We start from the raw sequence: 56405 nt of genomic DNA, 5'->3' as shown, positions 1-56405 counted from the left end.
ACGGGCGGGCCGGGGGTCATGCCTCGCGGGTGCGTCCCAGGCGGAGTGCGGAGACGAGGAAGAAGACGCCTCCGAGGAAGGCGTAGCCGACCAGGTTGCTCAGGGAGGCGCCACCCTGGCCCGCCTGGGCGAAGAACGAGACACCGGCGAGGTCGGAGATGGCGCCGCTGGCGATCATGGCCCACTGGCCGCCGAGTTGGCGCCGGGATGCGCCGACGACGAGCTGGACGATGCCCGCCGTGACGGCCCAGGCGCCCCAGATCCGCAGTACGGCCGGGATGCCGGAGGTGGGCCGCGACGGCGAGGCCGGCGGCGGTGAGGGCGCTGAGCGCGACGTTCACGTAGAGGCCGCGCGCCGGCCGGCCGTTCCTGTGGGCGGACCTGATGTCCACCACCGCGCAGGCCACGTCGAACAGCGGGTAGATCACCAGCAGCGTGCCGGTGAGCGCGCCCAGCGACCCGGCGGTCGCGAACAGGAGGGCCGCCCATACGGCGGCGAACGCGAAACGCAGGTCACGACCACGCCTCGCGGGACGCCCTTCCACGGCTGCGCTTCCGGTGGCGTTCACCGGCGTACATCGTTCACCGGCGTACGGCCATCGCGTCCAGGAGGGCCGGCGAACCTCATGGGCCTCCGCGTTCCATCGGGGCCCCGCCCCGGTTTCGAGTCGTCCGGGCCAGGACGATGACACGCCGAAGGCGCCCACCGCGTGCGGTGGGCGCCTTCGGCATCGGCGGCTCGGTCGCCCGTGGCCGGGGAGCAAACGCGTGGCCCGGCAGCTGGTTCAGGCAGCGAGAGTGACCTGCGTGCCCGGCTCGGCGCCCGGGTAGGCGTCGACGACCAGGTTGAGCTGGCGCTGCATGTACCAGACGTTCAGGCCGAAGACGAACATCAGCCACATGCTCGCGGCGGGGCTGCACGTCACCGGCAGGCCGGCCGCGCGCTGGGCGTTCGCTATCGCCTTGCCGGTGTTCTTGAAGGAAATCAGCGGAGCGATCACGGTCCAGCCCAGGAAGAGCAGGACCAGCACGCTGCCGCCGGGGCTCAGGGGCCGGCGACGGTCGAACTCCTGGAGCTCGTTGTGGATCTTGAAGTACCAGACCAGCTGGTAGATCCCGAGCGTGATGATCGTCAGGCCGAGCCACACGGCGACGGGACCGCGGCGCTTCATGGCCGCCCCTGACAACTGGACGGCGCCGGCGTCGCCGGTCGCGACGACACCTCCGGCCGAGGCGGAAGTCCCCTCGCCGGACGCGGTGTTGGGCTGAGTTTCGGCCATGTGACGTGCTCCATCTGCTGGTTCTGGTTTCAGCCGGAGCAGCATGACATCAAGTGAAGGTTCTGTGTGCTTAGTTGAGCCTTACAAGGGATAACGTCATCTGGTTGTGATCAAACCGTCGCTCGCCGCCTCAAAGCGATCGGCGGCTTCAGCGTCCGTACGCCGCCGTGCCCCGGCCGGTCCCGTCTTCGGCGGCAACGCCCGGTGCCGACAGACGGTGCTGACGCACCCTCACCCAGGCGATTTTCCCTGCCCTTTACAACCATCGGCACGGCCCGCAGGTCTGGTCCCCTGGCCGGAGCGGGCGTGCGCCCGTGCCGGATCCCCGACACGTCCTCCCGACCGCGAAGGAACGCTCACCGATGCTCGTACGGCACCTCCTGCGCACCACGGCCGTCCCATTGGCTCTGGCATCAACCCTGCTCACCGCCGGAGGAGCCGGTGCGGCCGAAGCCTCCGGCTGGGAGGTCGCCCTCTCAGGCGACAGTCCTGCCGGGTCCCTGATGTCCGTCTCCTCCGTCGGCGAGGACCTCGCGTGGGCGGTCGGCCGCAAGGGCGGCGGGGGCGTCATCATGCGCTGGGACGGGGTGAGCTGGAGCGAGGACACCGCTCCGGGGCTTCCCGCCGTCTGGCAGTGGTCGGCGGTCAGTGCCGTGGCCGCGGACGATGTCTGGGCCTACGGGACCGTCGGCAGGGACCAGGCACTCGTGCACTTCGACGGCACGCGGTGGAACACCGTCCAGGCGGCCGGCGCGGCCGACCAGGACTGGCCCGAGGTGCCGATCGACGCCGAGCCCGGGCGGCTCTTCAAGGGCGGCAACGCCCTCTACACCTACGCCGACGGCGCGTGGACGACCTTCGGGCTGCCCGCCGGTGTCGACATCCGGGACATCGACGCGCTCTCGGCGGACGACGCCTACGCCACCGGGATGCGATACCCGGTGAAGGGCGGTCACCCGGTGACGTACCACTGGGACGGCACCACCTGGACGCTGATGGGCGCGCCTCCCCTGCGTACCGGTACGGACACCGCCGAGACAGCCGCCGGGTCCCCGGACAGCGTCTACGTCGCCGGGTGGGCCGAGGACCCCGACGCCACCGCGCCCGTCCCCGGGGTCGCGCGCTGGGACGGTGCCGTCTGGGAGGACATCACCGGGGCACTCGCCACCTTCTACGTCCACGCCATCGCGCCGGACGGCCACGGCGGCCTGTGGGTCACGGGCAACGACCAGGCCGAACCCGCTTACGCGGACCCGGTGTTCTGGCACTTCGACGGCACCACCTGGACCAAGGAGGCGGGGGCGACGGCACCCGACGGCGACACCCGGTGGCCGTCGTACTCCTTCTACGATCTGGCCCCGGCCGGGGACTCCGGAGCGTTCTGGGCGGTCGGCGACTACTCCACGCCCATGGACGCGCACGGCGACCAGACGGTCAACGGCCTGATCGAGCGGTCCACCCCGGCCTCCGGGACCGGGACCGCGACCGGGACCGGGACCGGGACCGGGACCGGGACCGGGACCGACGGCAGCTGAGGTCAGCCGTCGGCAGCCCCTCCCGCCCGCCGCGACACGGCGGGCGGGCGCGGGCCGCTCAGCTCACTTCCTGGATGCGGATCAGGTTGCCCGCGGGGTCGCGGAACGCGCAGTCGCGGATGCCGTAGGGCTGTTCGGTGGGCTCCTGGACGACCTCGGCGTCGCCCGCCTGCACCTTCTCGAAGGTGGCGTCGAGGTCCTTGGTGGCCAGGAGGATCCAGCCGTACGTCCCCTTGGCCATCATCTCGGTGACCGTGCGGCGCTCGGCCTCGGTGACACCGGGGTCGACGGCCGGCGGGGCCAGCAGGATGGATGTGTCGGGCTGTCCGGCCGGGCCGACCGTGATCCACCGCATCGCGCCGTTCCCGACGTCCTTGCGGACCTCGAAACCGAGGGTGTCGCGGTAGAAGGCCAGGGCGGCGTCCGGGTCGTCGTGCGGGAGGACGCTGGTGTGAATGGTGATGTCCATGGCATTCACGCTAGCGGCGGCTCGGGGGTGCGGGCTTCTCGATTCCTGACCGGTCTGGTGACCTGTTTCGCCACGCACGCCGGCACCCCCGCCGCCCCGCTCTCCGCTTGGCGGCGGTAGGTGCTGGGCGGCATTCCGACGAGTTCCGTGAAGCGCGTGCTGAAGGTGCCGAGCGAGGAGCAGCCGACCTCGAAGCAGACGTCGGTGACGCTGAGGTCCCCGCGGCGCAGCAGCGCCATCGCCCGTTCGATCCGCCGCGTCATCAGATAGCTGTACGGCGATTCGCCGTACGCGAGCCGGAACTGGCGGCTCAGGTGGCCCGCCGACATGTTCACGCCGCGGGCGAGCGCCTCGACGTCCAGCGGCTGGGCGTACTCCCGGTCGATCCTGTCGCGCACACGGCGCAGCCGGGCCAGGTCGCGCAGCTGCTGGGTCTCGGCGGGTCTGCTCGTCACCCGCGCGATCGTGCCATGCCCCGGCGGGCCCGCGCAGCAGGATTCACCGCTCGTCCGCCTCCCAGGCGAAGCCGTCCGGGTCGGTGAAGGGCCCGCTGCCGCCCGCGATCACTAGCCGGTGCGATCCAGTGCCCTCGGGGTCCACGCCGGCGTCCTTGGCGAGGGCGGGACGGCCGTAGAGGCCCAGCTTGACGGGGCTCGACTCCGTGTCGAAGTCGACGTACTTGCGGCCGAAGCTCTTGCCCACGGTGAGGCCGTGCTCGACGTAGAACTTCTTGCTCGCGAGTACGTCGTCGACTCCCAGCAGCAGCACGAACTGGTCGATCTCACGGGTGGCCGGGCTCTTGTCCCGCTTGGCCGAGGTGGCGATCTTCCAGAGGGCGCCGTCCGGGGCGCGTACGACGCCGCCGTAGCCCCAGAACGACTTCGTGGCGGGCTTCACCGGTGTGGCACCGGCGTCGAGGGCGGAGGCGATGAAGCCGTCGACGGTGGCGGGGCCGGACACCGTGAGCGACAGGGTGAAGCCGCGGAAGCCGGTCGTCGGCGCCTCCGAGGCGCGTACGCGCAGCTCGGGGCCCAGCCCGAAGGCGGCGGTGTAGAAGTGCTCGGCGGCGGTGGGGTCGGCCACCTCGAGGGTGACGGATGCGATGGAAGCCATACGACGAAGCTATGCGCGGCCGCCCGGACACGCTTCTCGATTCCTGACCGGTCCGGGCCCGCCCCGCCCACGCTCAGCACGCAGGGCCCAGCAGCGGGCCCGCCCCGTCCGCGCTCAGCGCGGAGGGCCCGGCACCGGTGCGGTGTCGGGCCCTCCGGCGTGAGGCGGGGCCTCACACGTCACGCATGCCTCAGGCGTGGGTACCGGCCTTGCGGCGGCGCACGACGAAGACCGCGCCCGCGCCGATCGCCAGGGCCGCGCCGCTCGCGAGGGCGAGCTGCGACGTCGCGGAGGACGAGCCCGTCGAGGCGAGGGTGCCGTTCACCGGGTCGGCCGACGTGCCGGTCTGCGTCTTGAGGTCCGTGTTCGGCTCGGTCGTGCCGGGCTTCGCGTCGTCGACGTCGCCCGGGTCGGTGCCCGCGGCGGCGATCATGAACTCGTAGCCCTCGAGGTCGGGGCTTCCGCCGCAGCTGCCGTCCTCGTTCCAGTAGTCACCCGCGACGAAGGTGACACCGTTGCCCGCGGGGGCCTTGGCGTCGATCGTGAGGCGCATCTTGATGTCGGCGTGGGCGCCGGCCTTCAGCGGGCTGATGGCGTCCATGTAGTGCTCGTTGTCGACGTTCTGCCACCCCGAGTTGGAGGCGGAGGACCACTGGAGGTGCACCAGGTCGTCGATGTCCTTGAGGCCGCTCGTGTCGGTCGCGTGGACGTAGGCGAACGGGAAGACCTCGTCCATCTTCTTGTCGGTGCCGTTGGTCACCCGCAGCTTGAAGTTGACCTTCGTGCCGGCGACGACGGTGGACGGAAGGCCCGTCACGACGGTGGTGAGCTTGCTCTCGGGGACGCAGTCCTCGCCCTCCTCGCCGCCCTCCTCGGCCTCTTCCTCCTTGGCCTGGGCCAGCGCCTCGTCGGCGGCCTTCTTGTCGGCGAGCGCGGCCGCGGTGGCCTTCTTCGCCTGTTCGTACGTCCGGGCCGCCGCGACCCGCTCGTCGTCGCGCGCGTCCTGGGCCTCGACGTCCTTGGCGTCGGCGTCGGTCTTGGCCTCGGCCGCGGCGGTGGCCGCGGCCTGCGCGTCGGTGAGGGCCGTCTCCGCGGCGGTCCTCTCCTCGTCGGTCGCCGTGTCGGTGAGGGCGTCGAGCGCCGCCTGGGCGTCGACGACCGCCTGGTCGGCGGCGGTCTTGGCGGCGGCGGCGTCCACCGCGACGGCGTGGGCCGCAGCGGCGGCCAGGGCCAGCGGAGTGGTGTCGGACAGTGTCGTCTCCAGGGCCGCGTAGGCGGCGCTCTCGGCCGCCACGGCGTCGTCGTACGCCGTCTGGGCCGCGGCTGCGGCCAGCTCCAGCTCGGCGACGGACGGCTTGTCCTGCGACTGCGCGGCCGGCTTGGTCTCGGCGACGGCGGGGGTGACCGAGAGCAGGAGAACGGGCGTGGTCACCGCGGCGGCGACAGCTGTGGCGAGAATCCGGCGAATCTTCACAAGAGCCCTTCGGGGTACGAAAAAGAGAAGAAGGGGTCGCAGCGGAATGGGACACGCAGATGCGACTCGAGGTGATCGTATGGCCGGGGCACCTATCTAGGGACACGAATTCTTCACCTGTGCCGGCCGGTGCCGGACCGCCCGTGGAGACAGAAATGACGAAAGGGTGCAGTTGCTTTCGGCACCGATGGCTTTGCTGTGACGAATGCCACACCGGCCGGTATGCGGAGGCTTCGGGTCCGCGGCCGTCGGCGCGTGAGCGACGGAACCCGCGGTCCCGTCAGCGCGTGAGCGACAGGGCTCGCGGCCGTCATCGCGCGTGAGCGAGAGGGCTCTCGGTCGTCAGCGCGTGAGCGACAGGGCCCGGGACACCCGGCCCGCCGAGGAGAGCAGCATGTCCAGGACCTGGGAGGTCCGGTACATCCTGTCGGCCCGGAAGGAGATGCCGAGCGAGCCGAGCGTGTCCCCGCTGTACACGGGCACCGCGATGCAGACCGTGCCGAGGGCGTACTCCTCGCGGTCCATCACGGACGGCGTCGGCAGCGTGTCCAGCTGCCGGACCAGCTCCTCGCGGTGGGTGATCGTGCGGGGGGTGAGGTCGACGAGGAAGTGCCGGGAGAGGTACTCGCCGCGCGCCTCCTCGTCCAGCTCGCGCAGCACGCACTTCCCGAGGGCGGTGGCATGGCCGGCGTCCTCGAAACCCACCCAGAGGTCGACCCGGGGCGTCTGCGGACCGTCGACGATCTCGGCGACACGGATCTCGCCGTCCTCGTAGAAGGTGAGATACGCGGCGGCCGACACCTCGTCCCGCAGCTGGGCCAGGGCGGGCCGGACCCCGGCGAGCCGCCCCTCCCCGGGGTTCCCCTTCCGCAGCTGGCCCAGCAGGTCACCGACGACATACCCGCCGTCGTCCAGCTTCCTCAGGTATCCGTCCCGGGCCAGCGTGCGCAGGACGTGGTGCGCGGTGTCCGGTTCCAGGCCCGCCTCGCGCGCCAGCTGGCCCGCCGGGGCTCCGTTCGTGTGGGCCTCAGCGGCCTCCATCAGGCGAAACGCCCGCTGCACGGACGCGAGGAGCTCGGGGCTCGGCTGATCACCCATTCCCCCAGACTGGACCTGGGACGGGAAGGCAGCAACGCAGAGCCCCTCAGTCCTCGCCCTCGAGGTCGCCCTCGGTCTCCAGGAAGACCTTGCGCAGCGCGTCGAGCACCGCCGGGTCGGGCTCGGCCCACATGCCCCTGGACTCGGCTTCCAGGAGGCGTTCCGCGATGCCGTGGAGGGCCCAGGGATTGGCCTGCTGGAGGAATTCGCGGTTCGTCGGGTCCAGGACGTACGTCTCGGTCAGCTTGTCGTACATCCAGTCCGCGACCACACCCGTCGTCGCGTCGTAACCGAACAGGTAATCGACCGTTGCGGCGAGCTCGAAGGCGCCCTTGTACCCGTGGCGGCGCATCGCCTCGATCCACTTCGGGTTGACCACCCGGGCACGGAAGACCCGCGAGGTCTCCTCGACCAGCGTGCGCGTACGGACGGTCTCCGGCCGGGTCGAGTCGCCGATGTACGCCTCGGGGGCGGTGCCCTTCAGCGCGCGTACGGTCGCGACCATGCCCCCGTGGTACTGGAAGTAGTCGTCCGAGTCCGCGATGTCGTGCTCGCGGGTGTCGGTGTTCTTCGCCGCCACCGCGATCCGCTTGTACGCGGTCTCCATCTCGTCCCTGGCCGGGCGCCCGTCCAGCTCGCGGCCGTAGGCGTAACCGCCCCACACCGTGTACACCTCGGCGAGGTCGGCGTCCGTACGCCAGTCGCGGGAGTCGATGAGCTGGAGCAGCCCGGCGCCGTACGTACCGGGCCTGGAGCCGAAGATACGGGTCGTGGCGCGCCGCTCGTCGCCGTGTTCGGCCAGGTCGGCCTGGGTGTGGGCGCGTACGAAGTTCCGCTCGGCGGGCTCGTCGAGGGAGGCGGCGAGGCGTACGGCGTCGTCGAGCAGGCCGATGGTGTGCGGGAACGCGTCGCGGAAGAAGCCGGAGATGCGCAGCGTGACGTCGATACGGGGGCGGCCCAGCTCCTCGTACGGGATCGCTTCCAGGCCTGTGACCCGGCGCGAGGCGTCGTCCCAGACGGGGCGCACACCGAGCAGGGCGAACGCCTCGGCGATGTCGTCGCCCGCGGTGCGCATGGCGCTGGTGCCCCACAGGGAGAGGCCGACCGAGGTGGGCCACTCGCCGTTGTCCGCGCGGTAGCGCTCCAGGAGCGAGTCGGCGAGGGCCTGACCGGTCTCCCAGGCCAGACGGGACGGCACGGCCTTCGGGTCGACGGAGTAGAAGTTGCGGCCGGTCGGCAGGACGTTGACCAGGCCGCGCAGCGGGGAACCGGAGGGGCCCGCCGGGACGAAGCCGCCGTTCAGCGCGTGGACGGTGTGGGCGAGCTCGTCGGTCGTCGCGGCGAGGCGGGGCACGACCTCGGTGGCGGCGAAGGCGAGGATGTCGGCGACGGCCCGCGGGTGTCCCTCGGCGACAGCGGCGACGGCCGCCGGATCCCAGTCCGCGTCCTCCATCGCCTGGACCAGGGCCCGGGCCTTCTCCTCGGTCTCGTCGGCCGCGGTGCGGGTGGCCGCCGACTCGTCCAGGCCGAGCGCCTCGCGCAGGCCCGGCAGCGAGGAGGTGCCGCCCCAGATCTGGCGGGCGCGCAGGACGGCGAGGACCAGGTTGACGCGGTCCTTCCCGGCCGGGGCGCCGCCCAGGACGTGCAGGCCGTCGCGGATCTGGACGTCCTTGATCTCACAGAGCCAGCCGTCGAGATGCATGATGAACTCGTCGAAGCCCTCGTCCTCCGGCCGGTCCTCCAGGCCCAGGTCGTGGTCCAGCTTCGCGGCCTGGATCAGGGTCCAGATCTGGGCGCGGACGGCAGGGAGCTTGGCCGGATCCATCGCGGCGATCTGGGCGTGCTCGTCCAGGAGCTGTTCGAGGCGGGCGATGTCGCCGTAGCTGTCGGCCCGCGCCATCGGCGGCACGAGGTGGTCGACGAGCGTGGCGTGCACCCGGCGCTTGGCCTGGGTGCCCTCACCCGGGTCGTTGACGAGGAACGGGTAGACCAGCGGCAGATCGCCCAGCGCGGCGTCGGGGCCGCAGGCGGCGGAGAGACCGGCGTTCTTGCCCGGCAGCCACTCCAGGTTGCCGTGCTTGCCGAGGTGGATCATCGCGTCCGCGCCGAAGCCGTTGTCGTCGGCGGAGGCGGCGATCCAGCGGTAGGCGGCCAGGTAGTGGTGCGAGGGCGGCAGATCGGGGTCGTGGTAGATCGCGATCGGGTTCTCGCCGAAGCCGCGCGGCGGCTGGATGAGGATCAGCAGATTGCCGCGCCGCAGGGCGGCGAGCACGATGTCGCCCTCCGGGTTGCGGGACCGGTCGACGAACATCTCGCCGGGCGCCGGGCCCCAGTGCTCCTCGACGGACGCCCGGAGTTCGGCGGGCAGGGTGGCGAACCAGCGGCGGTAGTCGGCGGCGGGGATGCGGACCGGGTTGCGGGCCAGCTGCTCCTCGGTCAGCCACTCCTGGTCGTGGCCGCCCGCCTCGATGAGCGCGTAGATCAGCTCGTCGCCGTCGCCGGACACCAGGCCCGGGATCTCCTCCTCCGGGCCGAAGTCGTAGCCCTCCGCACGCAGCCTGCGCAGCAGGGCGACGGCGCTCGCGGGGGTGTCGAGGCCGACCGCGTTGCCGATGCGGGAGTGCTTGGTCGGGTACGCCGACAGGACGAGCGCGATCCGCTTCTCGGCGGCCGGGATGTGGCGGAGCCGGGCGTGCCGTACGGCGATCCCGGCGACCCGGGCGGCGCGCTCGGGGTCGGCGACGTAGGCGGGGAGGCCGTCCTCGTCGATCTCCTTGAAGGAGAACGGCACGGTGATCAGCCGGCCGTCGAACTCGGGCACGGCGATCTGCGTGGCCGCGTCCAGCGGGGAGACGCCCTCGTCGTTCTCCTCCCAGGCGGCGCGCGGGCTGGTGAGGCAGAGCGCCTGGAGGACGGGCACGTCCAGGCCGGTGAGGGCGCCCGCGTCCCAGGACTCGTCGTCGCCGCCGGCCGAGGCGGTGGCGGGCTTGGTGCCGCCCGCCGCGAGAACGGTGGTCACGATGGCGTCGGCGGCGCGGAGTTCGTCGATGAGCTCGGGTTCGGGCGTGCGGAGCGAGGCGACGTACAGCGGGAGGGGGCGGGCGCCCGCGTCCTCCACGGCGGTGCAGAGCGCCTCGACGAACGCGGTGTTCCCGCTCATGTGGTGGGCGCGGTAGTAGAGCACGGCCACGGTCGGGCCCGTGACGTCCCGGGCGGTCCGCTCCAGCGGGCCCCACGCGGGGGCCGGGGCGGGCGGTTCGAAGCCGTGGCCGGTGAGGAGCACGGTGTCGGAGAGGAAGCGGGCGAGCTGCTCCAGGTTGGCCGGACCGCCGTGCGCGAGGTAGGCGTGCGCCTCGGCTGCGATGCCGATGGGCACGGTGGAGGCGGCCATCAGCTGGGCGTCGGGGGCCTGTTCACCGGTGAGCACGACGACGGGGCGGCCGGTTGCCAGCACCTGGTCGAGCCCGTCCTGCCAGGCGCGGACGCCACCGAGGAGGCGTACGACGACGAGGTCCGTGCCGTCCAGCAGCTGCGGGAGGTCGTCGAGCGGCAGCCGGGAGGGGTTGGCGTAGCGGTAGCTGACCGGACCCTGGGAGGCGCGGGCGCTGAGCAGGTCGGTGTCGGACGTCGACAGGAGCAGGATCATGCGGCGTCAGGCCTTCCTCGGGGTGTCCACGCCCCGGGCGGTGTCGGACGGCAGGAGTTCCTGACTCACCCGGCCGGGGCCGGGCTCACAGTGGCGGGACCGCGCCGGAATCTCACCGGGCTTCCTCCCATGTCGCCGTCTGGCGATGGCGGGCCGAACGGACCGCCGCTAGGCATAGTAGGCCGGGGGTGGGGGGTCCTGACCAGACGGCCCCCGGCCCGGCAGGAGGCGGGCCGGGTGTCCCGTAGGTCACAGTGACCGTAGGGGCCTGCCACGGTCACGGTGGGTATGCTCGCCGCCATGTCCGCCTCCCCCCTTCCGTCCCGGTCTCCGGGCGGTGCGTGCGCCCGGAGCAGCGGTGACGCCTGCCCCGGCGCACTGCGGCTGCACCGGGCGGACGACGGTGCGCTGGCGCGGATACGCATACCCGGCGGGGTTCTGACGCCCCGTCAGGCGATGGTTCTCGGGCAGGCCGCCGAGCGTTTCGGTGACGGTGAGTTGCATCTCACCTCCCGTGGGAACGTGCAGCTGCGGGGGCTCGCCCCGGACTGCGGCGCGGAGCTGGCCGGGGCCCTGGAAGAGGCCGGACTGCTGCCCTCCGCACGCCATGAACGGGTGCGCAACGTGGTCGCGTCCCCGCTCTCCGGGCTCGACGGCCTCGGGGCCACCGATGTCAGACCCTGGCTGACCGGACTCGACCGCCTGCTGTGCGCGAGCGAGGGCGCGACAGCGCTCTCCGGACGCTTTCTGTTCGCCCTCGACGACGGCCGCGGCGACGTGGACGCCCTCGGGGCCGACCTCACACTTCTGGGCCTCCCCGACGGCGGCGGCCTGCTGCGCGTCGGGCACGGTGACGCCGTGCTCCGTGTCCCCGCCACCGACGGCCCCCGCGCGGCGCTCCTCGCCGCGGAAGCCTTCCTGGACACCGCGCGCGAGACCGGCGCCTGGCGGGTGAAGGACCTGCCGGACGACGCCGGGGCGGCGCTGCCCGACGAGGTCGTACGCCGGCTGACGCGGGCCGGGATCACCTGCGTACCGGAGGTCCGTCCGCGCCCCCTCGAAGCCCTGCCCCCGGCTCACGGCCGTATCCGGGACGGCGGCGGCGAGGCCGCGCTGTCGGTCGGTGTGCCGCTGGGGCGGCCGGCCCCGGAGCAGTGGCGGCTGCTGTCCGGCGCCGGGGAGCTGCGGCTCACCCCCTGGCGCGGAGCGGTCGTCACCGGCATCGCGCCCCACCGCGCGGACGGGCTGCTGCGGGAACTGTCCGAAGCCGGCCTGATCACCGGCCCCGGCTCCCCGTGGTCCGGTGTCGGGGCCTGCGTCGGACAGCCCGGCTGCGCGAAGTCGTTGTCCGACGTGCGGGCCGACGCGGGGGCCGCCGTCGGCCCCGTCGGACTGCTCCCTGTGTACTGGTCCGGGTGCGAACGCCGGTGCGGCCATCCGCACGGGGAGTGGATCGACGTGGTCGCCACTCCCGGCGGGCACCGGATCTCCCATGTACGGGGAGATCGGAGCACCGGGGCGACGACGGTCCTGGACGACCCGGCCGCGCTCGCCGCGACGGTGGCCGCCGCCCGGGGCACGCGCACCTGACCACCCGTATCGACCCCCTGTTCAGTTTTTTCGATCCGTTCCATGTCCGACATTCGATGAAGAAGGCGACAGCACTGTGCACCAGTACGAGAAGGACGGACCGGCGATCTACCGCCAGTCCTTCGCCACCATCCGTGCGGAGGCGGATCTGGCAGGGCTGCCCGCCGACGTGAGCCAGGTCGCGGTCCGCATGATCCACGCCTGCGGCATGGTCGACCTCGTACGCGATCTCGCCTTCTCGCCGAACGCCGTGGCCGACGCCCGCGCGGCCCTGCGGTCCGGTGCGCCCATCCTGTGCGACGTGGCCATGGTCGCCAGCGGGGTCACCCGCAAGCGCCTGCCCGCGAACAACGACGTGGTCTGCACCCTGTCCGACCCCGGCGTGCCCGAACTGGCGGCGAAGCTCGGCACCACCCGCAGCGCCGCTGCCCTGGAGCTGTGGCGGGACCGGATGGAGGGTGCGGTCGTCGCCGTCGGCAACGCGCCCACCGCGCTCTTCCGGCTGTTGGAGATGATCGAGGAGGGTGCCCCGCGCCCCGCCGCCGTCATCGGTGTGCCCGTCGGATTCATCGGCGCCGCCGAGTCCAAGGAGGCGCTGGCCGCGCATCCGTCGGGGCTGGAGCACCTGGTGGTGCGGGGCCGGCGCGGTGGCAGCGCCATCGCGGCCGCGGCCCTCAACGCGATCGCCAGCGAGGAGGAGTGAGCGTGCCCGAGCAGCAGCACACCGGGAACCCCGGGCCGGCCGCGAACGCGGGGCGGCTGTACGGGGTCGGGCTCGGCCCGGGCGACCCGGCCCTGATGACCGTGCGCGCGGTGCAGATCATCGGCGAGGCCGATGTCGTCGCCTACCATTCCGCCCGGCACGGCCGCTCCATCGCCCGCTCGATCGCCGCGCAGTACCTCCGCGCCGACCACATCGAGGAGGCGCTGGTCTACCCGGTCACCACGGAGACCACGGACCACCCCGGCGGCTACCGGGGCGCGTTGGACGACTTCTACACCGAGGCCGCCGCCCGTCTCGCGGCCCACCTCGACGCCGGGCGCACCGTCGCCGTGCTCGCCGAGGGCGACCCGCTCTTCTACGGCTCGTACCAGCACATGCACAAGCGCCTCGCGGACCGTTACGTCACCGAGGTCATCCCCGGTGTCACCTCCGTCAGCGCCGCCGCCGCCCGGCTCGGCACCCCGCTCGTCGAGGCCGAGGAGGTGCTGACGATCCTCCCCGGCACCCTGCCGGAGGAGGAGCTGACGGCACGTCTCGCCGCCACGGACTCCGCTGTGGTGATGAAGCTGGGCCGCACCTTCCCCGCTGTGCGCCGCGCGTTCGAGGCGTCCGGGCGGCTGTCCGAGGCGCGGTACGTCGAGCGCGCGACCATGGCCGGGGAGCGGACCGGGGATCTCGCGGACACCGACGCGGACTCCGTGCCGTACTTCGCGGTGGCCGTCCTGCCCAGCAGGATCGACGCGCCCCGCCCCGCGCCCGGCCAGGAGACCGGTGAGGTCGTCGTGGTCGGCACCGGGCCGGCCGGGCCGCTCTGGCTGACGCCCGAGACCCGGGGGGCGCTGGCCGCCGCCGACGATCTGGTCGGCTACACGACGTATCTGGACCGGGTGCCGGTCCGGCCGGGCCAGCAGCGCCACGGCTCCGACAACAAGGTCGAGTCGGAACGCGCCGAATTCGCGCTGGACCTGGCCCGCCGCGGTCACCGCGTGGCCGTGGTGTCCGGTGGCGACCCCGGGGTCTTCGCCATGGCGACGGCCGTCCTCGAAGTGGCCTCGCAGGAGCCGTACACGGACATCCCTGTCCGGGTGCTGCCCGGGGTGACCGCGGCCAACGCCGCAGCGGCCCGGGCGGGTGCGCCGCTGGGCCATGACTACGCCACCATCTCGCTGTCCGACCGGCTCAAGCCGTGGGAGGTCATCGCCGAGCGGCTGCGCGCGGCGGCCACGGCCGACCTGGTGATGGCGCTGTACAACCCCGGCTCCCGCAGCCGGACCTGGCAGGTCGGCAAGGCCCGCGACCTGCTGCTGGAGCACCGCTCGCCGGACACGCCCGTCGTGCTCGGCCGTGATGTCGGAGGGCCGTCGGAGAGCGTACGGACGGTGCGGCTCGCCGATCTGGACCCGATGGAGGTGGACATGCGGACGATCCTCATCGTGGGCTCCTCGCAGACCCGTTGGGTGGACAGGGGTGACGGCCGGCAGATCGTCTGGACGCCGCGCCGCTACCCGGAGGCATGAGTGACACCGGACGGGGCGGTCGCGGCGAGCGGGCTGTGACCGGGCGGAAGGCGTGACCGGTCCGGGTCGTGACGGGTGGGGGCGTGACCGGTTCGGGACGATGACCGGCCGGGACGGTCACCGGCCGGGACGGTCACCGGCCGGGACGGTCACCGGCCGGGACGGTCACCGGCCGGGACGGTCACCGGCCGGGACGGTCACCGGCCGGCGGCCTGGCGGCCCGACCTGCCGACCTGCCGACCTGCCGACCTGCCGACCTGCCGACCTGCCGACAGCGTGACGGCCAGGTCAGCGGTCCCGGACCCAGGTGGCCATCTTGTCCATCGACCGCGCGGCCTCGGCCAGGCTGCGGGCCGCTTGGTCGAGCTCGGCCGCGAGCCGGGCCGCCTGTCCGGCCTCGGTCGCGAGTCCGGTCTCGGCCCCGGTCCCCTGATCAGCCCCGAGACCGCTCCCGCGATCGGCCTCGTCGACGCCCCCTGCCGCCGGGGCCGGTATGCGCGGCGCGTTCAGCGCCGTTCCCCGGTAGCCGATGGGGCCCTCGTTGTACCGCTGGTAGTAGCCGCTGAAGTCCGCGGGCGCGATACCGGCGAACCGCACTCCGGAGAGCTGTATCTCGTCCGCGCCCCCGTTGCCCATGATGTCCAGGCGGTAGCGGGTGAAGGGAGCAGCGTCGCCGGTGACCCGGAACGTCCTGGCCTGGAAGCGCCGCGCGAAGTCCTCCCCCGTCCGGGCGTCGAGCTGGGTCCAGCTGTCGCCGTCCGAGGAGCCGTAGAGGAACCAGTCCTCGGGGTCGCGGTCCGGGAAGTCGTTGGCCGAGGCCAGGGTGTACGAGGTGAGGACGACGGGGGCGTCGAAGCCGAACTCCACCCAGGCCTGGCGGACGCCCGCGAGCCACTTCGACCCCGAGGCATAGAGCAGGTTGTCCGCGATCTCCCCCGCGGCCTTGAACTCGTCGCTCACATCGAGCACGCTCGCGGCCCCGGTGACGTCCGGCGCGGCCTCCGCGTCACCAGGGGCGATACGCAGCCCGGCCACACCGGAATTACCCCGCTGGTCTCGCCAGGTCACCCGCTCCACGGGGCCCGAGCCGTCGTCCACCAGGAGCCGCAGCTCGCCGGAGCCGTGCCATCCGCCGCCCCAGCCCTCCTCCGTGCGGAACCTGTACACCTGCGCCTCCTCGATCCCCTCGGGGAAGGCCCAGCGGCCGGTGATCCTGCCGCGGAACTCTGCGAGTGAGCCGTCGGCGGCACGGTGGTGCCCGTGGAAGTCGGACATGTTCGACTGGAAGCTGATCGCCGACTCCGCGCCGTCCGCACCACGCCACCCCAGCTGTGCCGGCAGCGACTCCTCGCCCCGGTCGACGTGGAACAGCAGCCGCGGGCCCGGCTCCCACGACGACGTGAAGGGCGCGCGGCGCTCGGTGGCGTAGGCGAAGACCGTGTCTCGGGCCGCAAGGGCAGCCAGCGCCCGCTCCGAACGGCCGCGCTCGTAGACGGAGTCGAGCGTGACGCGGTAGAGCCAGAGATTACTGCGCGCGTCGCCCGCCATCCGTATCTCCAGGGTGTTGGTGCCCGGCAGCAGGAACCCGCCCGGCACGGCGAACACGTTGTCCTGGGGAAGATCTCCACCGCCCGGCACGGTGAGGCCGCTCACCAGCACCTTGCCGTTGACCACCAGATCGACCGGCGCGTGGCCGGGGGAGCGGCCCAGCTTGGACGCCAGCGCGGTCACATTGAGCGTGGCCTCGACGATCGTCTCCGCGCCGTCCACCTCGAAGTCCAGGGCCACCCACGCGCCCGCGCCCATCACCAGATGCGAGGAGGCGGCACGGCACTGCTCGTACCTCGTCGCGCAGTTGGAGACATGGGCCGGTACGGCGGAGAAATCCGCGAAGGTGGCAAGCATGAACGGCTCCTGACCTGGTATCACGCTCCATGCGCGACGCCGGTGGGTGGGTAGGTGATCCACGTTAATCACGACCACTGACAACCGGTCAGGAACGGCCCCGGAAAAGCCTGAGCTCGGCGACGGGCCGGGCCCGAGGGCCTCGGCACCACGTCACAGGAGGAGGCACCACGTCACGGGAGGAGGGCGCCCAGCAGGGTGATCGCCTCCTCCGGCGTCCCCGCCACCCGCACACCCGGCGGGACGGGTGGGCGCCGGACCACGACCACCGGAATGCCCGCCTCGCGGGCCGCGGTGAGCTTGGGAGCCGTCGCGTCACCACCGCTGTCCTTCGTGACGAGGACATCGACGCGATGCCGCCGTATCAGCTCGCGCTCGCCCTCCAGGGAGAACGGCCCCCGGTCGAGCAGGACCTCCATCCGCGCCGGACACGGGGCCTCGGGGGCGTCCACCGAGCGCATCAGGAACCAGAGCGAGTCCAGCGGGGCGAACGCCGCCAGCCCCATCCGGCCGGTGGTGAGGAAGACGCGTCGGCCCAGCTCCGGCAGCAGTTCCGCCGCCCCCGCGAGAGACTCGGCGACATGCCACCGGTCACCCTCGACGGGCACCCAGCCGGGCCGCCGCAGAGCCAGCAGGGGAACATGGACAGCGGCGGCAGCCGAGGCCGCGTTGAAACTGATCGTTCCGGCGAAGGGATGGGTGGCGTCGATGACCGCATCCACATGGTGTGCGCGGAGCCACTCGGCCATGCCTTCGGCACCGCCGAAGCCGCCGACACGTACCTCGCCCGGCGGGAGCTTCGGCTGGGCGACACGGCCCGCGAGTGAGCTGGTGACCTTGATCCCGTCCATGGCCACCAGGGACTCGGCGAGCCGACGGGCCTCCGTCGTGCCGCCGAGGACGAGTATGTGCAAGGGCATCGATCGGTCCATCCATGAGCAGTGAGGCGCAGGGCGGGCGCACCGCCCAACTCAAGCACACCGGTCTGCGTCCGGGATGGACGACCGGTGCCTGTGCGACGGCGGCGACCACGGCCGCGTACACGGCCCTGCTGACCGGCGAGTTTCCCGATCCGGTGACCATCACCCTGCCCCGGGGCCAGACCCCCGCCTTCGCTCTCGCGGTGGAGGAGCTCGCCGACGGGCAGGCCACGGCGGGGGTGGTCAAGGACGCGGGAGACGACCCCGATGTCACGCACGGCGCACTGGTGCGGTCCACCGTACGGCTGCTGCCCGCCGGGTCCGGGGTGGTGTTCCGGGCCGGTCCGGGAGTGGGGACGGTGACCCTGCCCGGTCTGCCGCTGGAGGTCGGGGAGCCCGCGATCAACCCCGTCCCCCGCCAGATGATGCGTGAACATGTCGCCCGGGTGGCGGAGGAGCACGGCGGCACGGGCGACGTCGAGATCACGGTCTCGGTGGACGACGGCGAGGAGATCGCACGTTTCACGTGGAACATTCGCCTGGGCATCCTCGGCGGGATCTCGATCCTGGGTACGACGGGCATCGTGGTGCCGTACTCCTGCTCGGCCTGGATCGACTCGATCCGCCGGGGCGTGGACGTGGCCCGGGCCGCCGGTCACCGGCATGTCGCGGGGTGCACGGGATCGACCTCGGAGAAGACGGTGGTGGCCGAGTACGGTCTGCCGGAGATCGCACTGCTCGACATGGGCGACTTCGCGGGCGCGGTGCTGAAGTACGTACGCCGGCATCCGGTGGAGCGGCTGACCATCTGCGGCGGTTTCGCCAAGCTGTCCAAGCTCGCCGCCGGGCATCTGGACCTGCACTCGGGCCGCTCCCAGGTCGACAAGCCGTTCCTGGCGAAGCTGGCGCTCCAGGGCGGCGCGAGTGAGGCACTGGCCGCGGAGATCGAGGCCGCAAACACCGGTCTGGCGGCACTGCAGTTGTGCAGGGCGGCCGGTGTGCCGCTGGGCGACCTGGTGGCCGTTGCTGCACGGGACCAGGCGCTGTCGGTGCTGCGGGGCTCACCGGTGGCGGTGGACGTGATCTGCATCGACCGGGCGGGGACGGTCGTGGGGCGCAGCGAGGTGCGCTGACCCGCTGAGGCCCTGGGCACCGAGGCACCGAGGCAGACTCAGGCCGCCCGCCCCGTCAGCAGCTGTGGCGGTCCCGGGCCGGGGAGTACAGGTGGCTGTCGCGGAACTGCTCCGCGCCCAGCGTCCGGCCGACCATGATCACCGCTGTCCGGATCACCCCTGCCGACTTCACCTGCTCCGCGATGTCGTCCAGGGTTCCGCGCAGGACGATCTCGTCGGGGCGCGAGGCCATCGCCACCACGGCAGCGGGGCAGTCCGCGCCGTAGTGCGGCAGCAGCTCCTCGACCACCCGGTCCACGTACCGCGCCGCGAGGTGCAGCACGATCAGCGCGCCGCTGCGGCCGAGCGTGGCCAGGTCCTCGCCCTCGGGCATCGCCGTGGCCCGCTGGGCGATGCGGGTGAGGATCACGGTCTGGCCGACCGTGGGCACGGTCAGCTCCCGCTTGAGCGCCGCCGCTGCGGCGGCGAACGCGGGTACGCCGGGCACCACTTCGTACGGCACGCCCGCCTCGTCGAGCCGCCGCATCTGCTCGTTCACCGCGCTGAAGACCGACGGGTCGCCGGAGTGCAGCCGGGCGACGTCATGTCCCTCCTCGTGGGCGCGCACCAGCTCGGCGGTGATCTGGTCGATGTCGAGCTGGGCCGTGTCCACCAGCCGGGCCTCCGGCGGGCATTCGGCGAGCAGTTCGCGCGGCACCAGGCTGCCCGCGTACAGGCAGACCGGGCTGGCGGCGAGGACGCGGGCACCGCGCACCGTGATCAGGTCGGCGGCACCGGGGCCCGCGCCGATGAAGTACACGGTCATCTGTCGTCTCCTGGAGCGTGCGAGGGTTCGGAAGCCGATGAGGCGTCGGGCGGTACGGAAGCCTGCGGGACCGGCGGCACGGAAACCTGCGAGGCGTCGGGCGGCACGGAAGCGGGCGCGGCAGCCGGCGGCTCCGGGGCGGGTTTCCGTACGGACCACTGCGTGACGGGCATCGCCTGGCGCCAGCCCGTGAATCCCCCGACCGGCACCGCGTGGGCGACCGCGAGTCGGACCAGGTCGCCGCCGAGCCGCCGGTACCACTCGGCGAGCAGCGCCTCCGACTCCAGCGTGACCGTGTTGGCGACCAGCCTGCCGCCTGCCGGAAGCGCGTCCCAGCAGGCTTCGAGCAGACCGGGCGCCGTGAGCCCGCCGCCGATGAACACGGCGTCGGGCACGGGCAGTCCGGACAGCGCGTCCGGCGCCCGGCCGGTGACCACACGCAGTCCGGGGACGCCGAGCCGGTCGGCGTTGCGGGTGATGCGCAGCGCCCGCACCGGGTCGCGCTCCACGGTGACCGCACGGCAGGACGGATGGGTCCGCATCCACTCCGCCGCGATCGATCCGGAACCCCCGCCGATGTCCCACAGCAACTCACCCGGAGCGGGCGCGAGAACGCCGAGCGTCGCCGCCCGTACATGGCGCTTGGTGAGCTGCCCGTCGTGCTCGTACGCCTCGTCGGGCAGCCCGGGCACGGCTCCCAGGCGCAGGGCCTCCGGGGTGCTCCGGCAGTCGACCGCGATGACGTTGAGGGGGTCGCCCGGCGGATGCTCCCAGGTGTCCGCCGTGCCCTCCGAGCAGTCCTCGGCGGTGCCGCCGAGCTGTTCGAGCACCCGCATCCGGCTGGGTCCGAAGCCGTGTTCCCGCAGCAGGGCGGCCACGGCGGCGGGCGTGAACGCGTCCGCGGAAAGGACCAGCAGCCGGCGCCCTTCGTGCAGCGCGGCGGCCAGCCGGGCCGCCGGCCGGCCGACGAGCGTGACCGTCTCCGTGTCCTCCACCGGCCAGCCGAGCCGGGCGCAGGCGTACGACACCGAGGACGGGTGCGGCAGGATGCGGAGCATCCCCGCGCCCAGCTCCTCGGTGAGCGCCCGTCCGATGCCGTAGAACATGGGGTCTCCGCTGGCCAGCACGGCGGTCCTGCGCCCCCCGTGCTCGGCGAGGAGACCGCGCACGGCCGGCCGCAGGGGTGACGGCCAGGACACGCGCCGGCCGGCGCACTCCGGCGGGAGCAGCCCGAGCTGGCGCTCACCGCCGATCAGCACCTCGGCGTCCAGGAGCACCGCGCGCGCCGCCCCGGAAAGCCCGGTCCAGCCGTCGGCACCGATCCCCACGACGCTCACTGCGGACGGGGTCGCCGGGACGGCGGACTGGGGTGCTGCGGGGGACACGGACGGTACCTCGGGGTTGGTGGGACGACGCAGCCGAACTCTACGGGGGGCGTGCTTCCGCCTGCGCGGCGGAGTGATTCCGAGAAATTTCCCGCGTGGTGTCGAGAACGGGCCGCCGGCCCCGACGTCCCCTGTGAAAGCCGCCCGCACGGGGCGGCGGCAGGAGACGGAGGAGCGACACCATGAAGTACCTGGTCATGATTCAGGGCTCTCAGGCCGACTACGAAGCCATGGCGGGCAAGCCGTCGGCGGAGAGCCCGGCGTGGAGCGAGAAGGACATGAAGGCGATGTTCGCCTTCATGGAAGAGGTCAACAACGATCTGGCGGAGTCCGGCGAGATCGTGGAAGGCAACGGACTGGCCGAGCCCGCAAGGACCCGCTCTGTGCTGCCCGGCGACGACGGCCGCCCGGTGGTCACGGACGGACCGTACGGCGAGACGAAGGAGCAACTCGCCGGGTACTGGGTGCTCGACTGCGAGAGTCTGGAGAGGGTCACCGAGATCGCCGCACGCATCGCGCTGTGTCCGCAGCCCGAGGGTGCGCCCGTCTACCCGGTGGTGATCCGGCCGATCATGGACGGCGCCGGCTGCTGACCCGCGGACCCCGCCGCCTGAGGGAGCCGGACGAGAGGCGACAGGTGAACCGTGGTGAGACCCGAATCGAGGACCTGCCGCGCCACCTCGCCCTGTACGACCTCCTCGTGCACCGCGCCCCCGCGCCGATGGCGGAGCTGAGCAGAGCCGTGGCCCTCGCCATGGTGCGGGGCCCCGGGCCGGTCTGGCGGCCGTGGAGGCCCTGGAGGACCGGCTCGCGGGCCACCACAGGCCGGGCGCCGTGCGGGCCCATCTGCTGGAGAGGGCCGACGAGCACGAGGCGGCCCGCGGGCCGCGCTCAGCCCGCCCGAGGCGCACCACCTGCGGATGCGTGCGGCCAGGCTGCTGCCGGCGCCCGACGACGGCGGGGCCTGACACCCGGACGCCGGACTCCCGGTTCTCGTTCCGGTGGGAGGAGTCGCGGACCCGGGGTCCCCGGAACCGGTGGGACGGGCCGCCGCCCCCGGGCTCCGGTCCCTGTGGGTCGTCCCGGTCACCCGGGGAACACGAGTCGCCGATCCCCATGACTCTCGCGATCATCGAAGACATGACCAAGAGCGACGACGGCAAGGCCCGCACCGTGAGGATCGCCCAGCAGCCCGAGGCGGACGAACTGCTCGGCCGCAGTCCGCTGGCCGCCCTCGTCGGCATGCTGCTGGACCAGCAGGTGCCGATGGAGTGGGCGTTCACCGGCCCGCTCACGCTGGCGCAGCGCATGGGGTCGGACGACCTGGACGCCCACAGGATCGCCGAGTACGACCCGGAGGCGTTCACCGAACTGTTCACCGGGAAACCCGCCCTGCACCGCTATCCGGGCTCCATGGCCAAGCGGGTCCAGCAGCTGTGCCAGTACCTGGTGGCCGAGTACGACGGGCGGGCCGAAGCGGTCTGGGCGGACGCCGCCACCGGCGCCGAGCTGCTGAAACGGCTCAACGCTCTGCCCGGGTTCGGCACGCAGAAGGCGCAGATCTTCCTGGCCCTGCTGGGCAAGCAGTTCGACGTACGGCCGACGGGCTGGCGGGAGGCCGCCGGGGCGTACGGGGAGGAGGGCTCGCACCGGTCGGTGGCCGACATCACCGGACCGGAGTCACTCTCCGAGGTACGGGCGTACAAGCAGCAGGCGAAGGCCGCCGCCAGGGCGGCAGCCAGATCCACATGACCGGGTGGCCGCTCCGGAACCCGAAGGGCGGCAGCCGGGCACCCGAGCGGCGGACAGCAGGCATCTGATCGGGAACGGGCCAGGAACCTGATCGGGAAACGCCTCGCACTGTTCACAGACGGCAGCCGGATCGCTAGCTTTCCCCCACATCCGTTCACACCGGAAGGACTCCTGTGCACGCAACTCGTCGCAGAGCCATGGCTGTTGTGGCCGCCACCGCCCTGGCCGCACCGCTCCTCCTCGGCGCGTCCCCCCACCAGGGGCACGCGTCGCACGACCCGGCCAAGGACGCCGCCAAGCTCTCGCGGAAGCTGGTCGAACGCTCCTCCGCGAAGGACGCCTACCGCCACCTGGAGCGGTTCCAGGCGATAGCCGACTCGGCGGAGGGCCACCGCGCGGCCGGCTCACTCGGGCACGACGCCTCCGCCGCCTATGTCCACCAGCTGCTGAAGAAGGCCGGCTACCGCGTCGCCTACCAGTCGTTCGCATTCGTCTACACCGAGACGCTCGCCGAGAAGCTCGCCGTGGTCTCCCCCACGCCGCGCGACGTCGACATCAGGGCGATGACGTACACCCCGTCCACCCCGGAGGGCGGCATCACGGCGGCCCTCACCGCCGTCCCCACGGACGACACCACCGGCTGCGAGGCGGCGGACTACGCGGCCGCCGACTTCACCGGCAGGATCGCCCTGATCAAGCGGGGCGGCTGCTCGTTCGCCGAGAAGCAGGCGGCGGCGGGGGCGGCGGGAGCCGTGGGCGCGGTGATCTACAACAACACCGAAGGAGTCCTCTCCGGGACGCTGGGCGGCGCGGACGCCGGGAAGATCCCCACCGGCGGTCTCACCCAGGACGAGGGGAAGAAGCTCGTCGCGGACCTGGCCGGGGGCGAGGTGAAGGTCTCCTTCGAGATCCGCGAGCTCCAGGAGGAGCGCACCACCCGCAACGTCGTCGCCGAGACCCGCGGCGGGAACGCGTCGAAGACGGTCATGCTCGGCGCGCACCTCGACTCGGTCACCGACGGCCCCGGCATCAACGACAACGCGTCCGGCTCGGCCGGGCTCCTCGAAGTCGCCCTGGAACTGGCCAAGTCCCACCGCACCCCCGCCAACAAGGTCCGCTTCGCCTGGTGGTCGGCGGAGGAGAACGGGCTGCTGGGCTCGGAGGCGTACGTCACGAAGCTCTCCGAGGCGCAGCGCGAGAACATCGCGCTCTACCTCAACTTCGACATGATCGCCTCCCCGAACGGGGTGCAGTTCGTCTTCGACGGCGACAACTCCGACGGTGTCGGCGAGGGACCGGGCCCCGAGGGCTCCGCGCAGCTGGAGAACGACATCAACGCGTTCCTGGACAGCAGGTCCCAGCCGCACTCCGGCGCCGACTTCACCGGGCGCTCCGACTACGGGCCGTTCATCGAGGTCGGCATCCCGTCGGGCGGTACGGACACGGGCGCCGAGGGCATCAAGACGGCCGCCGAGGCGAAGACGTACGGCGGCACGGCGGGTGTCGCCTACGACCCCTGCTACCACGCGGCCTGCGACGACCTGGACAACGTGGACATGGCGCACTTCGACACCAACATCGATGTGATCGCCAACGCCGTGGGCACCTACGCCTACGACCTGAGCTCCCTGACCCGCCCGGCCCCGGCCGCCGCGTCCGACGAGCCCCGCACCGAGGGCACCCTGCGCGAGGGCCACGCGCACGGCCTGACGAGCTAGGGCGAGTCCGCCCCGCCCCAGGGTCCGGCACGACTCCGGGCTCTCTCGTTCGGATGATGCCGCGCTCCGCGGGCCGTGGGCCACGCCCACCGCCCGCGGAGCGACCCACCGGGCGCCCCGGGACGACGGCCGACGCCGCCGGAACCGCCCGCCGGAGCCGTCGGAAAGGTGACGGAGGCACGCGATGTTTTCATGCGTTTGCTCCAGCTTTGCCCGGCATTACGGTCCGGTTCCCTGGCTGCGCCCGGGGGCCCTTGCCCGGTAGGCTTTCCGTGTGATCTTCAAGCGCATCGGAAATGGGCGGCCATATCCCGACCACGGCCGGGAAAGCACCCGACAGTGGGCGGATGTCGCGCCGCGTCCGGTCCGCCTCGACCAGCTGGTGACCACCAAGGGCCAGCTGGACCTCGAGACCCTCCTCGCCGAGGACTCGACGTTCTACGGCGACCTGTTCGCCCACGTCGTGAAGTGGCAGGGCGATCTGTACCTCGAGGACGGACTGCACCGCGCCGTGCGCGCCGCCCTGCAGCAGCGTCAGGTGCTGCACGCGCGCGTGCTGGAGCTGGGCTGAACCCGCCACTCCCACCCGTGGAGCATTTCGGGCCTTTCGAGTGCTTTTATGCTCGGATGGGTGCCATAGGTTGATCGTTTAGTAGGCATCGCCACCAGGTCGCACTACGCTGCGCCCATGAGCATGCTGACTCCTCCCGGCATGGGCGGAAAGTACCGCATCACGGGCAACACCTACCCGCGCATGCGCCGCCCCCGGAATCGCCGCAAGCTGGTCCTCTCGGCGGGCGCCGCCGTGGTGGCCCTGGGACTGGCCGGTTGGGGCACGCTCCAGCTCATCGACGTGTTCACCGGCGGGGACGGGACGGCCAACGCGGCGGCCCGCCCGAAGACCTGCCCCTCGCCGACCGCCTCGACGCCCGTGAAGGCGCTCCCGAAGCCCGCGGCGATCAAGGTCAACATCTACAACGCGACGCCCCGCAGCGGGCTGGCCAAGGCCGCCGCGGACGAGCTGAAGAAGCGCGGCTTCGCCATCGGCAAGGTGGACAACGCCCCCGCCGCGTACGACAAGAAGGTCCCCGGCACCGGCATACTGCTCGGCGGCCCGACGGCCATGAACGGCTCGTTCCCGGTGCTCGGCACCCAGCTGCCCGGCGCCGCGACGAAGACCGACACCCGCAGCACGGCGGACGTCGATCTGATCATCGGTACGAAGTTCAAGGCGTTCAGCACTCCCGCCGCCGCGGCGACGGCGCTCACCGCCCTGACGAAGCCGTCCCCGGCGCCGTCGACCTGCTGACGCTCCGGGACACCGGAACTCCGGCCGCCGCGGCACCGGGCGGGACGGTCCGGGTCAGTCGACGGTGCCGTACATCCGGTCGCCCGCGTCACCGAGCCCCGGCACGATGTAGCCGTTCTCGTTGAGCCGCTCGTCGACCGAGGCGGTGACGACCGTCACAGGCGTGCCGGCGAGCTCGCGCTCCATCACCTCGACGCCCTCGGGCGCCGCGAGCAGCACGACCGCGGTGACGTCGTCCGCGCCGCGCTTGATCAGCTCCCGGATGGCCGCGACGAGTGTGCCTCCGGTGGCCAGCATCGGGTCCAGGACGTAGACCTGACGACCGGAGAGGTCCTCGGGCATCCGCGTCGCGTACGTCTCCGCCTGGAGCGTCTCCTCGTTGCGGATCATGCCCAGGAAGCCGACCTCGGCGGTCGGGAGCAGCCGCACCATGCCGTCCAGCATGCCGAGACCCGCACGCAGGATCGGCACGACCAGGGGACGCGGGTGGGACAGCTTCACACCGGTCGTGGGCGTCACCGGGGTCTCGATGTCGACCTGCTCGGTCCGCACATCCCTGGTGGCCTCGTAGGCGAGAAGGGTGACCAGTTCGTCGGCGAGCCGCCGGAAGGTCGGGGAGTCGGTGCGCTTGTCGCGCAGCGTGGTGAGTTTGTGCGCCACCAGCGGGTGGTCGACGACGTGGATCCGCATGCCTTCCACAGTAGCCGGGCCACGGAGCGGCCTCTCGCAGGTCCGCACTGGCATCAAGCACCTGTTCGGGGGGAAGGTGGGGGCATACGGACCCAGGTTTGGGGTGGTGTGTCGATTGCCCGACGGGGAGCAGCGAAGAGAGCGGCAGGCCGGACGCGACGCGCGCGACCTGCCCGACGCGCAGGAGAACGTGACGGACGCGCAGGAGAGTGACGCGGCCCGCCGGAGACGACGCGCCCAGTTCCTCCGCGAGCTCCACGAGGCGAAGCAGCTCCGCGACCGGGTTCAGCCGCGCCGCGCCCGCGCGGCCCGTATGCGCCAACAGATGCGGATGCGTACGTTCCGCTGGTGACGGGCGTCCGAGGACGCGCGGGAACCCCTCCCGAGGACGCCGGCGGATACCTTCCACCGGCGGACGCTCCAGGAACTGATGGCCGACGCAACGGTCGAAGAGGTCTCGCATCGCGCTCGTTTCTGCCACGATGCCGATTGGGCGGGGCCCAGAGCAGCCGGATGACCGTCTGCCCTCCCGTCGGACCGATTCACCTATGACCAGTGGGAGAGTCACGGTGTACTTCGCCGCACTGCTCGCGCGCACCGAAGACGGGTGGGAAGCGAGCGATACAGAGCTCGACGATGTGGAAACCCTGTCCGACCTGACGGATCTGGCCCGTGAGGCCTCGGTGGACGAGGACACGGTCCTCGTCTACATCGAGCAGGAGGACGCCTGGTTCGGCGTCGTCCGGGTGGACGGAGAGGAGGACCCCCGTATCTACATCTCGGACGCGTCCGCCGCCGCCCGCTCCTCGTACGGGGAGATCCTGCTCACCGATGAACTGCTCGGCCGAGAACCGGGGGCCGAGGACGAGATCGCCGCACTCGAGGAGCTCGTGGACCTCGACGGTACGGAGGACGGCGAGCCGGACGAGGACGACAGCGCCGGAGGCCCGTCCGGCGCCGCTGTCACCGAAACCGATCTGGAGGACGACCCCGACGCCGTACCGGCGGGGCCGCTGGGCGATCTCGGGGTGCTGGCCGACCTCGGGGTGTCCGAGAAGGATCTGCTGACCCTGCGCACCGACGCGCTGGTGGAGATCGCGGACGCGCTGGGAGCGTCCGAGGTCCTGGAGGCCGTCCGTTAGGGTCCGCGGGTGAACGCTCCACCACCCACCCCCTCCTCACCGCCTCCCCCCGATCCCGTACGGGACCCGTGGCAGGCAGCCATGCGCCAAGCTCTGGACGAGGCCGCGCAGGCGGCGCCGGCCGGCGATGTGCCGGTCGGCGCCGTCGTCCTCGGCCCGGACGGCGCCCTGCTCGCCGCCGGGCACAACGAGCGCGAGGCGACCGGCGACCCCACGGCGCACGCCGAGGTGCTCGCCCTGCGCCGCGCCGCCGCCGCCCTGGGCAGCTGGCGGCTGACCGGCTGCACGCTGGTCGTCACCCTGGAGCCCTGCACGATGTGCGCGGGCGCACTCGTCCAGTCCCGGATCGGCCGGGTGGTCTATGGGGCGCGGGACGAGAAGGCCGGAGCCGCCGGTTCACTCTGGGACGTCGTACGCGACCGCAGGCTCAACCACCGCCCCGAGGTGATCCACGGCGTCCTGGAGGACGTCTGCGCGGGCCTGTTGACCTCGTTCTTCCGGGACCGCTGACCCCGCACGACGGGCGCTCGGGCGGGTCGCCGCGTAACGGATTTCGAACCAGGGCCCGGCATGGTCTAAGCTCTCTCTCGGTAGCGTGTCCGAGCGGCCGAAGGAGCTCGCCTCGAAAGCGAGTGTGGGGAAACTCACCGAGGGTTCAAATCCCTCCGCTACCGCAGATGGATGAAGGGACCGACCCGCTTGGGTCGGTCCCTTCTCTGCGTTCCGCCTCAGTTCCGCTGCCGGCACGTTGCCGCAGACGGATGGCGGACGGACGGGGGTCCCGGTGCGCGCGGCACGGCCTCCGGGCGGCCGTCGCGCCCCTCCGAAATAATTTTGCAGGCCGTGCATCTTTGCCTACCATGCACGTTGTGCCGAAGACGACGACCTCCGTACCCGGGCTGCGGGAACGCAAGAAGCAGGCCACGCGCAACGCCATCGCGGAAGCGGCCGTGCGTCTCGCCGCCGAGCACGGGGTGGAGAACGTCACGGTCGAGGCCATCAGCGAGGCGGCCGGTGTCTCACCCAGGACGTTCTTCAACTACTTCCCGAGCCACGACGACGCGTTCGTCCTGATCGACGGTGAGATCGGCGAGCGGATCAGGGAGTCCGTGCGCCGCGCCCCCGCCGACCGGACACCGCTCGACGCCGTCCGGGAGGCGTTCGTCGCCGAACTGGACGGCTTCGAGGACCGCCAGGAGCTGTGGGCCCTGCAGTCCAAGGTGCTGCAGCGGTCGCCTCATCTCATCCAGCGCGGCCTCAACGCCCATGTGGCGGACGAACGGGCCCTGGCGGCCACCCTCACCGAGTGGCTCGACGCCACCCGGCCCGCCGGCGCGGAAGGCACCGGGGACACGGGTATCTACCCCCGGCTCCTCGCCGCCGTCAGCCACACCGCCCTGCGGGTCGCCTTCGAGCACGGCTGCGACCACCCCGAGGACACCGTGCTCGCGGACGCCTTCCAGGAGGCCTTCGTCCACCTGGCACGCGGCCTCCCGCGGCCGACGGAGTAAGCCGGCCCCCACCGCCGGCCTCTTCCCCCACCCCCTACCCCTGTTCTGATCACGCACCGAAGAAGGACTCCGTGACCGCAACCGAGGCGCCCGGACAGGCGCCCACCTCCATGACCAACCGGCAGATACTCCAGGCGATGTCCGGCCTGATGGCGGGCATGTTCGTCGCCATCCTCGCGGGTACGGTCGTCGCCAACGCCCTGCCGCGGATCATCGCCGACCTCGGTGCGAGCCAGTCCTCGTACACCTGGGTCGTGACCTCCGAGCTGCTCGCCATGACGGCCACCGTGCCGCTCTGGGGCAAGCTCGCCGACCTCTTCAACCAGAAGCTGCTGCTCCAGCTCTCGCTCGCCCTGTTCGTGGTCGGTTCGCTGGTGGCCGGCTTCTCCCAGGACGTCGTCACCCTCATCGTCAGCCGTGTCATCCAGGGCATCGGCGCCGGTGGTCTGACGGCGCTGGCCCAGATCGTGATGGCCGCGATCATCCCGCCGCGCCGCCTCGGCAAGTACGCGGGAATCTTCGGCGCCGTCTTCGCCGTCGGAACCGTCGCCGGTCCGCTGATCGGCGGCGTCCTCGTGGACACCTCGTGGCTCGGCTGGCGCTGGTGCTTCTTCATCGGCGTGCCGTTCGCACTGGCCGGGATCGTGCTGCTCCAGCGCACCCTGAAGCTGCCGACCGTGCGCCGTGAGGTCAGGATCGACTGGCTGGGCGCCTTCCTGATCGTGGCCGGCGTCTGCGCGCTGCTGATCTGGACCTCGCTCGCCGGCAACAGCTTCGACTGGGCGTCCTGGCAGACGGCCGCACTGGTGGCCACCGGCGTCGTGCTGCTCACCGCGGCGGTCTTCGTCGAGTCCCGGGCCGCCGAGCCGATCATCCCGCTGGACATCTTCCGCAACCGCACCGTCACGCTCACGACCCTGGCGAGCTTCTTCGTCGGTATCGCGATGTTCGCCGGAACCGTCTTCCTGTCCCAGTACTTCCAGATCTCGCTGGGCAAGACCCCGACCGTCGCGGGGCTCATGAGCCTCCCGATGATCGGCGGTCTGCTGGTGTCCTCGACGGTCGCCGGGCAGATCATCTCCGCGACCGGCAAGTGGAAGGCCTACCTCGTCGCAGGCGCCGTCGTGATGATGGCGGGCCTCGGCCTGCTGTCGACCATCGACGCCGACACCCACTTCGGTCTGCTCAGCATCTACATGGCGCTGATGGGCATCGGCGTCGGCATGCTGATGCAGAACCTCGTGCTCGCCGCGCAGAACGACGTGCCCGCGCACGAGCTGGGCGCCGCGACCTCCGTGCTGTCGTTCTTCCGCAGCCTCGGGGGCACCATCGGCACGAGCGTCCTCGGCGCGATCCTCGCCAACCGGGTGGCCAGCGAGATGACCAAGGGGCTCGCGGAGAGCGGGCTCCCGGTGACCGGCGGCGGCCACAGCAGTGCGGTGCCCGACATGACCACGCTGCCCGAGCCGCTGAAGAACATCGTCGAGCACGCGTACGGCGTCGCGACCGGCGACCTGTTCCTCATCGCCACGCCGTTCGCCTTCCTCGCCCTGCTCACGGTCCTCTTCGTCAAGGAGAAGCCCCTCAAGACGACGAGCGGCATGGAGCGGCTCGCGGCCGAGGAGGCCGCCGTGGCCGACGCCGTCGTCGTGCCGTCGCCCCGGACCGGTGACGACTCCGGCGTCCAGGACACCGCCCCCGGCGGGGTCGGCCTCCGGAAGGACTGACCCGCACCCGGACGTACGACGACGAAGGGCCCGGCGTGTGCGCCGGGCCCTTCGGGCGTCAGGTCGGGGGAAGCGGCATCGGGGGGACAAGCCGCTTCCCCCGGTGAGAACGGTGACCGGAGGGTCCTCGCCGCGGTCAGGGGGAAGTCGCGCGGTGCGGACCTCGTGGAGGTCCCGTTCCTCTGCCCGCGCATTCCTGTCGGTGCTGCGGGCTCACTGCCCATCCTCCTCCTCGACGTAAGCCGCACCGCCGGGCAAAGGGCCTGAATCGACGGGCCCTTCGACCCTAAAAGCCACATCAGTGATCGGAAACAGCCAGCGGATACGGCCATACGTGCGGCTAGAATCACCCGACTGCACAGGTGATCGAGAGGGAGAGAAGAGGCCGTGGCGCAAGCGAAGAAGATCGCGCTCTACATGGTTGTGGTCTTCGTGCTGTACACGATCATCACGTCTCCCGAGCGGGCGGCCGACCTCGTCCAAGTAGGCTTCGAAGGTATTTCGAGCGCAGCCGAGGGCGTCGGAGACTTCATGTCCGAGCTCGTGAAGTAGGAGAACCCCATGATCCGCCACCTGGTCCTGTTCAAGCTGAACGACGGCGTCGAGCGGGACGATCCGCGGGTCGTCGCGGGCGAGAAGGCGTTCAGGGAGCTCGGCGGGAAGATCCCCGAGCTGGAGTTCTGGGAGTGCGCCTGGAACATCACCGACCGGCCGATCGCCTACGACTTCGCCATCAACTCCGCGGTCGCCGACGAGGACGCGCTCAAGCGGTACGTCGAGCACCCGGAGCACCAGGCGGCGGCCGGGCAGTGGCGCGCGTTCGCCACTTGGGTGATCGCCGACTACCCCTTCTGATTTTTTCGGACATCCGGTCCCGCAGGCCCCTCCCTTTCAGGAGAGGGGCTTTTCGGCATGTTTAAACCAAAACATGCCCAACACGACTCTATGCGGTGCTTGCACACAGTGGACATGTCTTGTGATGCTATGACCGCTTTTGACGGATGAGTTGACCGTAGTTGACCGCAAAGGGGTGGCGACACCGTGCCGGCCAGTACAGCGCCTCAAGTCCCGCCCCAGAACGTCCAGACGGACGACATCCAGACCGAGACGCCCGACCCCACCACGCCCGCCAGGACGCGGGGCGCGGACACCCGGGCCCTCACCCAGGTGCTCTTCGGGCGGCTCAAGGACCTCGAACCGGGGACCCCGGAGCACCACAGGGTGCGCACGGCCCTGATCGAGGCGAACCTGCCGCTCGTGCGGTACGCCGCGGCCCGCTTCCGCAGCCGCAACGAGCCGATGGAGGACGTCGTCCAGGTCGGCACCATCGGCCTGATCAACGCCATCGACCGCTTCGACCCGGAACGCGGCGTCCAGTTCCCCACCTTCGCCATGCCCACCGTGGTCGGCGAGATCAAGCGCTACTTCCGGGACAACGTGCGGACGGTGCACGTGCCGCGCCGGCTGCACGAGCTCTGGGTCCAGGTCACCGGCGCGACGGAGGACCTGACGACCGCCCACGGGCGCTCGCCGACCACCGCCGAGATCGCCGAGCGGCTGAAGATCTCCGAGGACGAGGTGCTCGCCTGCATCGAGGCGGGCCGCTCCTACCACGCGACCTCGCTGGAGGCGGCCCAGGAAGGTGACGGGCTGCCCGGTCTGCTGGACCGGCTCGGCTACGAGGACCCGGCGCTCGCCGGGGTCGAACACCGCGACCTCGTACGGCATCTGCTCGTCCAGCTGCCCGAGCGCGAACAGCGCATCCTGCTGCTGCGCTACTACAACAACCTGACCCAGTCTCAGATCAGTGCCGAACTCGGTGTCTCCCAGATGCACGTGTCAAGGCTTCTGGCCAGAAGTTTCGCCCGACTGAGGTCCGCAAACAGGATCGAGGCGTAACCAGAACGGGTAGACCCCGAACGGGCCTGTTCCGGGGGCGTAAAAGCCGCACACCCCCTGTTTCCTGCGCAGTTTCGGCGCTGACTTGTCGACAAGTCACTACAGCGTGTTGCCGACATGTGACATTCTGCTGGAACCGCGTTTGCCGCAGCCCCACCTCCGGTATTCAGGTGGAGGCTGCGTTCCTCCGATGGTCGTGGCCACCGCGACCGTCCGCGACCTCAAGGGGGTGGCATGTCCGCAGAACAGGGCAGCTCGAAGGTGCTCACGCTCACGAAGAGCGTGCCGGCACCTGCCGTGCTCACCAGCTCGCCGGAAGCCATCGACACCCGCACCCTGTCCCGCTCCCTGTTCCTGCGGCTAGCCGCGCTGGGTCCCGCCTCGGGCCCCGACGGAACGGACAGCCCGGAGCGGGCCTATGTGCGGGACACGCTCATCGAGCTCAACCTCCCGCTCGTGCGGTACGCGGCGGCGCGGTTCCGGAGCCGTAACGAACCGATGGAGGACATCGTCCAGGTCGGAACGATCGGCCTGATCAAGGCGATCGACCGATTCGACTGCGAACGCGGCGTGGAATTCCCCACGTTCGCGATGCCGACCGTCGTGGGGGAGATCAAGCGCTTCTTCCGCGACACCTCGTGGTCGGTGCGGGTGCCGCGCCGGCTCCAGGAACTGCGGCTCGCCCTCACCAAGACCAGCGACGAGCTCGCCCAGAAGCTCGACCGTTCGCCGACGGTGCCGGAGCTGGCCAAGGCGCTCGGGGTCTCCGAGGAGGACGTCGTCGACGGCCTGGCCGTGGGTAACGCCTACACCGCCTCCTCGCTGGACTCCCCGTCCCCCGAGGACGACGGCGGCGAGGGCTCGCTGGCGGACCGCCTGGGGTACGAGGACGCGGCGCTGGAAGGCGTCGAGTACCGCGAGTCCCTGAAGCCGCTGCTGGCCAAGCTCGCCCCGCGCGAGCGGCAGATCATCATGCTGCGCTTCTTCGCCAACATGACGCAGTCGCAGATCGGCGAAGAGGTCGGCATCTCTCAGATGCACGTCTCCCGGCTGCTGACCCGGACGCTCACCCAGCTCAGGGAAGGCCTCATCGCCGACTGAGCCGCCCGTCCGGCCCCGTCCGGACGCCAGGGCGACCGATCCACCCGTCCGACCGACGACCCGATCGTCCGGCCGGCCCCACCCGGGCCCGTCCGGCAGCGATCGGGTCGGCCCGGCTCCGCGCGCCCGAGCCCGCGCGTGGCCGCACACCACGGCTCACCGGCTGCCGGGGCACCGAGACCGCCCGCCCCGGCGGCCTCGCCGCGTCCGGGCCCGGCGCGGGGAACGCAGACGCTCCCGGAGCCGACGGGCGGCGCGGGAGCGTCTGTGAAGGGGGCGTGCACCCTCAGGTGGACGCCCGGCAGGCCCCGGGCCCCGCGGAGGGGCGGCAGGCCCGCCATGAAGGGGACGGGGGCCGGTCAGCCGAGCGCGAGCCAGGCGACCGCACCGAGGACGACGATGACCGCCACGACGGCCACGATCACCCCGGTCTTCGAGCCTGACGAGGTCGCGGCGGGCTGCGGCCCGCGCTGCGGCTCGCCCTCGTCGACAAACGCGCGGAACATCTGCGTGCTGCCCGCCGGGTCGTGAGTGCCCTCGGGGCCCGGCTGCGGGGCGTGGGGGTTGTATGCCATGGTCCAGGACCCTAGCGAACTCGGCACGTCCGCCCAACCCCCGGGCCGCGAAGGGGCGATGCCCCTCGTCGGCGTACACGCCGTCTTCACCCCTCCGCCGGAGCGCTCCGCACCGCCTCCACGGGCCCTCCGCGCGCCCGCCCCACCCCCTCGGCCCGTGACGAGGAACACATCCGGCGCCGGCCACCCGCTGTGCGCTGGGGCCTTGACCCGGGGCCTACACAGGCTTTTGCGTTCCTTTACTTCTGCAAGGCCCTTTTCGTTTGCCTGCGGCAACCAACCGCTTCTATCGTTGCCCTAAGCAACAAGATGACCTCGTGAGATGTCTGGAGGGCCAGTGGCAGCACGGAGCCAGTACGAAGAACTGGCCCGGCAGCTCAGCGCCGTCGGAGCCGTCAAACGGGGCCTCCTCCGCATCCTGCCCGCCGAGTGTCCCGGTGGCTCGGCCACCGTGCTGACGCTGCTGGCCAAGTACGGCGAGATGCGGATCACCCGGCTTGCCGAACTCCTGGCCGTGAACATGTCGGTGACCAGCCGTCATGTGGCTCACACGGCGGAGAACGGCTGGATCGAGCGCTCTCCGGACCCGGCGGACAAGCGGTCCCGCATCCTGCGGCTGACCCCCGCCGGAGAGGAAGTGCTCGCCGAACTGAACCGGCGGACGACCGAAATGTTCGCCCACAACCTCGACGACTGGTCCGACGAAGAAGTCGGACAGCTCAACACGTTGTTGTCCCGCCTGCGCGACAGCTTCTCCTGCCGCGGCGCCGGAGGGTGTACCCCCGGAAGGCACAGCGGCGACTGCCGCTCGGGGCTCTCGGACGATTCGCACACCCGTACACCCCTGTAACAGAAGCAAAGACAAGGAATGTAATGGCTACGACCACACCATCCGGTGTGCGGGGCGGCCACGCCAAGCACGGGGCTGCGGAAGCCCCCTCTGGCACGCCGATGACACACCGGCAGATCATGGAAGCGCTGACCGGGCTGCTGCTCGGCATGTTCGTCGCGATCCTGTCGTCGACGGTCGTCTCCAACGCCCTGCCCGAGATCATTTCCGACCTCGGCGGCGGCCAGAGCGCCTACACCTGGGTCGTCACGGCCTCGCTGCTGGCCATGACCGCCACCACCCCGCTCTGGGGCAAGCTCGCGGACCTCTTCAGCAAGAAGCTGCTGGTCCAGATCGCCCTGATCATCTATGTGGCCGGCTCCATAGTCGCCGGTCTCTCGACCAGCAGCGGCATGCTCATCGTCTGCCGTGTGGTGCAGGGCATCGGCGTCGGCGGTCTCTCCGCCCTCGCCCAGATCGTGATGGCCGCGATGATCTCCCCGCGCGAGCGCGGACGCTACAGCGGCTACCTCGGCGCGGTCTTCGCCGTCGCCACCGTGGGCGGCCCGCTGCTCGGCGGTGTCATCACCGACACCAGCTGGATGGGCTGGCGCTGGTGCTTCTACGTGGGTGTGCCGTTCGCGGTCATCGCCCTGATCGTGCTCCAGAAGACCCTGAAGCTCCCCGTGATCAAGCGCGAGGGCGTCAAGATCGACTGGTCCGGCGCGTTCTTCATCAGCGCGGCGGTCTCGCTGCTGCTGCTCTGGGTGACCTTCGCGGGTGACAAGTACGACTGGATCTCCTGGCAGACCTGGACGATGCTGGGCGGCACCGTCGTCCTCGTCGCGCTGTTCCTCTTCATCGAGTCCAAGGCCCGCGAGCCGATCATCCCGCTGCGCCTCTTCCGCAACCGCACCATCACGCTGGCCTCCGTGGCCTCGCTGTTCGTCGGTATCGGAATGTTCGCGGGCACCGTCTTCTTCAGCCAGTACTTCCAGCTGGCGCGGGACAAGTCGCCGACGATGTCCGGCGTCATGACCATCCCGATGATCGCCGGGCTCTTCCTCTCCTCGACGATCTCCGGCCAGATCATCACCAAGACGGGCCGCTGGAAGGCCTGGCTGGTCAGCGGTGGCTTCCTGCTCACCGCCGGCCTCGGGCTGCTGGGCACCATCCGGTACGACACCGAGTACTGGCAGATCGCGGTCTTCATGCTCGTCATGGGTCTCGGCATCGGCATGATGATGCAGAACCTGGTGCTCGCCACGCAGAACCAGGTGGCTCCCGCCGACCTGGGCGCGGCCAGCTCCGTCGTGACGTTCTTCCGTTCCCTCGGTGGTGCGATCGGCGTCTCGGCGCTGGGCGCCGTCCTGGGCAACCGTGTCACCCACTACGTCAAGGAAGGCCTCGCCGACCTCGGCCCCGAGGGCGCTGCCTTCGGCCACGGCGGTACCGGCGGCGGGGGCATCCCCGACCTGGACACGCTGCCCGCGCCGTTCCGTACGGTCATGGAGGTCGCCTACGGCCACGGTGTCGCCGACGTCTTCCTGTACGCCGCGCCCGCCGCACTGGTCGCCTTCCTCCTGACGCTGTTCATCAAGGAGGTCGCGCTGAAGACCAGGGCGGGCAACGACACCCCCGAGGCCTCGGCCGCCACGGAGGCCGTCGAGGCCACCACCGGCACGGCGCCCGTCGCCGAGGCGACGGCCGGGGTCACCGCGGTCGACACCCTGGAGCGGACGGCCGTCATGACGGAGCCGAGCATTCAGGGAACCCCCGTCCGCGGTGTCGTGCGGGGCGCCGAGGGCGCACCCGTCGCCCGTGCCGCCGTCACACTGATCTCGCTGGGCGGCCGGCAGCTTGGGCGCTCCGTCGCCCAGGCCGACGGCGGCTACGTCCTGGACGCGCCGGGCTCCGGCAGCTACGTCCTGATCGCCTCCGCAGACGGCTACCAGCCGCAGGCGTCCACCGTGGTCGTCGGCGAGGAGCCGCTGGCCTACGACATCCTGCTCGCCGGTACGAGCGGTCTCTCCGGGACCGTACGGAACGCCGAGGGCGGCACCCCCGTCCAGGGCGCCATGGTCGTCGTGACCGATGTGCGCGGCGACGTACTGGCCACGGGCGTGTCGAACGACGCGGGCGAGTTCACCTTCGGTGAGCTCATCCCCGGCTCGGTGACCGTCGCCGTCACGGCCGCGGGCTTCCGTCCGCTGGCCCTGCCGGTGGAGGTCGGCGGCCAGGGTGTCACCCGGGTCGACGTGGCCCTGCGCTCCGGTGCGCTGGTGCGGGGTGTCGTGAGGGCCGGCTCCGGCCGGGCACCGCTGAACGACGCCCGCGTCACGCTGATCGACGCGGCGGGCAACGTGGTCGCCACCTCGACGACCGGGGAGGACGGGGCGTACGCCTTCACCGACCTGGACGCCGGTGAGTACTCCGTGATCGCTACCGGCTACCCGCCGGTGGCCGGCGCGCTGACCGTGACCGGCGGCGGCGTCGACGGTCACGACATCGAGCTCGCCCACCCGGGCGAGTAAGAACCCACCGGAAGATTCACAAAGACCCCTGGCGGTACAGCACTTCGAGCGGAGAGGCTGTGGCCGCCGGCGGAAATGGGCCCCGTGGCGGGAACGGCAGGCAGGGGACGGCCTGCCGATCCCGCCCGGGGCCCGACTCATTGAGTCACGCTTCATGAGTGATTGAGCAAGGAGAGAACACGGGATGGGACTTCGCGCACAGGTACGTACGCGGGACGGCTGGGCGGTCCAGCACGCGGTCGTGACCGTGACCGACATGACGGGCACCCAGGTGCTCCGGGCCGACGCCGACGAGAACGGGGCGGTCCGCACCGACGATCTTCTCCAGGCCGGCGCCTACACGGTGATCGTCACGGCGGTCGGTTACGCACCCGCCGCGTCCACCGCGCTCGTCACGGCCAGCGGCCGGGTCGAGGCCGGCACCGTGGTGCTCACCCGCCAGGGCGGAGTGGAACTCCCGCCCCCCGGCACCTGGTCGCTCGACCCGGTGCACTCCTCGGTGGCCGCCGTCGCACAGCACCTGGGGATCTCCAGCGTGCACGGCAGGTTCACCGACTTCGGCGGCCGGATCGAGATCGCCGAGGACGTCCAGAACTCCCGGGTGGAGGCCTTCATCGCCTCCAGCAGCATCGACACCGGCAACGGCATGCGGGACAAGCACCTGCGCTCGGCGGACTTCCTGGACGTGGAGGTGTACCCGGAGATCACCTACCGGTCCCGGGCGCTGACCCCGGCGGGCCCCGACCGCTGGACGGTGCACGGCCTGCTCACGATGCACGGCGTCTCCCGCGAGGTCGACCTCGACCTCAGCTACCTGGGCACGGGGCCCGACCCGTGGGGCGGGGTCCGTGCGGCCTTCCACGCCACGGCGGAGCTGCGCCGCGACGACTTCGCGATGAACTACAACCAGGTCGTGCAGGCCGGCATCTCCGCGATCGGCACGACCCTGCGCGTGGAGCTCGACATCCAGGCCGTGCAGGGCGACTCCGTCCAGGCCTGAGGGCTCTGACAGGCCCTAGGGTTGGCCGTATGGCACCCAACATCGCGACCAACACCGCCGTGGAGCTCGGGGAACTCCTGGACTTCGTGCGGCCCAGGCACCGGGCGATCCTGCTGACCACCCGGTCCGACGGCCGCCCCCAGGGCTCCCCGCTCACCTGCGGCGTCGACGACGCGGGCAGGATCGTCGTCTCGACCTACCCCGAACGGGCCAAGACCCGCAACGCCAAGCGGGACGAGCGGGTGAGCGTCATCGTCCTGTCGGACGAGTGGAACGGACCCTGGGTCCAGATCGACGGCTCGGCCGAGGTGATCGACGCACCGGATTCGGTCGAGCCCCTCGTGGAGTACTTCCGCACCATCTCCGGCGAGCACCCCGACTGGGACGAGTACCGGGCGGCGATGGTCAAGCAGGGCAAGTCCATCATCCGGATCACCCCGGAGCGCTGGAGCCCCGTCGCCACCGGCGGCTTCCCCGCCCGTCTCTCGGACGGCGGCTGACCGTCCCCGTGCTCCCGCCCCACCCCGCCCCGCCGGCGCGGGCCCGTCTGCTCGTCTCCCCCTCCGTGGGCCCGGCCGTGGTCCGCGAGCTGGAAAGGATCACGGACCGGCCCGCGGAACCCGCGTACGCGAGCGCGCCCGACGGACCGTTCGTGTACGTGGGCGACGCGCTGCCAGAAGCGCTGCGGACCCCCGGGCTGCTGTGGTTCCACAGCGTCAACGCCGGTACGGACGCGCTGCTCGCCGCCGGGCCCTGGCCCGAGGGGGCCCTGCTGACGCGGACGGTGGGGCGGATGGGTGAGCGGATCGCCCAGTACGTACTGGCCTGGGTGCTCGCCGAGTGCCAGTCCGTCCCCGAGCACACCGCCCAGCACGCGCGGGCCGAGTGGCGCCGCCTCCCCTCCGAACTCGTCGCAGGACGCACCGCCGTGGTCCACGGCACCGGGCGCATCGGTTCCGCCGTCGCGGGCCTCCTGCGGGCGTGCGCCGTGCGCACGGTGGGCGTGTGCCGCACGCCCCGTGCGGTGCCGCCCGGCTTCGACCGGGTGGTCCGGGCCGGTTCGGACGAGGAGGCGGCGGCGCTGGCGGACGCCCGGTGGGTGGTGTCCACCCTGCCGCTGACCGGGGCCACCGAGCGCTACTTCGACACCGCCCGGTTCAGCGCGATGCGCGGCGCCGCGTTCGTCAACGTCGGCCGGGGCGCGACCGTGGACATGGCCGCGCTGGAGGCCGCGCTGCACGACGGCACGGTGCGCGGGGCCGTCCTCGACGTGCTGCCCGACGAACCGGCGGGCCCGGAGAACCCCGCATGGCGGCTGCCGCGCACGGTGATCACCTCGCACTCGGCGGGCATCACGGCCGAGGAGGACGTCGTCGCGGACTTCGCGGCCTGCTGGGCGGACCTGGCCGGGGGCCGGACGCCCGCACTGGCCGTGGACACCCGCCGCGGCTACTGATCCGGACCCGCCGGGACTCCGGGCCCGTCCGGGGCGCCGGAACACGCACCGGTCAGATCCACCACGCGCGCCCGGTCAGGCCCGCTACGCGCGCCGCTCGGCCGTCGCCGTCGCGCGGGTGGCCTCGATGCCGGCGATCAGCAGGTCCAGCGCGTAGACGAAGTCCCGCTCGCGCATCTCCTCGACCGTGTCGCCGCCCCGCGCGTCCATCAGGTCCTCCGAAGGCCGCATGACCTGGTTGAGCTCAGGGTGCGCGCGGATCGTGCCCATCGCCCGCTCGAAGTACTCGTCCTGGGTGAGCCCCGCCTCCACGGTGCGCTGCACGAAGTGGCCCTCGGTGCTGCCGAATCCGTAGACGAACTGGAAGACGGCGGCCATCGCCCCCGTCTGCCGCTCCAGGGGCAGGCCCGTGGCCCGGATGACGTCCTGGACGGCGTACGAGAACAGCATGGAGTGCGGCCCGATGTTCAGGAAGCTGCCGATGAGTGCCGACACCCAGGGATGGCCGACCAGCATCCTCCGGTAGTCGGTGGCCAGTTCGCGCAGCCGGTCCTGCCAGTCGCCGCCCTCGGGTGCGGCCGGGATCTCGCCGAAGACGGTGTCCAGGGCGAGTTCCAGCAGGTCGTCCTTGGTGTCGACGTACCAGTAGAGGGACATCGCCGTGACATCCAGCTCGGCGGCGAGGCGGCGCATGGAGAACTTCGCCAGGCCGTCGGCGTCCAGCAGCCGCACGCTCGCCGCCGTGATCCTGTCGCGGTCGAGGCCGGCCGGCTGGTCCGTCCTCCGGGTGCGCGAGGGAGTCCGCCGGTCCAGCCACACACTGACCCGCGCAGGGTTCCTCACACGGTCTGCCCCGGACCCCATGACACACGCTCCTCGTCTTGCGGTGGCACTCCTCGCGTATCCGCGCCCCCCGTCCGATGCTATGCCCGCACCCCGGGCTCCTGATCCGCCTCGGCGCGCTCCGCCCTCCTCAGCAGGGCGGCCGCCAGCAGCCCGCCCGCCAGGACGGCGACCGCGCCGACCAGTTGGCTGGCCTCCAGACCGGAGGCGAAGGCGTCCGTGATCCGCTCCCGGTCGGCCGGACCGTCCGCCGCACCGAGCACGGCCGGCAGCGAGGCGGTGCCGACGGCACCCGGTACGAGCGCGGCGAACCGCGAGTTGAGTACGGCGCCGAGGACGGCGACCCCGAGCCCGTTGCCGAACTCGGCGAGCGTGCCGTTCACCCCGGCGCCCACTCCCGCCTTCTCCCGGGGGATGGCGCTCATGATCGCGTTGGCCATCGCGGGCATGGCGAGCGCGACACCCGCCCCCATGACGACCAGGCCGAGCAGCATGCCGCCGTATCCCCGGCCGCCCAGCAGCGCGATCGCGGCGAGCCCCGCGGCCAGCAGGCTCATCCCGGTGGCGATGGTGGCGGGCGTGCCCGTCCTCCCGACGATCCGGGCGCCGATTCCCGTGAGGTTGAGCGCGACGACGGTCAGGGCGAGCGGCGCGGTGCGCAGACCGGCCTCCAACGGCTCGTAGCCGAGCACGAACTGCAGGTGCTGGGTGAGCAGGAAGAGTGAACCGGTCATCCCGAAGGCGACGAGGATCGCACCCGCGACCGCGCCGGTGAACCGCTGGTTGCGGAAGAAGTGCATGTCCAGCATCGGGTGGGGAACGTGCAGCTCCCACAGGACGAACCCGGTGAGCACCGCGACCCCCGCGAAGGCGGTCAGCAGGACCTGGCCGGAGCCCCAGCCGTGTTCCGGGCCGGAGATGATCGCGTACACCACGGCGGCCATGCCGATGGTGGAGAGCAGCGCCCCGAACAGGTCGGGGCGGTCCCCGCTGGGGTTCCTGGACTCCGGGACGAGCCGGACGACGGCGATCAGGCCGACGACCGCGACCGGGATGTTGATCAGGAAGATCGCGCCCCACCAGAAGTGGTCGAGCATCGCCCCGCCGAGCAGCGGACCGGCGGCGAAGCCCAGGGAGTTGACGGTCGACCAGATCCCGATCGCCTTCACGCGCTCGGTGTCGTCGAAGATCTGGACCACCACGGACAGCGTGGTCGTGATCAGCAGCGCGCCTCCGACCCCCATGCCCGCGCGGGCGGCGATCAGCTGCCCCGAGGACTGCGAGAGTCCGGCCGCGAGTGATCCGACGCCGAACACCACGAGGCCGGCGACCAGCATCTTCTTGCGGCCGTAGCGGTCCGACGCGCTGCCCGCGGTGAGCAGCAGGCCAGCCTGGACGAGGGAGTACGCGTTGATCATCCACTGCACATCGGCGGTGGACGCGTCGAGTTCGGCGGTGAGCGAGGGGATCGCGACGTTCAGGACCGTGTTGTCGAGCAGCACGGTGAGCTGGGCGAGACAGATGACTCCGAGGATCAGCCAGCGCTGCGCATGGCCGCCCCCGGGGGCGAGGTCCTTCTGCTCGGCGGCGGTCGCCGTCATGCGGGCTCCTGGTTCCGGTGCACTTGTACGGTGTATGGGACTGTTGCCGTACACCGTATGGCACCTCCTGTACGCCGTACAACACCTTTGGGGGCGGCGCCGGGCACGGCAGAGGGCGGTGGCCCGGGGTTCGCCCCGGGCCACCGCCCTCCCGTCGCCGTGGGCGACATCCGCTCCCTACGCGGCGCTCGTCGGCTGGGTGAGGTCGTAGAAGGTCGCGCTTCCGACCGTGACCTCCTTGAAGTTCTCCTCCACCCACGAGGAGATCTGGGACGAGGTGCCCTCGCCGCCCATCCCGCCGCCCATCCCGCCGGAGATGAAGTAGTGGATCTTCCCCTCCTCCACGTACTTCTTGAACTGCGCGAGCGTCGGGGACGGGTCGCTCCCGTTGAATCCGCCGATCGCCATCACCGGGTCACCGGTGGCCAGCTGGTAACTCGCGGCGTTCTGGGAACCGATGGCCGCCGCGGCCCAGGTGTAGGCGTCGGCGTTCTGCTTGAGCAGGGTCTTGGCCTCGGAGTCGACGGAGGCGCCGTTGAGCAGACCGCCCATGCCTCCGCCACCCATGCCGCCTTCGCCCATGCCGCCGCCGGGCGTACCGCCCTGCTTGGCGCCCGGGGCCCGGCCCTGACCGCCGCCGGGAGCCTGGCCCTGGCCGGGCGTCCCGCCGCCGGGGAAGCCACCGCCCTGGGAGTTGCCCTGCGCGTTGCCCGGCGCCTGGCCGCCGCCCTGCTGCGTGCCCTGGCCGGGAGGCTGCATGCCGCCGCCGGGGCCACCGCCGTTACCGCCACCGCCGCCGCCGCCGGGACCACCCATGCCCCCGCTCGACGGCCCCGCCGTGACGATCGACCCCTGGTGCCCGGTGTTCAGTGTGCTGATCGTGTACGCCGTCGGCCCGGCCAGCGACGCCGCGAGGCCCAGCCCCAGCACTCCGAGCGCCAGCGCACGCCCCAGCCGTGCGGCGAGCAGCAGCCCCACCGCGGCCACCAGACCGCCGATCAGGACGGCCCAGCGCAGCCAGGGGAAGTAGTCCGGCGTGCGCCCCAGCAGGACGTACGACCAGACGGCCGTCACCGCGACGGTCGCGCCGAGCGCGGCGCCCGCCCACCACGTGGCCCGCTCCTCCCACAGGACCGTGGCACCCATGCCGACCAGCGCCGCGATGTAGGGGGCCAGCGCCACCGTGTAGTACTGGTGGAAGATGCCGGCCATGAAGCTGAAGACGAGCGCCGTCATCAGCAGAGACCCGCCCCAGGCGAGGAACGCCGCGCGGGCCGTGTCGGTCCGCTTCGCCCGCCGGGTCAGCCAGACTCCGGCGACCAGCAGGATCAGCGCGGCGGGCAGCAGCCACGAGATCTGGCTGCCGATCTCGGAGTTGAACATCCGGCCGATGCCGGTCTCACCCCAGCCGCCGCCCTGGCCGCCGCCTCCGCCTCCGCCGACGCTACCGGTCTCCTCGCCGTTGATCCGGCCGAGTCCGTTGTAACCGAAGGTGAGTTCCAGGAAGGAGTTGTTCTGCGAGCCCCCGATGTACGGCCGCGAGGAGGCGGGCCACAGCTCGACGATCGCGACCCACCAGCCACCGGAGACGATCATCGCCAGCGCGGCCAGGCCGATCTGGCCGAACCTCTTCCGCACGGAGACCGGCGCGAACACCGCGTACAGCACCGCCAGCGGCGGCAGGATCAGGAACGCCTGGAGGGTCTTCGAGAGGAACGCGAGGCCCACCGCGACACCCGCCCAGACCAGCCACTTCGTACGGCCGCCCTCCAGGGCGCGCAGCACGCAGTAGACGGTGACGGTCATCAGGAGCGCGAGCAGCGCGTCCGGGTTGTTGAAGCGGAACATCAGCGCGGCGACCGGGGTCAGCGCGAAGACCGCCATCGTGATCAGACCGGCGGCGGCGCTGAAGCGGCGGCGCACGGACGCGTGGAGGACGCCCGCCGTCGCGACGCCCATGAGCACCTGGGGCGCGAGGATCGCCCAGGAGCTCAGGCCGAACATCCGCACCGACAGGGCCATCGGCCAGAGCGTGGCCGGGGGCTTGTCGACGGTGATCGCGTTCGCGGAGTCCAGCGAGCCGAAGAAGAAGGCCTTCCAGCTCTGGCTGCCTGCCTGAACGGCCGCGGAGTAGAAGGAGTTGGCGTAACCGGAGGCGCTCAGGTTCCACAGGTACGCGAGCGCGATGACCAGCAGCATGCCGAGGAAGGCGGGCCGCACCCACCGCGGGTCCTCTGGCCTGCCCCTCAGGACACGCCGCGGCAGCGGCTCCCGGCGGCCCGCGGCGTGCGCGGGCGGCGCCGGGGGCGGGACCTGGAGATGGTCGGAGTGCGTTGCGGCGGTCATCGGACGTTCCTCAGTTCGTGTGCGGAACCCTTGCGGGCGTCCCGGTGGTCGGAGCGCCGGTCGGGGAAGACCCAGGCGCGGAAGAGCAGGAACCGCAGCACCGTCGCCGCGAGGTTGGCCGCGATCAGCACGGCGAGCTCGGTGCTGTGCGAAGCCGCTCCGGACGCCGTGCCCAGCGCGGCGAGCGAGCCGCTGGTGAGGGCCAGCCCGATCGCGAAGACGACGAGTCCCTGGGCCTGGTGACGCACCGCGCCGCCCCGGCCGCGTACCCCGAAGGTGAGCCTCCGGTTCGCCGCCGTGTTGGCGACGGCGGAGACCAGGAGGGCCGCGCCGTTGGCGGTCTGCGGGCCGGCTCCGAGCCGGAAGAGGGAGTACAGGGCGAGGTAGACCAGGGTCGAGAGCACGCCCACGACGCAGAAGCCGACCAGCTGCCTGGCGAGTCCGCGCGGCACCCCGGGCACGGCCCGGTCGCGCGGGTCGTCCCCGAAGGGCCGCGCCAGCCGGTCGAGCGGCAGCGCCCCGGTGGCCAGGGCCCTGCCCACCCGCCAGACGCCCTTGAGGTCGTCGGTCGCGGTCTTCACGATGTGCACGGTGGAGTCGGGGTCGTCGACCCAGTCGACCGGCACCTCGTGGATGCGCAGTCCGGCACGCTCGGCGAGCACCAGCATCTCGGTGTCGAAGAACCAGCCGGTGTCCTCGACCATGGGCAGCAGGCGCTGCGCGACCTCGCGCCGTATGGCCTTGAAGCCGCACTGGGCGTCGCTGAACCGGGCGGACAGCGAGGAGCGCAGGATGAGGTTGTAGGCCCGCGAGATGAACTCCCGCTTCGACCCCCGCACCACCCGCGAACTGCGGGCCAGGCGCGAGCCGATGGCCAGGTCCGAGTGGCCCGAGATCAGCGGGGCGACCAGCGGCAGAAGCGCGTTGAGGTCGGTCGAGAGGTCGACGTCCATGTAGGCGAGGACCGGGGAGTCCGAATGGGACCAGACGGTCCGCAGGGCCCGCCCCCGGCCCTTCTCCTCCAGCCGGTACGACCGCACCTCGGGGATCAGAGCCGCGAGGCGGGCCGCCACCTGGGGCGTCCGGTCGGTGCTCGCGTTGTCCGCGACGGTGATCCGGAAGCCGTAGGGGAACGTTCGCGCCAGGTGGTCGTGCAGGCGCAGTACACACGTTTCGAGGTCCTTCTCCTCGTTGTAGACGGGGACCACCACGTCGAGTACGGGAGCGCCGGCAGCGCCGACCGCTGCGGCCAGGAGATGTTCCCGGGCCGGCAGGGTGCTCCAAGGAGTGTCGGTTCGCATGACACAGACACTCGCCAACCCCGCTGTCACATCCGTGTGCTGAGCCTGTGGTCCGCCTGTGAGTGCGCGGCGGGGGCGCCCCCGAGGGTGTTTCCCCAGCTCACAGGGGTGTCTTGGGCATCATTTCCCCAGGTTCCGGAGGCGTCGGCAGGGCTGCCCGCCGGCGCTGCCACGGCCTCGCCCTCGTACACCGCGTCCGCGGGCAGATGGACGGCGAACACCGTGTTGCCGGGAACCGAACGCACCTCGGCCTGTCCCCCGTGGGCGGTGACGACGGCCTGCACGATGGCGAGGCCGAGCCCCGTCGATCCGGCGTGCCGGGAGCGCGAGGCGTCGCCGCGGGCGAACCGCTCGAAGACGCGCGGCTGAAGCTCGGCCGGGATGCCCGGCCCGTTGTCCTGGACCTCCAGGGTCACCCAGGGCACCTCCCGGCGCGCCTGGCGCAGCCGGACCGTGACGGTGGTCCCGGGCGGTGTGTGGGTACGGGCGTTCGCCAGGAGGTTGACCAGCACCTGCTGGATCCTGGTGGCGTCCGCGCGGACCGTCGTGGGCACATCGGGCAGTTCGAGCCGCCAGTGGTGGGTGGCCCCGGACACGCCGTCACAGGCGCGGTCCGCGACCCGGGCGTCGCTCACCGCGTCGATGACCAGGGGCGAGAGATCGGTGCTCTCGTACGAGAGCGGCCGTCCGGCGTCGAGCCCGGCCAGGAGCAGCAGGTCCTCGACCATGCCCGTCATCCGCTCCGCCTCGGACTCGATGCGTCCCAGGGCGTGCCGGGTGTCGGGACCGGCGTTCTCCCGCCCGCGCCGGGTCAGTTCGGCGTATCCACGGATCGAGGCCAGTGGCGTGCGCAGCTCATGGCTGGCGTCCGCGACGAACTGCCGGACCCGCATCTCGCTCTTCTGCCGCGCGTCCAGGGCCGAACCGACATGGCCCAGCATCCTGTTGAGGGCCGCGCCGACCTGGCCGACCTCCGTGCGCGGATCGGCCTCGGTGTCCGGGACCCGCTCGAAGAGGGCGACCTCACCGCTGTGCAGGGGGAGTTCGGAGACCCGGGTCGCGGTGGCCGCCACCCTGCGCAGCGGGCGCAGGGCGACACCGACCATCGCGGCGCCGGCGATCCCGGCGGCGATGAGCCCGGCCCCGGTGACACAGACCTCCACGAGGATCAGGGTGTTGACGGCCCCGGTCACCTCGGCGGTGGGGATGCCGACGAGGAACGTCGTGCCGTCGGCGGCAGAGATCGCCTCCACGCGGTAGCCGCCCAGCCCGGGCAGCTCGACGTCATGGGCCTCGCCGTCCGGAGCCACATCGGCTGCTTCGAGGGCATCCCGCTGCGACCCGGTCAGCTCCTCGGCGCTCTCCCGGGCGTCCGGGCCCTTGATCACCTTGGAGGAGGTGACGGAACCGCCGGAGACCACGGCACCGAACGTGTCGGGCGTGCCCCTGCCGATGAAGGCCAACGGCTCCTCGTCGCTCGCGGGGCCGCCGCCCGGAGCCATCTTGGCGCTGCCCGGCGGGGGCTGCTGGGCCACCCTGGCGATGTCGTGGAGCTGGTTGTCCAGCTTCCCGTACATGTACTCGTGGAAGGCGATGGCGGTCACCGAGCCGATCACGGCCGCGACGACCGCGATGAGCGTCACCGCGTACACGACGAGCCGGGTCCGCAGCGTCCAGGGGCGTCCCGCGCCGTTCCTCCTCCTGCTCACAGGGCTACTCCCCGGGCTTGATGAGGTATCCCGCCCCGCGCCGGGTGTGGATCATCGGTGTGCGCCCCGCGTCGATCTTCTTGCGCAGGTAGGAGATGTACAGCTCGACGACGTTGGCCTGGCCGCCGAAGTCGTAGTTCCAGACCCGGTCGAGTATCTGCGCCTTGCTCAGCACCCGGCGCGGGTTGCGCATCAGGAAGCGCAGCAGCTCGAATTCGGTCGCCGTGAGGTGGATCGAGTCGTCGCCCCTGCTCACCTCGTGGCTGTCCTCGTCGAGCACCAGGTCGCCGACGACCAGCGTCGACTCGCTGCGCACCGCGGCCGTGCCGGAGCGGCGGATCAGCCCGCGCAGCCGTGCCACGACCTCCTCCAGGCTGAACGGCTTGGTGACGTAGTCGTCGCCGCCCGCCGTGAGCCCGGCGATCCGGTCCTCCACGGAGTCCCGGGCGGTCAGGAACAGCACGGGCACGTCGGAGAGCTCGCGCCGCAGCCTGCCGAGCACGGCGAGTCCGTCCATGTCGGGGAGCATCACGTCGAGGACCACCGCGTCGGGGCGGAAGTCGCGCGCCGTCCGCACGGCGCCGGCACCGTCACCGGCGCTGCGCACCTCCCACCCCTCGTACCGCAGGGCCATGGAGAGCAGCTCGGCGAGCGGAGCCTCGTCGTCCACGACCAGGACGCGCACGGGGTTGCGGTCCGGCCTGAGCAGTTCGGTGCGCCCCTGGGGCGAGGTCATCGTCATGGCTCAACCCTGTGAGACGGCCGTGAGAGAGGCCTTTCCCCCACCTGTGAATTTCCTGAGAAACGCCTGACGCGCCCCTCTCCCCCCTCTCACCCCAGCCGGAACAGCTCGCTCGCGTTCCCGTGGCAGACCGCCCGCAGCCACGCGTCGCCCAGTCCCAGCCGCTCCAGGGCGTGCAGCTGGTGGACGTACGGGTACGGAATGTTCGGGAAGTCCGTGCCGAGGAGGATCCGGTCCCCCAGATCCGCCAGCCGCCCGCGCTCACCGGCCGGGAACGGCGTGAAGCCCTCGGAGAAGTCCGTGAACGCCATGGTCGTGTCGAGGCGCACGCCGGGGTACGCCTCCGCCAGCGCCAGGAACTCCGGGTACTCCGGCATCCCCATGTGCGCCACCACGAGCCGCAGCCCGGGATGCCGGGCCAGCAGCCGGGCGATCGGCTCCGGCCCCGTGTGGGCGCCGGGCGCCGGCCCGGAACCGCAGTGCGTCACCACGGGGACCCCGGCCTCGGCCAGCAGCCCCCACACGGGGTCAAGAAGCGGATCGTTCGGGTCGTACGCCCCCACCTGGAGGTGCGATTTGAAGACGCGCGCCCCCGCCTCGACCGCCTCGCGCACATACGCCTCCGCGCCCTCCTCCGGGAAGAAGGTCGCGGTGTGCAGACAGTCCGGCACCCGGTCCGCGAACCCGGCCGCCCAGCCGTTCAGCCACGCCGCCATGCCGGGCTTGTGCGGATAGATCATCGAGGTGAACCGGAGCACGCCGAACGAGCGCAGCAGGGCGAGCCGGTCGTCCTCGTCCTTCCGGTACGCGATCGGCCACTCCATACCGGTCAGCGGGCCCACCGAGTCGAAGTACGCCCACACCTTGCTCAGCACCCGCTCCGGCATGAAGTGCGTGTGCACGTCGATGATCCCGGGCAGCCCGAGCCCCTTCCAGAACCGCACGACATCGTCGCGGTCGCGGTCGTCGCCGCTCATCCACCCCTCCTGCCTCGTGGTCCGGGAACGCTCCCGGCGATCCGGGCGACGATCTCAGAACAGCCCGTCCTGCACGCCACCGGCCCCCACGGCCGCGACCGGCACGCTGATCCCCTCCCGCGCCCCGGCGGCCACCAGGTCCCAGCCGGTGATGAGCCGGGTGTCCAGCACGACGACCTCGCCGTCCGCCGTCTCCAGGTGCAGATCGGGCCCGGCCGCCGCCACCAGCCGCCCGGACACCACACCCGTGTCGGCCAGCCCGGTCACCACCCGCGCCACCGGACGCGCGCCGTCGAGCCCGAACACCCCGGCGTGGTCGACCGCGTGGAAGGGCAGCCGCTCCAGCGCCTCCGGCCACCCCGTCCCCTCCAGGGCCGCGGCCCGCCCGTACAGCCCCTCGATCTCGGCGGCCCTCTCCCGCGCCCCGGGCAGCTCCCCCCGCACCGCCCTCTTGCGCGCGTACGGGATGCGGTCGGGCACCCCGAGCACCGAGCGCAGCAGCTCCTCCGTGCGCCGCGCGGCCATCAGCGGACCGCGCCCCAGCCAGCTGAACACCACGGCCCCCTGCTCCCGCAGCCGCGCCGCGTCCCGGGCCTCGCCGGTGATCCCGACCTTGACCATCCCCGGCCCGAACCAGGCCAGATAGACGCGGTACGTGCGCGGGTCGTCGGCGATCGTGTCGGCGGCCACCGAGTGCGCCCGGTCCAGCCGCGCGCACTCAGCGCACCGCGCCCCCGTGCTCCGCACCGGCACCACGGCCCCCACCGGACACACGTTGCCGCGCGCCCCCACGCAGTGCCGTTCCCCCTCGGCGCGGAACCCGAGCTCCTTCCCGTACGCCAGCTCGCTCACCCGTCCCCGCCCGGCGCCCTCGCTCCGCGCCCACCTCAGCACGGGACCGTCCTGCGGCCAGCTCAGCCCGGCGCACCTCCAGCCACCCATGTCGCTCTCCTCCGCGGATGTCAGCGGCGGGGCCCGCCGCTCGCGCGGATGGGCGGCGGTCCGTGATCGCGCTGTATCCCGGCCAGCGTAGAACCCCAGTATTTCTAGAGTGAAATTCTAGAAAAGGCATCCAATTCAGCGCCCCACCGGTCCACACTGACCCCGTGTCCTTACCGGAGATCACCCTGTCGCTCACGCCGAGGCAGGCGGCCGACGGCGCCGTCGTCACCGTCCCCCTGCCGACCGGCGACGCCCGTATCCGCATCCCTCCGACGACGGACGGCGATCTCGTCCGGGCCCAGGTCGACGGCCGGGAGCTGATCCTGCGCATCCAGGTCTCCGGGCCGTCGAACGCCGTCAGATGGCTGGCCGTGCTCGGCGTCGCCGCCGCCCTCGTGGTCGCGGTGGTGCTGCTCAACGGGGTCGACGACGCGAGCAGCGACGTGGCCACCCCGTCGTCGGGCTCGTCCGTCTACGCGTCCGGCAACCCGTTCAGCGAAGACCCGTACGCGGAGGACCCGTACACGGAGGACCCCTCCACCGCGGACCCGTACACCGAGGAGCCCTCCGCCGAGGAGACCGACGACGCGGAGGAGACGGAGGACCCGTACACCGAGGACCCGTACGGCACCGGGGCCGAGGAGCCCGACCCCTACGTGTCCGGGACCTGCCTCAACGGCACCCTGCCCGACTCCACGACCGCGCAGGAGGTCAGCGGCGTCGACGAGGTCTCCTGCTCGGCCTCCGACGCCCACTACCAGGTGATCCAGACGCTCCCGGGCACCTCGGACCTGAGCAGCTGCAACGCCAACTCCCGCACGCAGTACGCGTTCTCGTACCGCTACACCCTGAACGGCGCGACCCTCAACGAATACGTGTACTGCCTGGTCGGCCTCGGCTCGTACGCACGCTGACCGTTCCGGGAGCGCTGCCGCGCGACGGTTCCTGCCTGAAGTACTCAGACGCGGTCGAGTACATGCGCTCCGGTCCGCCGCGCGGCGGACCGGAATGCTCGACCCATGCGAACACGACTTCGAAACGCCGCCCAGCAGCCGTGGGCGATCCTGGTGACCGCCCTCACGACGCTCGCGCTGTGGGCCGTCTGGCTGGGCTGGGACCAGCACCGCGACATCCACCCCGACGGTTCCACCACGGGTCCGTACGAGGCCTGGCAGGTGATCGGACTCGTGCTGACCCTGCTGGTCCCGCTGTACTGGGCGGCGTCCCGGCAGAACATCGCGGGTTCGGTGCTGGGCATCACGGCCGGCCTGGGCTTCGCCTCCTTCTACGACTGGTCGGACGACGCCAGCGGCCTCTTCGCCGTCGGCGTAATCATGCTCATGACGGCGAGCCTCGTCACGACCACCGGCGTCTCCGTCGGCGTCGCCGCCCTGAAGCGGCGGTGACGGGGGCGGCACGGGGCTCGCAACCAGGTCCATGGGCCCACGGCGGGAGCTAGGATCCGGGCCATGGCTCTGACCATGAACGACATGGACCGGTTCAAGGCATCCATGCCCCGCCTGGAAGCCATCGCCTACCGCCTCCTCGGCTCCGCGAGCGACGCCGAGGACGCCGTGCAGGACACGTTCCTGCGCTGGCAGGCCGCCGACATCGACCGCATCGAGGTCCCCGAGGCCTGGCTGACGAAGGTCCTCACGAACCTCTGCCTCAACCAGCTCACCTCGGCCCGCGCCCGGCGCGAGAGCTATGTGGGCCAGTGGCTGCCCGAGCCGCTGCTCGAGGGCGACCCGATGCTCGGCCCCGCCGACACCGCCGAGCAGCGCGAATCCGTCTCGTACGCGGTCCTCACCCTCATGGAACGGCTCTCCCCCAACGAGCGGGTGGTGTACGTGCTGCGGGAGGCCTTCGACTACCCGCACCGCCAGATCGCGGAGATCCTCGACATCACCGAGGCCTCCAGCCAGCAGATCCTCCACCGCGCCAAGAAGCACGTCACCGAGGGGAAGGCCCGTACGGAGATCGACGAGGCCGCCGCCCGGCGGATCGTCGAGGAGTTCCTCGCGGCGGCCACCAGCGGCCGGACCGAGCCGCTCGTACAGCTGCTCACCGCGGACGCCGTCGCGATCGGCGACGGTGGCGGGAAGGTCCCGGCCCGTACCAAGGCGTTCGAGGGCGCACTCGCGGTCGCCACGTTCATGCGCGGCCTGTTCAAGCCGAGCAAGGCCAAGCGCGCCCTCATCGGCGGCCCCGCCGAGATGTACGCCACGACCGCCAACGGTGCCCCCGCCGTGGTGGCCGTCGTCGACGGCAGGGTCATCGGCATCCTCTGCCTGGAGGTCACCGCCGACGGCATCTCCGCGTTCCGCAGCCAGGCCAATCCCGACAAGCTCGAACGCGCGACCAGGCTGTGGGCGGCGTCGGACCACGGAGAACCCCTGCTCAGCGCCTTCTGACGACGATGTGACGTGCTTCACATCCCGTTCCTGTCAGGAAACGGCGGGCTGCCCGGTTCAAGGGGCACAACCGCGCGAGACAGGAGCAGGGACATGCCACACCGCATCATCGTCCTCGGAGCCGGATACACCGGAGCCATCGCCGCCGGCCGCCTCGCCAGGCGGCTGCACGGCGACGACGTCTCCATCACCCTCGTCAACGCCGAGCCCGACTTCGTCGAGCGGGTCAGGATGCACCAGCTGGCGGTCGGCCAGGACCTCGTGCCCCGGCCCTTCAGCGAGATGTTCGCGGGCACCGGCGTCGAACTGAAGCTCGCGAAGGTCACCGGCATCGACGCCGACCGCAGGACGGTCGCCGTCGACGGCGCGGACGGCGCCGAGGTGCTGGAGTACGACAGCCTCGTGTACGCCCTCGGCAGCGGCTGGAACGCACAGGGCGTCCCCGGCACCGAGGAGCACGCCCACGAGATCGCCGGCCGCCCCGGAGCACTCCGGCTGCGCGAGCGCCTGGCCGGACTGGACGCCGGACAGACCGTGCTCGTCGTCGGCGGCGGCCTCACCGGCCTGGAGGCCGCGACCGAGATCGCCGAGGCCCGCCCGGACCTCGACGTCGCCCTCGCCGCCCGGGGCGGACTCGGCGACTGGCTCTCGCCCAAGGGCCGCGCGCACGTGCGGAAGGTCTTCGGCAAGCTCGGCATCACCGCGCACGAGCACACCGCGGTCACCAGCGTCGGGCCCGACCACGTCACCACCGCCGACGGCACATCGCTCCCGGCCGCGGTCACCCTGTGGACCACAGGCTTCGCCGTCCACCCGATCGCGGAGGCCACCACCCTGGAGGTCTCCGGGACGGGCCAGATCGTGGTCGACGCGACGATGCGCTCGGTCTCGCACCCGGACGTGTACGCCATCGGCGACGCGGCCCTGGCCATGGGCCCCGGCGACAAGCCCCTGCGGATGTCGTGCGCCTCGGGCGTCCCCGGCGCCTGGCAGGCCGCCGACGCCCTCGCGGCACGCCTGACCGCGGGGAAGACCCCCACCACGGCGCCCCGCTACTTCAACCAGTGCATCTCGCTGGGCCGCAAGGAGGGCCTGATCCAGTACGTCACCGCCGACGACCGCGCCGTCCGGGCAGCCCTGACCGGCCGGCTCGCCGCCGCCTACAAGGAACTGGTCTGCAAGGGCGCGGCCTGGGGCGTCGCCAACCCGATGCTGGGCATGCCGACCCGGCCCCGCCGCATCCTGCGGGAACCGGCCGGGACGACCACGCCCGTCCCCGAGTCGGCCTGACCGGGCGGGCCGCCGCCCATGAGGGCAGGCAACTCGGCCCCTGCCGTCGTCGGATGGGCTTCCCCGCGGGCCGGGGCCCGGTGAACCCCCAGGAGCGGCCGGGCTCGGCCCGTGGCCTGCCCCGTACGGACGGCCGCTAAGGTCGCGGCATGGGGGGACTGGACGTCAAACTGCGACTGAAGCCGTGCAAGTGGTGCAAGCGGCCGATCAAGCAGGGCCGTTGGTGGCGCCCGAAGCGGTACTGCAACCGATGGCACCAGGTGAAGTACCGGGTCGTGGACCTGATCGGCAACGTGCTGGACGGTCTCTAGGCACCCGGCCTCACGGTCTCCGGACACCCGGCCATCCGATCCGTATCGCCGAATGCGACAGCGAGTGGCCGTGATCGAGCCGAACCTCTCGACGCCGGCCACGAGCCCCTGGTCACCGGACACGGCGGACTCATAGTCTCCGGGCCATGCAATGGACAGCGTTGGTTGCCACAGTGGTGGGTGCGGTCATCGGAGTGGGCAGCACGCTCGCCACGGACCGCGTACGTTGGCGACGGGACACGGGCGAGCGCGACCGGGAGACCCTGCGCACGGTGTCCGCCCTGTTCTTGGAGGCCCTGACCGAGGCGCGCGATGCGATAAGCGATGCCAGCCGCTCGGGGCACCTGTCTCCGGACGAGCGGGCCGAGCTCGCCCGCGCCAGCACCCTGGCCCACGGCGTGCACGCGAAGCAGTACCAACTGGAGCTGCTGGCCACGCCGGAGGTGGCCCGGTCCGCCAGGGACACCGCCTACCAACTGCTCCTCTACCGGGACACGGTGGTCGCCGGACATCTGCGCGACGATCCTGAGTGCGCACAGGCCCGGCGCGACTTCCGGGAGGCGCGCCAGAAGCTCATGGCTGCCATGCGTGCGTCGCTGAGCCGCCCCTGAGCACCTTCGACGCCTCGCTCGGCGAGCCGCCCGACGGGATGGGCGGTACCGACCGACACGGCGCTGTACGTCGCTGCTGTACGTCGCTGCTGTACGTCGCTGCTGTACGGACAACGCGAGAGGCCCTCAGGATTTCTCCTGAGGGCCTCTGGCCTGCTGTGCACTCGGCAGGATTCGAACCTGCAACCTTCTGATCCGTAGTCAGATGCTCTATCCGTTAAGCTACGAGTGCTTGTTCCTCGGCCTGGGCCTCGGTCCCGCCCCCCGGGTTTTTCTCCCCGGTCGGCGTTGCGAGAACAACATTACATGACCTGCGCCGTGACGCGAAATCCATTAGCCATACGGGCCCTGAGCTGCGAAAACACGCCTCAGGGGCTGGGTTTCCCGCCCCTGGGACGACCGAAGCCCCGTGCCAGGGGCACGGGGCTTCGGGATCTTGCGGAGGCGGAGGGATTTGAACCCTCGATGGGCTTTAAGACCCAAACCGCATTAGCAGTGCGGCGCCATAGACCGGACTAGGCGACGCCTCCAGCACACCCCGCGCGAGCGCGAGTGGTGCGTGCAGATGATGACACAGTCGAGCGTGCTGTCACCAATCGCCGCCCACGGTACTAGGCAGGTGGGCGGCGAGGCAAAGCGCCCTGCGGCGAGTGGTCCGGCGTTCCGGTCGGCCCTCCATGAGTTGCGCAACGTGCGGGCGCAAGGAGCGTTAGAGAAGGAGAGGGCTCCGCCCTCGGTCCGTCCCCCCCGTGTGCCCGGCGCGCGTGCTCTCCCCGACGCCTGCCGGAGCAGACCGGCGTGCCCCAGGGCGCGCCAGAACATCAGGAGCCCCGCATGCTGCGTCGTCTCACCTTCACCGCCGTCGCGTCCCTCGCCGCGCTGTCCGCCGTCGCGCCCGCCGCCACGGCCGCGTCCCCCCTCGTGCCGCTGCCTCCTCTTCCCCTGCTCCAGGGGGACTGGCCGACGGCGCAGGACACGCGGACCAAGCTCACCGTGACGGTCTCGGAGTCGGGCAACCCGGCGGCCGACGGCGTCTTCGAGCTGGAGTGCGGACCGGCGGGCGGCAGCCACCCGGCCGCGCAGCGCGCCTGCGACCTGCTGGACGAGGCCGCGGAGTCGGGCGACAACCCCTTCGTGGCGACCGACCGCAACGCCATGTGCACCCAGCAGGCCGGCGGACCGGCCGCCGCCCGGGTCCAGGGCACCTGGCAGGGGGAGAACGTCGATGCGCGGTTCAGCCGGGCCAACGGCTGCGAGATCTCGCGCTGGAACAACCTCGTGCCGGTGCTCCCCTCCGCGAGGTAGCCGGTGCTCCCCTCCGCGAGGTAGCCGGTGCTCCCCTCCGCGAGGTGGCCGGTCCGCCTCTCCGCCCGGTAGCCGGTCCCGGCGGTCCGGCCTGGGTGAGGAGCCGGGCCGGCCCGGCTCCGCCGTGTAGCCGGTTCGGCGGGGCGTGCGCCGGGACTTCGGTCCGGCCCGGACGG

Annotated in this window: 52 protein-coding genes, 3 tRNA genes, 1 pseudogene and 1 riboswitch; of the genes and pseudogenes, 32 read left to right on the top strand and 24 right to left on the bottom strand. The window is 71.8% G+C overall.

The features are described 5' to 3' along the window. Positions 1-16: 16 nt before the first annotated feature. Both AMK10_RS27785 and AMK10_RS27780 read right to left on the bottom strand, forming a co-directional pair. Positions 17-569 (bottom strand): annotated as a pseudogene (locus AMK10_RS27785) (hypothetical protein). Positions 570-785: 216 nt separating this feature from the next. Continuing rightward, positions 786-1280, bottom strand: a complete 495-nt coding sequence (locus AMK10_RS27780; protein ID WP_073750889.1) for a DUF4234 domain-containing protein — start codon at positions 1278-1280, stop codon at positions 786-788. A 362-nt stretch (positions 1281-1642) separates the two neighbouring features. Between AMK10_RS27780 and AMK10_RS27775 the strand changes: the two genes are divergently transcribed. Next, complete coding sequence (locus AMK10_RS27775; protein ID WP_073750888.1) at positions 1643-2815, top strand: hypothetical protein; 1173 nt, start codon at positions 1643-1645, stop codon at positions 2813-2815. A 58-nt stretch (positions 2816-2873) separates the two neighbouring features. On the opposite strand, the gene AMK10_RS27770 is transcribed toward AMK10_RS27775, so the two are convergent. The 6 genes from AMK10_RS27770 to cobN all read right to left on the bottom strand — a co-directional run bounded on the left by AMK10_RS27770 (position 2874) and on the right by cobN (position 10615). Beyond that, positions 2874-3284 carry a VOC family protein gene (locus AMK10_RS27770; RefSeq protein ID WP_073751063.1) on the bottom strand — a complete coding sequence of 137 codons (411 nt, stop codon included), beginning with the start codon at positions 3282-3284 and terminating at the stop codon, positions 2874-2876. A 5-nt stretch (positions 3285-3289) separates the two neighbouring features. Next, the gene (locus AMK10_RS27765; RefSeq protein ID WP_073750887.1) at positions 3290-3739 is read right to left on the bottom strand and encodes a helix-turn-helix transcriptional regulator; all 450 of its coding nucleotides are present in this window, start codon (positions 3737-3739) and stop codon (positions 3290-3292) included. 43 nt (positions 3740-3782) lie between these two features. Beyond that, on the bottom strand, positions 3783-4397 hold the full coding sequence (locus AMK10_RS27760) for a glyoxalase (RefSeq protein WP_073750886.1): 615 nt from the start codon (positions 4395-4397) through the stop codon (positions 3783-3785). 190 nt (positions 4398-4587) lie between these two features. Next, complete coding sequence (locus AMK10_RS27755; RefSeq protein ID WP_073750885.1) at positions 4588-5871, bottom strand: LAETG motif-containing sortase-dependent surface protein; 1284 nt, start codon at positions 5869-5871, stop codon at positions 4588-4590. Positions 5872-6213: 342 nt separating this feature from the next. Beyond that, positions 6214-6969 carry an IclR family transcriptional regulator gene (locus tag AMK10_RS27750; RefSeq protein WP_073750884.1) on the bottom strand — a complete coding sequence of 252 codons (756 nt, stop codon included), beginning with the start codon at positions 6967-6969 and terminating at the stop codon, positions 6214-6216. A 46-nt stretch (positions 6970-7015) separates the two neighbouring features. Then, on the bottom strand, positions 7016-10615 hold the full coding sequence (cobN, locus tag AMK10_RS27745) for a cobaltochelatase subunit CobN (RefSeq protein ID WP_073750883.1): 3600 nt from the start codon (positions 10613-10615) through the stop codon (positions 7016-7018). 54 nt (positions 10616-10669) lie between these two features. Next, positions 10670-10742, bottom strand: a riboswitch (cobalamin riboswitch). 161 nt (positions 10743-10903) lie between these two features. Between cobN and cobG the strand changes: the two genes are divergently transcribed. From cobG to cobJ, 3 genes are all read left to right on the top strand, one after another. Next, complete coding sequence (gene cobG, locus AMK10_RS27740) at positions 10904-12205, top strand: precorrin-3B synthase (RefSeq protein WP_073750882.1); 1302 nt, start codon at positions 10904-10906, stop codon at positions 12203-12205. 76 nt (positions 12206-12281) lie between these two features. Further along, complete coding sequence (locus tag AMK10_RS27735) at positions 12282-12908, top strand: precorrin-8X methylmutase (protein WP_073750881.1); 627 nt, start codon at positions 12282-12284, stop codon at positions 12906-12908. Then, on the top strand, positions 12905-14446 hold the full coding sequence (gene cobJ, locus AMK10_RS27730) for a precorrin-3B C(17)-methyltransferase (RefSeq protein ID WP_107428511.1): 1542 nt from the start codon (positions 12905-12907) through the stop codon (positions 14444-14446). Before AMK10_RS27735 ends, cobJ begins: the two co-directional genes overlap by 4 nt. Before the next feature lie 288 nt (positions 14447-14734). Here cobJ and AMK10_RS27725 read toward each other — a convergent pair whose 3' ends face one another. Both AMK10_RS27725 and AMK10_RS27720 read right to left on the bottom strand, forming a co-directional pair. Then, positions 14735-16351, bottom strand: a complete 1617-nt coding sequence (locus tag AMK10_RS27725; protein ID WP_073750879.1) for an alpha-1,2-mannosidase — start codon at positions 16349-16351, stop codon at positions 14735-14737. Between the two features lie 173 nt (positions 16352-16524). Beyond that, the gene (locus tag AMK10_RS27720; protein WP_073750878.1) at positions 16525-17271 is read right to left on the bottom strand and encodes a cobalt-precorrin-6A reductase; all 747 of its coding nucleotides are present in this window, start codon (positions 17269-17271) and stop codon (positions 16525-16527) included. 14 nt (positions 17272-17285) lie between these two features. Between AMK10_RS27720 and AMK10_RS27715 the strand changes: the two genes are divergently transcribed. Beyond that, the gene (locus AMK10_RS27715; protein WP_073750877.1) at positions 17286-18404 is read left to right on the top strand and encodes a cobalt-precorrin-5B (C(1))-methyltransferase; all 1119 of its coding nucleotides are present in this window, start codon (positions 17286-17288) and stop codon (positions 18402-18404) included. 55 nt (positions 18405-18459) lie between these two features. Here AMK10_RS27715 and cobM read toward each other — a convergent pair whose 3' ends face one another. Both cobM and cbiE read right to left on the bottom strand, forming a co-directional pair. Beyond that, on the bottom strand, positions 18460-19209 hold the full coding sequence (gene cobM / locus AMK10_RS27710) for a precorrin-4 C(11)-methyltransferase (protein WP_073750876.1): 750 nt from the start codon (positions 19207-19209) through the stop codon (positions 18460-18462). Then, positions 19206-20594: a precorrin-6y C5,15-methyltransferase (decarboxylating) subunit CbiE gene (cbiE, locus tag AMK10_RS27705; protein WP_079180887.1), complete on the bottom strand. Its 1389-nt coding sequence runs from the start codon at positions 20592-20594 to the stop codon at positions 19206-19208. Before cbiE ends, cobM begins: the two co-directional genes overlap by 4 nt. 182 nt (positions 20595-20776) lie before the next feature. Between cbiE and AMK10_RS27700 the strand changes: the two genes are divergently transcribed. The 5 genes from AMK10_RS27700 to AMK10_RS27680 all read left to right on the top strand — a co-directional run bounded on the left by AMK10_RS27700 (position 20777) and on the right by AMK10_RS27680 (position 25373). Next, positions 20777-21187 (top strand): YciI family protein, encoded by a 411-nt coding sequence (locus tag AMK10_RS27700; protein WP_073750874.1) that lies wholly within the window; start codon positions 20777-20779, stop codon positions 21185-21187. Positions 21188-21734: 547 nt separating this feature from the next. Then, positions 21735-22346, top strand: a complete 612-nt coding sequence (locus AMK10_RS27695; RefSeq protein ID WP_073751061.1) for an HhH-GPD-type base excision DNA repair protein — start codon at positions 21735-21737, stop codon at positions 22344-22346. A gap of 197 nt (positions 22347-22543) precedes the next feature. Then, on the top strand, positions 22544-24064 hold the full coding sequence (locus AMK10_RS27690) for a M20/M25/M40 family metallo-hydrolase (RefSeq protein ID WP_241839691.1): 1521 nt from the start codon (positions 22544-22546) through the stop codon (positions 24062-24064). Positions 24065-24338: 274 nt separating this feature from the next. After that, the gene (locus AMK10_RS27685; protein WP_003955420.1) at positions 24339-24635 is read left to right on the top strand and encodes a type II toxin-antitoxin system VapB family antitoxin; all 297 of its coding nucleotides are present in this window, start codon (positions 24339-24341) and stop codon (positions 24633-24635) included. A gap of 141 nt (positions 24636-24776) precedes the next feature. After that, positions 24777-25373: a LytR C-terminal domain-containing protein gene (locus AMK10_RS27680; protein ID WP_073750870.1), complete on the top strand. Its 597-nt coding sequence runs from the start codon at positions 24777-24779 to the stop codon at positions 25371-25373. A 54-nt stretch (positions 25374-25427) separates the two neighbouring features. Here the strand turns inward: AMK10_RS27680 and upp are convergent, their stop codons facing one another. Then, positions 25428-26063: a uracil phosphoribosyltransferase gene (gene upp / locus AMK10_RS27675; RefSeq protein ID WP_073750868.1), complete on the bottom strand. Its 636-nt coding sequence runs from the start codon at positions 26061-26063 to the stop codon at positions 25428-25430. A 115-nt stretch (positions 26064-26178) separates the two neighbouring features. Here upp and AMK10_RS27670 point away from each other — a divergent pair, with 115 nt between their 5' ends. From AMK10_RS27670 to AMK10_RS27630, 10 genes are all read left to right on the top strand, one after another. After that, the gene (locus AMK10_RS27670) at positions 26179-26415 is read left to right on the top strand and encodes a hypothetical protein (protein ID WP_073751059.1); all 237 of its coding nucleotides are present in this window, start codon (positions 26179-26181) and stop codon (positions 26413-26415) included. 217 nt (positions 26416-26632) lie between these two features. After that, a complete protein-coding gene (locus AMK10_RS27665; protein ID WP_073750866.1) occupies positions 26633-27205 on the top strand; it encodes a tRNA adenosine deaminase-associated protein in 573 nt (190 codons plus the stop codon). Between the two features lie 81 nt (positions 27206-27286). Next, complete coding sequence (tadA, locus tag AMK10_RS27660) at positions 27287-27715, top strand: tRNA adenosine(34) deaminase TadA (RefSeq protein WP_079180885.1); 429 nt, start codon at positions 27287-27289, stop codon at positions 27713-27715. 79 nt (positions 27716-27794) lie between these two features. Then, positions 27795-27879, top strand: a tRNA-Ser gene (locus tag AMK10_RS27655). Between the two features lie 186 nt (positions 27880-28065). Further along, the gene (locus AMK10_RS27650) at positions 28066-28716 is read left to right on the top strand and encodes a TetR family transcriptional regulator (protein WP_073750862.1); all 651 of its coding nucleotides are present in this window, start codon (positions 28066-28068) and stop codon (positions 28714-28716) included. 110 nt (positions 28717-28826) lie between these two features. Beyond that, a complete protein-coding gene (locus AMK10_RS27645) occupies positions 28827-30443 on the top strand; it encodes an MDR family MFS transporter (protein WP_107428520.1) in 1617 nt (538 codons plus the stop codon). A gap of 387 nt (positions 30444-30830) precedes the next feature. After that, a complete protein-coding gene (locus AMK10_RS37775) occupies positions 30831-30995 on the top strand; it encodes a hypothetical protein (RefSeq protein WP_167526209.1) in 165 nt (54 codons plus the stop codon). A gap of 9 nt (positions 30996-31004) precedes the next feature. After that, positions 31005-31298, top strand: coding sequence for a Dabb family protein (locus AMK10_RS27640; protein ID WP_073750857.1), 294 nt, complete (start codon positions 31005-31007; stop codon positions 31296-31298). Between the two features lie 186 nt (positions 31299-31484). Next, positions 31485-32342, top strand: coding sequence for an RNA polymerase sigma factor SigF (locus tag AMK10_RS27635; RefSeq protein WP_073750855.1), 858 nt, complete (start codon positions 31485-31487; stop codon positions 32340-32342). A 234-nt stretch (positions 32343-32576) separates the two neighbouring features. Next, complete coding sequence (locus AMK10_RS27630) at positions 32577-33443, top strand: RNA polymerase sigma factor SigF (protein WP_073750853.1); 867 nt, start codon at positions 32577-32579, stop codon at positions 33441-33443. 359 nt (positions 33444-33802) lie between these two features. Here AMK10_RS27630 and AMK10_RS27625 read toward each other — a convergent pair whose 3' ends face one another. Next, complete coding sequence (locus AMK10_RS27625; protein WP_073750850.1) at positions 33803-34018, bottom strand: hypothetical protein; 216 nt, start codon at positions 34016-34018, stop codon at positions 33803-33805. A gap of 337 nt (positions 34019-34355) precedes the next feature. Between AMK10_RS27625 and AMK10_RS27620 the strand changes: the two genes are divergently transcribed. From AMK10_RS27620 to AMK10_RS27600, 5 genes are all read left to right on the top strand, one after another. Further along, positions 34356-34868: a MarR family winged helix-turn-helix transcriptional regulator gene (locus AMK10_RS27620; RefSeq protein WP_073750848.1), complete on the top strand. Its 513-nt coding sequence runs from the start codon at positions 34356-34358 to the stop codon at positions 34866-34868. A gap of 23 nt (positions 34869-34891) precedes the next feature. Beyond that, a complete protein-coding gene (locus tag AMK10_RS27615; RefSeq protein WP_073750846.1) occupies positions 34892-37381 on the top strand; it encodes an MFS transporter in 2490 nt (829 codons plus the stop codon). Positions 37382-37565: 184 nt separating this feature from the next. Further along, positions 37566-38381 (top strand): YceI family protein, encoded by an 816-nt coding sequence (locus tag AMK10_RS27610; protein ID WP_073750844.1) that lies wholly within the window; start codon positions 37566-37568, stop codon positions 38379-38381. 29 nt (positions 38382-38410) lie between these two features. After that, entirely contained in the window at positions 38411-38881 is a 471-nt protein-coding gene (locus AMK10_RS27605; RefSeq protein WP_073750842.1) for a PPOX class F420-dependent oxidoreductase, read from the top strand. Positions 38882-38889: 8 nt separating this feature from the next. Continuing rightward, positions 38890-39837: an NAD(P)-dependent oxidoreductase gene (locus tag AMK10_RS27600; protein ID WP_073750840.1), complete on the top strand. Its 948-nt coding sequence runs from the start codon at positions 38890-38892 to the stop codon at positions 39835-39837. 84 nt (positions 39838-39921) lie between these two features. Here AMK10_RS27600 and AMK10_RS27595 read toward each other — a convergent pair whose 3' ends face one another. The 8 genes from AMK10_RS27595 to AMK10_RS27560 form a co-directional block, all read right to left on the bottom strand. Then, on the bottom strand, positions 39922-40701 hold the full coding sequence (locus tag AMK10_RS27595) for a TetR/AcrR family transcriptional regulator (RefSeq protein WP_073750838.1): 780 nt from the start codon (positions 40699-40701) through the stop codon (positions 39922-39924). A 59-nt stretch (positions 40702-40760) separates the two neighbouring features. Continuing rightward, complete coding sequence (locus tag AMK10_RS27590; RefSeq protein ID WP_073750836.1) at positions 40761-42281, bottom strand: MFS transporter; 1521 nt, start codon at positions 42279-42281, stop codon at positions 40761-40763. A gap of 177 nt (positions 42282-42458) precedes the next feature. Further along, on the bottom strand, positions 42459-44627 hold the full coding sequence (locus AMK10_RS27585; protein WP_073750834.1) for an ArnT family glycosyltransferase: 2169 nt from the start codon (positions 44625-44627) through the stop codon (positions 42459-42461). Then, positions 44624-45928 (bottom strand): bifunctional glycosyltransferase family 2/GtrA family protein, encoded by a 1305-nt coding sequence (locus AMK10_RS27580; RefSeq protein ID WP_073750832.1) that lies wholly within the window; start codon positions 45926-45928, stop codon positions 44624-44626. Before AMK10_RS27580 ends, AMK10_RS27585 begins: the two co-directional genes overlap by 4 nt. Positions 45929-45954: 26 nt before the next feature. Continuing rightward, positions 45955-47637 (bottom strand): sensor histidine kinase, encoded by a 1683-nt coding sequence (locus AMK10_RS27575; protein ID WP_073750830.1) that lies wholly within the window; start codon positions 47635-47637, stop codon positions 45955-45957. Positions 47638-47641: 4 nt separating this feature from the next. Then, positions 47642-48379 (bottom strand): response regulator transcription factor, encoded by a 738-nt coding sequence (locus AMK10_RS27570; RefSeq protein ID WP_073750828.1) that lies wholly within the window; start codon positions 48377-48379, stop codon positions 47642-47644. Between the two features lie 89 nt (positions 48380-48468). Continuing rightward, positions 48469-49356 carry an amidohydrolase family protein gene (locus AMK10_RS27565; protein ID WP_073750826.1) on the bottom strand — a complete coding sequence of 296 codons (888 nt, stop codon included), beginning with the start codon at positions 49354-49356 and terminating at the stop codon, positions 48469-48471. 54 nt (positions 49357-49410) lie between these two features. Then, on the bottom strand, positions 49411-50298 hold the full coding sequence (locus AMK10_RS27560) for a DUF2797 domain-containing protein (protein WP_073750824.1): 888 nt from the start codon (positions 50296-50298) through the stop codon (positions 49411-49413). Between the two features lie 164 nt (positions 50299-50462). Here AMK10_RS27560 and AMK10_RS27555 point away from each other — a divergent pair, with 164 nt between their 5' ends. The 6 genes from AMK10_RS27555 (at position 50463) to AMK10_RS27535 (ending at position 54924) form a co-directional block, all read left to right on the top strand. Further along, positions 50463-51212, top strand: coding sequence for an LppU/SCO3897 family protein (locus AMK10_RS27555; protein WP_073750822.1), 750 nt, complete (start codon positions 50463-50465; stop codon positions 51210-51212). Between the two features lie 105 nt (positions 51213-51317). Beyond that, positions 51318-51704 (top strand): hypothetical protein, encoded by a 387-nt coding sequence (locus tag AMK10_RS27550; protein WP_073750820.1) that lies wholly within the window; start codon positions 51318-51320, stop codon positions 51702-51704. A 63-nt stretch (positions 51705-51767) separates the two neighbouring features. Then, on the top strand, positions 51768-52712 hold the full coding sequence (sigJ, locus tag AMK10_RS27545; RefSeq protein ID WP_073750818.1) for an RNA polymerase sigma factor SigJ: 945 nt from the start codon (positions 51768-51770) through the stop codon (positions 52710-52712). A 93-nt stretch (positions 52713-52805) separates the two neighbouring features. Continuing rightward, positions 52806-54002, top strand: a complete 1197-nt coding sequence (locus AMK10_RS27540) for an NAD(P)/FAD-dependent oxidoreductase (protein WP_073750816.1) — start codon at positions 52806-52808, stop codon at positions 54000-54002. A 149-nt stretch (positions 54003-54151) separates the two neighbouring features. Further along, positions 54152-54313 carry a hypothetical protein gene (locus tag AMK10_RS37510; protein ID WP_158070906.1) on the top strand — a complete coding sequence of 54 codons (162 nt, stop codon included), beginning with the start codon at positions 54152-54154 and terminating at the stop codon, positions 54311-54313. A gap of 146 nt (positions 54314-54459) precedes the next feature. Continuing rightward, the gene (locus AMK10_RS27535; RefSeq protein WP_073750814.1) at positions 54460-54924 is read left to right on the top strand and encodes a hypothetical protein; all 465 of its coding nucleotides are present in this window, start codon (positions 54460-54462) and stop codon (positions 54922-54924) included. Positions 54925-55083: 159 nt separating this feature from the next. Here AMK10_RS27535 and AMK10_RS27530 read toward each other — a convergent pair. Together AMK10_RS27530 and AMK10_RS27525 are read right to left on the bottom strand one after the other, a co-directional pair. Further along, a tRNA-Arg gene (locus tag AMK10_RS27530) sits at positions 55084-55156 on the bottom strand. Positions 55157-55363: 207 nt separating this feature from the next. After that, a tRNA-Ser gene (locus AMK10_RS27525) sits at positions 55364-55454 on the bottom strand. Positions 55455-55758: 304 nt separating this feature from the next. On the opposite strand from AMK10_RS27525, the gene AMK10_RS27520 reads away from it, so the two are divergent. Further along, on the top strand, positions 55759-56229 hold the full coding sequence (locus AMK10_RS27520) for an SSI family serine proteinase inhibitor (RefSeq protein WP_073750812.1): 471 nt from the start codon (positions 55759-55761) through the stop codon (positions 56227-56229). Positions 56230-56405: the final 176 nt, after the last annotated feature.

The organism is Streptomyces sp. CB02058, assembly GCF_001905505.1.
Classification (GTDB): domain Bacteria; phylum Actinomycetota; class Actinomycetes; order Streptomycetales; family Streptomycetaceae; genus Streptomyces.
This window is presented reverse-complemented; position numbering and strand designations above follow the sequence as displayed.

Bases quoted from the DNA above. Each gene is read 5' to 3' on its own strand.
- AMK10_RS27780 (WP_073750889.1), bottom strand. From the start codon at position 1,280: ATGGCCGAAACTCAGCCCAACACCGCGTCCGGCGAGGGGACTTCCGCC.
- AMK10_RS27775 (WP_073750888.1), top strand. From the start codon at position 1,643: ATGCTCGTACGGCACCTCCTGCGCACCACGGCCGTCCCATTGGCTCTG.
- AMK10_RS27770 (WP_073751063.1), bottom strand. From the start codon at position 3,284: ATGGACATCACCATTCACACCAGCGTCCTCCCGCACGACGACCCGGAC.
- AMK10_RS27760 (WP_073750886.1), bottom strand. From the start codon at position 4,397: ATGGCTTCCATCGCATCCGTCACCCTCGAGGTGGCCGACCCCACCGCC.
- AMK10_RS27750 (WP_073750884.1), bottom strand. From the start codon at position 6,969: ATGGGTGATCAGCCGAGCCCCGAGCTCCTCGCGTCCGTGCAGCGGGCG.
- cobN (WP_073750883.1), bottom strand. From the start codon at position 10,615: ATGATCCTGCTCCTGTCGACGTCCGACACCGACCTGCTCAGCGCCCGC.
- cobG (WP_073750882.1), top strand. From the start codon at position 10,904: ATGCTCGCCGCCATGTCCGCCTCCCCCCTTCCGTCCCGGTCTCCGGGC.
- AMK10_RS27725 (WP_073750879.1), bottom strand. From the start codon at position 16,351: ATGCTTGCCACCTTCGCGGATTTCTCCGCCGTACCGGCCCATGTCTCC.
- AMK10_RS27720 (WP_073750878.1), bottom strand. From the start codon at position 17,271: ATGCCCTTGCACATACTCGTCCTCGGCGGCACGACGGAGGCCCGTCGG.
- AMK10_RS27715 (WP_073750877.1), top strand. From the start codon at position 17,286: ATGAGCAGTGAGGCGCAGGGCGGGCGCACCGCCCAACTCAAGCACACC.
- cobM (WP_073750876.1), bottom strand. From the start codon at position 19,209: ATGACCGTGTACTTCATCGGCGCGGGCCCCGGTGCCGCCGACCTGATC.
- AMK10_RS27700 (WP_073750874.1), top strand. From the start codon at position 20,777: ATGAAGTACCTGGTCATGATTCAGGGCTCTCAGGCCGACTACGAAGCC.
- AMK10_RS27695 (WP_073751061.1), top strand. From the start codon at position 21,735: ATGACCAAGAGCGACGACGGCAAGGCCCGCACCGTGAGGATCGCCCAG.
- AMK10_RS27690 (WP_241839691.1), top strand. From the start codon at position 22,544: ATGGCTGTTGTGGCCGCCACCGCCCTGGCCGCACCGCTCCTCCTCGGC.
- AMK10_RS27680 (WP_073750870.1), top strand. From the start codon at position 24,777: ATGGGCGGAAAGTACCGCATCACGGGCAACACCTACCCGCGCATGCGC.
- upp (WP_073750868.1), bottom strand. From the start codon at position 26,063: ATGCGGATCCACGTCGTCGACCACCCGCTGGTGGCGCACAAACTCACC.
- tadA (WP_079180885.1), top strand. From the start codon at position 27,287: ATGCGCCAAGCTCTGGACGAGGCCGCGCAGGCGGCGCCGGCCGGCGAT.
- AMK10_RS27650 (WP_073750862.1), top strand. From the start codon at position 28,066: ATGCACGTTGTGCCGAAGACGACGACCTCCGTACCCGGGCTGCGGGAA.
- AMK10_RS27645 (WP_107428520.1), top strand. From the start codon at position 28,827: ATGACCAACCGGCAGATACTCCAGGCGATGTCCGGCCTGATGGCGGGC.
- AMK10_RS27640 (WP_073750857.1), top strand. From the start codon at position 31,005: ATGATCCGCCACCTGGTCCTGTTCAAGCTGAACGACGGCGTCGAGCGG.
- AMK10_RS27630 (WP_073750853.1), top strand. From the start codon at position 32,577: ATGTCCGCAGAACAGGGCAGCTCGAAGGTGCTCACGCTCACGAAGAGC.
- AMK10_RS27625 (WP_073750850.1), bottom strand. From the start codon at position 34,018: ATGGCATACAACCCCCACGCCCCGCAGCCGGGCCCCGAGGGCACTCAC.
- AMK10_RS27615 (WP_073750846.1), top strand. From the start codon at position 34,892: ATGGCTACGACCACACCATCCGGTGTGCGGGGCGGCCACGCCAAGCAC.
- AMK10_RS27610 (WP_073750844.1), top strand. From the start codon at position 37,566: ATGGGACTTCGCGCACAGGTACGTACGCGGGACGGCTGGGCGGTCCAG.
- AMK10_RS27605 (WP_073750842.1), top strand. From the start codon at position 38,411: ATGGCACCCAACATCGCGACCAACACCGCCGTGGAGCTCGGGGAACTC.
- AMK10_RS27595 (WP_073750838.1), bottom strand. From the start codon at position 40,701: ATGGGGTCCGGGGCAGACCGTGTGAGGAACCCTGCGCGGGTCAGTGTG.
- AMK10_RS27590 (WP_073750836.1), bottom strand. From the start codon at position 42,281: ATGACGGCGACCGCCGCCGAGCAGAAGGACCTCGCCCCCGGGGGCGGC.
- AMK10_RS27585 (WP_073750834.1), bottom strand. From the start codon at position 44,627: ATGACCGCCGCAACGCACTCCGACCATCTCCAGGTCCCGCCCCCGGCG.
- AMK10_RS27580 (WP_073750832.1), bottom strand. From the start codon at position 45,928: ATGCGAACCGACACTCCTTGGAGCACCCTGCCGGCCCGGGAACATCTC.
- AMK10_RS27570 (WP_073750828.1), bottom strand. From the start codon at position 48,379: ATGACGATGACCTCGCCCCAGGGGCGCACCGAACTGCTCAGGCCGGAC.
- AMK10_RS27565 (WP_073750826.1), bottom strand. From the start codon at position 49,356: ATGAGCGGCGACGACCGCGACCGCGACGATGTCGTGCGGTTCTGGAAG.
- AMK10_RS27560 (WP_073750824.1), bottom strand. From the start codon at position 50,298: ATGGGTGGCTGGAGGTGCGCCGGGCTGAGCTGGCCGCAGGACGGTCCC.
- AMK10_RS27550 (WP_073750820.1), top strand. From the start codon at position 51,318: ATGCGAACACGACTTCGAAACGCCGCCCAGCAGCCGTGGGCGATCCTG.
- sigJ (WP_073750818.1), top strand. From the start codon at position 51,768: ATGGCTCTGACCATGAACGACATGGACCGGTTCAAGGCATCCATGCCC.
- AMK10_RS27540 (WP_073750816.1), top strand. From the start codon at position 52,806: ATGCCACACCGCATCATCGTCCTCGGAGCCGGATACACCGGAGCCATC.
- AMK10_RS37510 (WP_158070906.1), top strand. From the start codon at position 54,152: ATGGGGGGACTGGACGTCAAACTGCGACTGAAGCCGTGCAAGTGGTGC.
- AMK10_RS27535 (WP_073750814.1), top strand. From the start codon at position 54,460: ATGCAATGGACAGCGTTGGTTGCCACAGTGGTGGGTGCGGTCATCGGA.
- AMK10_RS27520 (WP_073750812.1), top strand. From the start codon at position 55,759: ATGCTGCGTCGTCTCACCTTCACCGCCGTCGCGTCCCTCGCCGCGCTG.